Below are 56,196 nucleotides of genomic sequence, written 5' to 3' on the forward strand. Positions count from 1 at the left end.
CAAGGGCGACATCAACGCGGCGGCGACGATGTTTTCCGCCTCACCAACGCCCAACCTCATCGTTCTCGAAACAGCAAGCTCACCGTCTTCTCTGCTGGATGATCTCGCTCCTCTGGCGGAGGTCTGCGACCCCACCACCCGTGTCATCATCGTTGGCCGGCACAACGACATAACGCTTTATCGCGATCTCATCCGTAACGGCATTTCCGAATATCTCGTCGCACCGATCAACATGGCCGATCTATTGGCCTCGATCGCAACGATCTTCGTTGACCCGGAAGCGGAGCCGCTCGGTCGCAACATCGCCTTCATCGGTGCCAAAGGCGGGGTGGGCTCGTCGACGATCGCGCATAATTGCGCCTTCGGCATCTCCACCCTCTTCTCCACCGAAACCATTCTGGCGGATATGGATCTTGCCTATGGCACGGCCAACATCGATTTCGATCAGGATCCCGCTCAGGGCATGGCGGAAGCGGTGTTTTCGCCGGAACGGCTGGACGAGGTGTTCCTCGACCGTCTGCTGACGAAATGTTCCGACCACCTCTCACTTTTGGCCGCACCGTCTCTTCTCGACAGGACCTATGATTTCGATCGTCAGGCGTTTCTGCCGATTCTTGAGGTCCTGCAGCGCAGTGCGCCCGTCGCCGTTCTCGACCTTCCCCATCAATGGTGTGACTGGACGCGGGCGGTGCTTGCGGAAGCCGACGAGGTGGTCATTACGGCGGTTCCGGATCTCGCAAACCTGCGCAATACGAAGAACCTGTTCGACGCGCTGATAAAACTGAGACCCAACGACAAGTTACCGCATCTCGTTCTCAATCAGGTCGGCATGCCGAAACGCCCGGAGATCGCCCCTGCGGATTTTCTCGACCCACTGGAAATCGAGCCAGTTGCCATCATTCCGTTCGACACCCAGCTGTTCGGAAATGCAGCCAACAGCGGACGCATGATCAGCGAGATGGACGAAAAATCCCAGATCGCGGAAACGTTCTCGCAAATTGCCCATACCATTACAGGCCGTACCATTCTGCGCAAAAACAAGCGCGGCGGTCTGGACAAGCTCAAGAATATTCTCAAGCGCAAATAGGCTCCCTTTATGGGCCTTTATACGGAAACGCCGATGTTCGGAAAACGCGGGCCAGAAGGCCCAGCCAGAACCATAAAGCCGGATTTTGTCGCGCCTGCCATACAGCAGGTGAAGGCAACACCTGAGCCGCGATCTCTGGCGATCGACACTTTGGAGCCCGGCCAATCGCCTGCAACGCGGCAGGCACAATCTCCCATGCAATCGCCGCAGAAAAAGCGTGCCCGCACGGAAGATTATTACAATACCAAGGGCCAGGTCTTTTCCGCGCTCATCGATACGATCGACCTTTCGCAGCTCGCCAAGCTCGACGCGGAGAGCGCACGCGAGGAAATCCGTGATATCGTCAACGATATCATAACGATCAAGAATTTCGCCATGTCCATCGCCGAGCAGGAAGAGCTGCTCGAAGACATTTGCAACGACGTTCTTGGTTATGGGCCGCTGGAGCCGCTTCTCGCACGCGATGATATTGCCGATATCATGGTCAACGGTTCCGGCCAGACCTTCATCGAAGTCGGCGGCAAGACCATCGAATCCGACATACGGTTCCGTGACAATGGTCAATTGCTTTCCATCTGCCAGCGCATCGTCAGCCAGGTCGGCCGACGCGTGGACGAATCGAGCCCGATATGCGACGCCCGCTTACCCGATGGATCGCGTGTCAACGTCATCGCACCACCGCTCGCCATCGATGGTCCGGCGCTTACGATCCGAAAATTCAAGAAGGACAAGCTCACGCTAGACCAGCTGGTGCGTTTCGGCGCGATCACGCCTGAAGGCGCGACCCTGCTCAAGATCATCGGCCGCGTCCGCTGCAATGTCGTCATCTCTGGTGGTACCGGCTCGGGCAAGACCACGCTTCTCAATTGCCTGACGAGCTTCATCGACAAGGATGAACGCGTCATCACCTGTGAGGACACCGCCGAACTGCAACTGCAGCAACCGCATGTGGTGAGGCTGGAAACGCGCCCGCCGAATATCGAAGGTGAAGGCGAGATCACCATGCGTGATCTGATCAAGAACTGCCTTCGTATGCGGCCTGAACGTATCATCGTCGGCGAAGTGCGTGGACCGGAGGTTTTCGACCTTCTTCAGGCGATGAACACCGGCCATGACGGATCGATGGGAACGCTCCACGCCAATACGCCGCGGGAATGCCTCAGCCGTATCGAATCGATGATCGCCATGGGCGGGTTTACCCTGCCGGCAAAGACGGTACGCGAAATCATCTCGGGCTCTATCGATATCGTCATTCAGGCCCAGCGCCTTCGCGACGGCTCGCGCCGGATAACGCAGATCACCGAAGTGATCGGCATGGAAGGCGACGTCATCGTGACCCAGGATCTGATGCGATACGAAATTGACGGCGAAGACGCGCATGGCAAGCTGATCGGCAAGCATGTCTCCACGGGCATCAGCAAACCTCATTTCTGGGATCGCGCGCGCTACTATGGCGAGGAAAAACGCCTGGCCACCGCGCTCGACGAGATGGAAAAGACATCCTAGAGCAAGTCTTGTTTAAACGGAATCGTCTGACGTGCTCTAACTCTTTGTTTCTACGCATTTTCCGGACGGAAAACCACTACGCAATTTTACTGGAAATGCTCTAAGGAAGGCGACTGCCATGGACCCCACAATCCTGTTACTGGCCGCACTTGTCGCTATTTCGGCAGGGGCGCTTGCTTATGCCTTCCTCTTCCAGCAGATCGAGGTCGAGAAAAAGACCACCAGTCGCGTCAAGCGGGTCAAGGCCGCCGAAACGGATCACGCAAACATCAAGGCCGCGCGGGACCGGGTCCAGGAACTTGGCAAACGCCGCAAGTCCATGCAGGACAGCCTGCGGGAAATGGAAAAGAAACAAAGCGAAAAGGCAAAGAAAGCAAAGAATGTCGGTTTGCGCGAAAAGCTGGTTCAGGCGGGACTGCAACTTTCTGTCCGGCAGTTCCACCTTCTGAGCGCAGGCGCGGCTGCTTTCTCCGTCGTCATTGCGCTTCTTTATGGCCTATCGTTGCTTATCGCTCTGCTCATAGGAGCCGTCGTGGCCTTGGGACTGCCGAGATGGGTATTGGGATTTATACTCAAGCGCCGGCAGAAAAAATTCCTCGAGGAATTCCCAAATGCGCTGGATGTCATGTGCCGGTCGATCAAATCCGGATTGCCGCTCAACGACGCCGTGCGACTGATCGCGTCGGACGGACAGGAACCGGTGAAGACGGAGTTCCAGCGCGTCGTCGATGCGCAGCAGGTCGGCATCGGCATTCCGCAGGGGATCGAGCGCATGATGCTGACCGTGCCGCTTTTCGAAGTTAGCTTCTTCAGCACCGTCATCAACATTCAGGCGCAGGCGGGCGGCAACCTTTCGGAGGCTCTTTCCAACCTTTCGAAAGTTCTGCGTGAACGCAGGAAAATGCGTGCCAAAGTCAACGCGTTATCGATGGAGGCGAAGGCCTCTGCAGTTATTATTGGCGCGCTGCCTTTCATCGTCATGCTGCTGGTGCATTTCACCTCGCCCGACTATCTGTCGGTGCTCTTCACCGACATGCGTGGGCACATCATTCTGGGGGTGTCGGGATTATGGATGCTGATCGGGATTTTCATTATGCGCCAAATGATCAATTTCGACATATGAGGGCACGACCATGACAGGAAGCCTCTTTTCCAGCCTGACGGACCCGCAAACGATCATTGCCATTCTCGTCACCCTTGCGGTTTTCGCAACCCTCTATACGCTCATCATGCCGCTCTTCGAGCGAAAAGACTTCGCCAAGCGCATGAAAGCCGTGTCATCGGAGCGCGATCTCATTCGCAGCCGCGAGCGTGAGCGCCTGGCCGCCGCCACCAGGGACGGGAAGGCCTCCCTGCGTGGCAATAATAATAAATCGGCGCGCCGCATCGTCGAAAAATTCAACCTTCAGGAAGCGCTTGCCGACAAGAACACGATGAACAAGCTGCGCGCTGCGGGTTTTCGTTCACAGAATGCGCTCAACACATTTCTTGCCGCCCGGTTCGTGCTGCCATTCGTTTTTCTGGCCCTGGCCTTTACCTGGGTTTTCGTTCTCGGAAACCTCGCCGATAAGGCTTTCGTCGTCCGGCTGATGGCAGTGCTCATATTCGGCTATCTGGGTTTTTACGCACCCAATATTTATGTTTCGAACGCTATGAACAAGCGGCAGGCCTCGATCAGGCGCGCTTGGCCGGATGCGCTGGATCTGATGCTGATCTGCATCGAATCCGGTGTGTCCATGGAGGCCGCCATGCGTCGTGTTGCGGAAGAAATGGGTGAGCAGTCGCCCGAACTGGCGGAGGAAATGATGCTGACGACAGCGGAGCTTTCCTTCCTTCAGGACCGGCGCATCGCACTTGAGAATTTTGGCATGCGCACGCAGCTAGACGGCGTCAAAAGCGTGGTGCAAGCGCTTATCCAGGCGGAACGATACGGCACGCCATTGGCTCAGGCGTTGCGCGTTCTGGCCCAGGAAGGCCGCGACGAGCGGATGAACGAAGCCGAAAAGAAGGCCGCCGCCCTGCCGCCAAAGCTGACCGTGCCGATGATCATATTTTTCCTGCCGGTGCTCATCGCAGTCATTCTCGGACCAGCCGGCATTCGCGTCGCCGATACGTTCTGACACGCTAAACGCGCCCGCCCTAAAGGCGGTAGCGCGTGATGAGGCGGAGCTGTGAATATTATCTGCGATGTGGCATTGGTGGACGTGCCTGAACCCGCATCAGCCTGCTGGCTTGTTGTCCTTCTTCGCCAGTTGCTGCCAGGAATTCTGCTGCGACAGCATTGCACGCAGATAACCGAGATTTGCCTGCGCCTGTTGTGGCGAAAGTTCCTGAACCGCGATGCGCTCAGCCTCGGCAAACCGTCCCTGAAGACCCACCACGAGCGCGAGGTTCTGGCGAACGCGGCTGTCGGCGCCCGGCTGGGCGATGGCCGATTGCAGATACGTCTCGGCGGTACGGGGATCGCTCGACAGGACATAGGACATGCCAAGGTTCGAGAGCACACTTGGATCGTTCGGTTTGAGATCGAGTGCCTGTCGGTATTTTGTGCGGGCCTCGTTCGACCTGCCAAGCTGGTCGAGCACGGCACCTTCGGCGGAATACAGCCGCCAGTCTGGACGATCAGGCGTCTGTGCTCTCTGGATGGTTGAAAGGGCCTGTTCGAGCTGGCCTGATGCTGCCTGCGCCTTGCCATAGGCAGCAAGCACCTCGCGGTCGGCCGGATTGGCGATGGCGATCTGCTGCATGACCGCGAGCGCCTGCGTGTTCTTGCCGGTCATCATCAGCACGTTGGCATAATTCATGCCGACTGACCTGTCCTTGGGGCTGCGTTCATAGGCCTTGCCGGCCGTCTCCTCCGCCTGCCGGAGCTGGTCCATGTTCATGTGGTCATAGGAGCGTGTGGCCGCAGGAATGGAGCCGGTGGACATGCGATCCGGCTTGTTGGTGCTCGCGCATCCGGAAACGGCGAAAACCAGCGCTGCGAGACATGCTCCCCGCAGTAAGCCTGTCCGACCTGTCTCGCTCAAAGAAAAAGCAGTCATGGCAGTGCTCCCGCCCAAGAATTATCGATCTTGCGCCCGACATACGACAGACTCACATGACGCAACTTTCGCTTAAGCAATAATCTGTTAACCCTAACAGAGCGTTAATCGCACCGATTCTCGACAGTTACGAAAGCAGACCATGGCGCCCTATCAGTTCATCGAACGCCCGACACCTTTCAGCTCCAAGGCTGGCAGCACCCTGCCGGTTTTCGCCGTGACGCCAGCCCATATCGAACAGGGTGCCATCGATCCTGTTGCTCTGGACTGGGCGAAGAAAGCGGGTTTCAAGGCCGAAGCAGGCGCCGTATTGCTTGTTCCCTCTTCCGATGGTTCGCTGGGTGGCGTTCTTCTCGGCCTTGGCGGCAATCCCTCAGAAATCCCGTTCATAACCGGAAAACTGGCCCGCGAGCTGCCCGAAGGCGAGTGGCATATTGAAACCGCGCCATTGACGGCCAATCGGCTGGCTCTCGGTTTCGGCCTCGGCAGCTACCGCTTCGACAAATACAAGACAACCAAAACCAGCGGGGCCAAGCTTCTCATTCCGCAGGATGCCGAAGATGGCGAGATCAAGCGCGTTCTGGCCGGCGTCTTCCTCGCCCGCGATCTCATCAATGTTCCGGCCAACGATATGGGACCGGACGAGCTTGAGATCGCCTTCCGCAGCCTTGCCGCACACTACAAGGCAAAGGTGGCCGTCATTACCGGCGACGATCTGCTGAAGGAAAACTTCCCGCTCATCCATGCCGTCGGCCGCGCCAGCGAAAGCGCACCGCGCCTTCTGGAAATGAACTGGGGCAAGAAGGGAAATCCCCGCCTGACCCTCGTTGGCAAGGGTGTCTGCTTCGATACTGGTGGTCTCGATATCAAGCCAGCCGCCTCCATGGCGCTGATGAAGAAGGACATGGGTGGTGCGGCCAATGTTCTCGGTCTCGCGCTGATGATCATGGACGCGAAACTGCCGGTCAATCTTCGCGTCCTCGTGCCCGCCGTCGAAAACTCCATTTCCGCCAATGCCTTCCGTCCCGGTGACATCTACAGGAGCCGCAAGGGCCTGACGGTACAGATCGACAATACGGATGCGGAAGGCCGTCTCGTTCTGGCCGATGCGCTGGCCTATGCAGACGAGGATGCGCCGGACCTGATGATTGACATGGCAACGCTCACGGGTGCCGCCCGCGTTGCTCTCGGCCCGGATCTGCCGCCCTTCTATACCGATGACGACGATCTGGCCCACGATATCGCGGAAGCCAGCATCGATACCGACGATCCCCTTTGGCGCATGCCGCTCTACATGGGGTACGACAAGGATATCCGCTCACGCGCGGCCGATATCACCAACGCGCCATCAGGCGGCATGGCAGGATCGATCACCGCCGCTTTGTTCCTGAAGCGTTTCGTCACCAATACGAAAAAATGGGCACATTTCGATATTTACGGCTGGTCCTTGAGCGAAAGGCACCATTCATCGATCGGCGGCGAGGCTCAAGGGATCAGAGCACTCTTCCATTACATCACACACCAGTTTGCGAAGTAAATCGGTACCACGGTTGATCTGACTGGCCCACGGGCGCTTCGTTAAGCGGAGCGCCCGGCCTTACTCAAACCAGAACCTTCTGTTCCTTGAGATCTTCCTCACCAAAGAACTTCAGATAACGCTCCACCTCGGATCGTTCGCCTGTCGCTTTTTGCGGATTATCGGAGAGTTTCACGGCTGGCCGACCATTGGCGTCGCTGACCTTGCAGACAATGGAAATCGGCTTCAAGCTGGCGATGGTCTTCGGCGCGCAACCGGCGAAATCATTGGTCAGATTGGTGCCCCAGCCGAAGCTCATGCGCACCCGGCCTTCGAAATGCCTGTATGTATCAACGATGGCATCGACATCGAGCCCATCTGAGAAAATCAGCATCTTCTTGCGGGGGTCACGGCCCATCTTCTGCCACCACTCGATGATCTTTTCCCCGCCTTCGATCGGCGGCGCGCTGTCGGGACGAAAGCCCGTCCAGTCCGCCACCCATTCCGGCGCGTTGCGCAGAAAGGCCGCCGTGCCAAAAGCATCGGGCAGTACGATCAGCAGGTTGCCGCCGTAAAGCCGGTTCCAGTCCTTCAGAACCTGATAGGGTGCTGCGGCCAGTTCCTCGTTGGTTTGCGCCAGCGCCGCAACCACCATCGGCAATTCATGCGCGTTGGTGCCGACCGCCTCAAGGTCGGAATCCATGGCGAGAAGGACGTTGCTCGTGCCGGTGAAGGCAGGGCCAATGCCTTCCTTCAGCGCCTCGACGCACCAGCGCTGCCACAGAAAACTGTGGCGGCGGCGGGTGCCGAAATCGGAAATACGCAGGCCCGGCAGTTCCCGCAACCGTTCGACCTTTTCCCACATCTTGGCCTTTGCGCGGGCGTAGAGAACATCCAGCGTGAAATAACCAAGCGAGCGCATTGCGCTGCGCGAGCGTAGCTCATTGATGATCGCCAGCGCCGGGATTTCCCAGAGTGTCGTATCCATCCAGCGGCCGTGGAAATTCAGCTCATATTGCCCGTCTCGCTTGAAAAGCTCGTATTCGGGCAGTTGGTAGCTCGAAAGCCAGGAGAGGAATTCCGGCTCGAAGATTTGCGAGCGGCCGTAGAAGGTGTTACCCGCAAGCCAGATGTTCTCCTTCTTGGAGAGGCGCAGGGTACGCGCGTGATCGAGCTGCTCGCGCAGTTCCATCTCGTCGATCTCTTCCGCCAACCGCACCGTCTTCGTGCGGTTGATGAGCGAAAACGTCGCGTCGACTTCCGGATAGAGTTTCCAGATCATCTGCAACATCAGCAGCTTGTAGAAATCCGTATCGATCAGGCTGCGGACGATCGGATCGAGTTTCCAGGTGTGATTGTGGACACGGGTTGCTATATCGGTCTTCGTCATGCTTGCATTCCCCAGCATCGGCCCAGAACATCGGCAGGGCCGACGTCACCCCGCACCTCGGCAGGTATTATCAACCTGTCATGTCAAAGATTTATCTGGAAAAGCAACAACAAGTCCAGAGTGCGGGCGGCGCAAACGCCGCTTTAAGTCATATTACTTCAGAAGGTCGGGTCGACAGGATTGATGCCGGGATACCAGTCCTTGGAGATGGGATTTCTGCCACCGAAGCTGGAGATGCCGTTCTCATCGGTGCAGCGATAGCCTTGAACCGGCAGACCGCGGCTACCGAAAACATCCCGGTATGGGCCGCGGGCATATCCAGTTACACCAAGTTCGCTGTGGCAATTGTAACGCACCTTGGGCTGTAGCGTTCGCGGGTCCTTGACACCCGGCAGGTTCGCATAGGCATCTGGAGCCGGAGCAAAACCATTCTGAAAAACGGTCTGCGCCTGCGCGGAAGCGCTCATTAAAAGCGCTGCCAGGATCGTTGCCAATCGTGTTTCCATTTTTGTGTTCATCGATGCCGGTCCCGTACCATCATTCAACCGATGTAGGCTTTCGGCTGTGGTCGCACAAAGGGCGAGGCAGGCACAATTTCGTGAAGCCGCCGCCTCAGCCTTCCAGACGCCGGAAAGCCGTCGGCTTTTCGTAAAGCCAGCCGATGCGCTCGATGGCCTCATTGAGATTTTCGCGTGCAACATTCATCGTGTGGCCATTGGCATGCAGCAGCGTCTCTTCGTTTTCCATAAGGCCGACATGGCCCTTCCAGAAAACCAGATCGCCGCGGCGCAATTCATCGCGCTCTATTTCCACGCCGAGCGATTTCACCTGCATGTCGGTATCGCGCAGAACCCGTCGGCCCGTCATCGCCATGGACAATTGCACGAGGCCCGAGCAATCGATGCCGAAGCCGGAGCGGCCGCCCCAGAGATAAGGTGTCTCGATAAAGCGCAAGGCCACCGCAACATAGTCCTCTTCGAGAGCGGCATCGACTGGGCGGCAATGGGCGGCGATTATGCCTTCGCCATTTTCGGTCAGCAGATAGCGGGTGCCGCGTGTCTCGGCCTCACCAACGATCCGGACCATGCTGCCCATGGAAATGGCTGCGACCGGCGGTTTGCGCAATTCGGCGGAAGGATAGAGGAAGGTGCGTGGCGCAACCACCTGGTGGGTAACGGCAACGACATCGCCGATTGCCGTCTCCGGCACGTAACCGGCATAACCATCCGCATCCGCCTGCACCCAGGCCCAGCCATTCGCCCGGTCGAAAATGCGCACGGTTTCACCAAACAGCAGCTCCGTATCGATGCCGGCGGCAAGGTCAGGCGTTGGCCGCAGGCCAATAACCGGCACCGCGATCTGGGCGGGCGAACCGCTGACGAAACGCTCGGCCTGAACCACGCCTTGCAGTTTCTCATCGGCCAGATCGGAGCGGAAGACATTCAGGCGGCGGTCGAGCATCATGGTTTCACATCCAGAGGTTAGATCTTGCGTGCCTGATCAATAATCAGATCGCCGAATTTTTCCAGATAGAGCGCACCTGCCACGGTGCGTTTTATCACGACATTGCGCTTGTCCCGTTCGTCCCGCACCCTGTCAACCAGCCCGAGCGCCCCCAGACTGTCGAGTGCGCGGGTGATGACCGGTTTGGTCACGCCCAGCAAGGCGGCGAGGCCCCGGACGGTATGTGGCGGCGGCACGAGGTATATCTGCAGCAGGATTGTAGTCTGGCGCAAGGTCAAATCCGGCGCATCGGCCGTGACCTGCGCAGCAGATACGCGATGCCAAAGCCCCAAGGCCTCCGTAGGCGAAAGTTCTGCAGGCAAACCGGTAACCTTCCAGTCGTTATCCCACCGTTTTCATTCAACGGAGCGGAAAACTCAAGAAGCATACCGCACAAACAGAACCGCCGCGCCTTCGCAGATCATAAAAGATCGCGCGGCGCGGCGGTGTTGTTTAAACCCGTTTGTCGGGCCTTTAATGTCCCCTCTGGACTTGCAAGATGAGATGCAGGAAGCGTGCCAGTTTTACTGCAGTGCACAAATATGAGCAAAAACAGGTGCTTGGGGTATAATTCCGATGTTATGTTCAAATTTTCCGCAAGGCGAAAATAGCAACAAAAACAGGCAATCAGCAATTCAGTGCTTAAAAACTGCCTTCCGCCGTAACAGCGGAAGGCTGGGATCGGGATGGATCAGATTTCCGCACCGCGTGCGGCATCGGTCGCATCTGCATTGTGCCGCCGGTTATGTCGGATCGACGACCAGAGCGAAATGCCGATCAGGGTCGCGCCACCAAGGCCGGTGATGACCTCCGGAATGTGGAACATCGTCTGCACGTACATGATGACGGACAGGATGAGGATCGCGTAGAAAGCGCCGTGTTCCAGATAGCGGTATTCGGCGAGCGTTCCCTTTTCCACCAGCATGATCGTCATCGAGCGCACGTACATGGCGCCGATACCGAGGCCGATGGCGATGATGAACAGGTTCTGCGTCAGCGCAAAAGCACCGATGACGCCATCAAAGGAGAAGCTTGCATCGAGCACCTCGAGATAGAGAAACGCACCGAAGCCGCCTTTTGCAGCGCCTTCGAGCACTTCCTGGCTACGATCGAGAATACCGCCGACGACTTCCACCAGCAGGAAGGTCAAAAGACCCCAGATTGCCGCATGGAAAAAGGTGTTGGCCGCAACCGGACCAAGCTCCGGATTGTCGCTGGCGCCGATGATACGAGAGAAGGCCAGCATGACGACCAGCACGAAGGCGATCTCGATACCCTTGACGGAGGAATAGACCGCAGCCTTTTCCTCGATCCAGCGCACCCAGTGCACGTCCTTTTCATGGTCGAAGAAGAAGTTGAGACCGACCATCATCAGGAAGGTACCGCCGAAAGCAGCGATCGGCAGATGGGCGTCGCGCATGATTTCTGCATAACGTTCCGGCTGCGTGGCCGCCATGACGAGCGCCGTCCAGGGGCCGACATTGGCGGCAACGACCACGATCAGCAGCGGGAAGACGATACGCATGCCGAAAACGGCAATCAGAATACCCCAGGTCAGGAAGCGATGCTGCCAGACTGGCGTCATCTCTTTCAGCTTGTTGGCGTTGACGATGGCGTTGTCGAAGGAAAGCGAAATTTCCAGCACGGCAAGCACCGCACAAATGAAGAAGATCGTCGCTGTTCCACTGACAGTTCCGGTCATTTCCCAGCCGAGATAGCCGCCAAGGATCAGACCGACGATGGTGACGATAAAAGCCCACTTGAAGTAGGAAAGTGTGGTTTTCTGGGCGGCGCTCATGTCCGGTTACCTCCGGTAACGAGAGCGATTGTGGAACGACGCAGGACGTCGGGCCGCACGCAGAAAGCACGCGCGCGAAGCACATTCAGGTTTTTCATAGTTTTTAATCCGCCGGCCAATTTTTGCAGGCGGTACCGACATCACGAGAGCGCCGTAAAACTCTCGCCAGAGGGGCCCGGCACCTTTGTTTCCTCTGCCCTTGCGAGACATATGATCGCAGGACCCTCTCTTACTCCTCGAAGATCACCTCTTCGTCAAGTCCCGTGATGATTTCGGCGGCAACATCACGGGTAAACAGAGGAAATGCCTAGTCCGCAGCCAGTATATCCACCTTTTCGCGACCGCGTTTGAGCGTATTTTCACGGAAGAAAATATAAAGGCCGGAAAGAACGATCAGGCCCGCACCGACGACGATACTGGTCTGCGGCACATCACCAAAGAACAGCCAGCCAAAGACCACCGCCCAGAGCAGCAATGTGTATTGCAGCGGCGCGACGGTCGCGGCGTCCGCGAGCTTCAGAGCGCGGTTGACCAGCACATGCGCCGCCATGGCGACCACGCCGAGCAGGCCGAGGAAAGCGAGATCGAAACCGGACTGGACCGGCAACCAGCCCGACGGCGTGACGAACACCGCAACGAGGCCCGCAAGCCCCGCACCGATGATCTGCCAGAAAGCGAGCACCGTATCAGGCGTGTTGCGTAGCTGGCGTCCGGACAACATCATGAAGGCGAAGGCGGCGCTGCCGAGAATGGAAAACAGTGCGGCCGAGGTGAGGCTTGCCGAGCTTGGCTGCAAGGCAATGAGAACACCGACGAAACCAATGGCGATGGCCGTCCAGCGACGCCAGCCGACCTTTTCTCCCAGGAGAAACGGCGATAGAGCCGCCACATAAATGGGGGCGGCGAGCCAGTAGGTCATCACGTCTGCCAGCGGCAGGGCAGCGACTGCGAAATAGAAACAGAAAAGCTCGGCGGTGGAGAAGAATACTCGCGCCACCTGAAGAGACGGTCGCTCGATTTTCATGAGGCCGGAAAGACCGCCTTTCCACACGATCGGAACCAGAATGACAAGGGCAGCGACGCTGCGGATGAGGATCACCTGCCCCTGGCTGTAGGTCGAAACCAGCCATTTTCCCATAGCGTCGTTCAACGCGAAAAGCAGCATTCCAAGCAGCATGACGGCCACGCCGAGGCCAGTCGGCGAAAGCTTTCGTAATATATTCGGCATGTCAGGTTCCGTTCTCTCCCAATGGCTGCATTGGTCGTTCAGCCAGCCCTCGTTTGTCAAGCCCGAAGCGGGAGGAGTCGCGTATTAATAGTACTAATAAATCGGCAATTTCGATGTCACGCGAACATGCGCTTCTCTTCGTGAACGAGTTCCTGGAGAAAATCGACCACCGTGCGCACGCGGACCAACTGACGGGCGGATTCGTGATAGGCCGTCCAATAGGACCGACTTATGCTCATATGCGGCATGATCCGCAGAAGTTCGGGATATTGTCCGGCAATGTAATTGTGCAGGATGCCGATACCGGCGCCCGAGCGCACCGCCTCGGTCTGACCGGTGGCGCTGGATATTTCAAAGGCGGCGTCCCAGTCGCGCATGATCTCGCCGGTATAGTTCAGAGAAGGCGAGAAGATCAGATCCTCGACGTAGCCGATGCGCCGATGGCGCTTGAGTGTTTCCACATCCGCCGGCGTTCCATATTCGGAGAGATAGGACTTCGATGCGTAAAGCCCCAGCGAATAGTCGGTGAGCTTGGAAAACATCAGCCTACCCTGTTCCGGCCGCTCGATGGTGATGGCGATATCGGCCTCTCGCTGCGACAGGGAAAAGGAGCGCGGAACCGGCACGAGCTGGATTTTTAGGTCGGGATAACGCGCGGTCAGCCGGCCAAGCCGTGGCGCAAGAAAAGAAACCCCGAGACCATCGGGCGCGCCGATGCGCACCGTTCCCGCCACTGCCGTATCGACACGACCGAGATTTGCCTGCGCATTCAGCATTTCGGTTTCCATGCGCTCGGCGGCGCCCAAAAACAGCTGACCTTCTTCGGTCAGTTCGCAACCGTTCGTCCGGCGGATAAATAATTGGGTCTTCAGTGCCTGCTCCAGCGACGTCAATCGTCGCGAAAGCGTTGCGTGGTTGAGGCCGAGCCGTTTCGATGCGGCAAGGATCTGCCCGGAGCGGGCAACGGCGAGGAAGATGCGGACGTCATCCCAATTCATGGTTTGCTGCGCAGCATTATGGGTTCGACATCAAGCAAGGTCAGCGACGTCACCATTCCTGCCACACTCTCTTTGTATTTCAGAAAATGCGGCGTTTGCAGATGCGCTTCATATGCCGCCCGGTCCGCGTAGACTTCGAGGATGCGAATCTTTTCCGGGCTGCCTTTAATTGCCACCGCATTTAATGCAAGCACACCAATTTCCAGGCTGACCGAAGCTTCGATCTCTTCTGCAAGCAGTCTGCGATAGGCATCCAGCTGGGTTAGATCGATTTCGATTTCAGCCATCCGCACGACTGGTTCATCGCTCATCAAGCTTCTGACCTTCTGTTGACCGGCGAACGTGTGGGTGTCGGAAATCCGCCGCTACCCTCAAAATGCTCGCCTTGCTTCAATTTACGCACAACGGTTTCTTATCTGAGTTCATTGATTTGTACAAATTCAAGTGCAATGTTGCACCCATCAAAAAATAGCGGAGGAAAGCCCCATGAGGGAAATCGGCCATTTCATCAACGGCAAGCATGTGTCCGGCACCAGTGGCCGCACATCTAACGTCTACAACCCGGCAACCGGCGAAGTGCAGGCGACTGTCGCGCTTGCCAGCGACGCCGAGCTGCGCGCTGCCGTGGAAAGCGCAAAAGCGGCACAGCCGAAGTGGGCCGCCACCAACCCGCAGCGCCGCGCCCGCGTTTTCTTCAAGTTCGTCGAACTTCTTAACCGCGACATGAATGAGCTGGCGGTGCTGCTCTCCAGCGAGCACGGAAAGACCGTCGAAGATTCCAAGGGCGATATCGTGCGCGGCCTCGAAGTCTGCGAATTCGTCTGCGGCATTCCGCATCTGCAGAAGGGTGAGTTCACCGAGGGCGCAGGTCCCGCGATTGACATGTATTCGATCCGCCAGCCGGTCGGCATCGGTGCGGGCATCACGCCGTTCAACTTCCCCGGCATGATCCCAATGTGGATGTTTGCGCCGGCAATCGCCTGCGGCAACGCCTTTATCCTCAAGCCTTCCGAGCGCGATCCGTCCCTGCCGATCCGCCTTGCCGAACTGATGATCGAGGCAGGTCTTCCGGCCGGCATCCTCAACGTCGTCAATGGTGACAAGGGCGCTGTCGACGCCATCCTGACCGATCCGGATATTGGCGCGGTTTCCTTCGTCGGTTCCACGCCGATTGCCCGCTACGTCTACGGTACTGCCGCCATGAACGGCAAGCGCGCACAGTGCTTCGGCGGCGCGAAGAACCACATGATCATCATGCCTGATGCCGATCTCGATCAGGCCGTGAACGCCCTGATGGGCGCCGGTTACGGTTCGGCCGGCGAACGCTGCATGGCTGTGTCGGTTGCGGTTCCGGTTGGCGAAGAAACGGCCAACCGTCTCGTTGAAAAGCTCATCCCGCAGATCGAAGCACTGAAGATCGGCCCCTACACCGACGACAAGGCCGATATGGGCCCGCTCGTTACCAAGGAAGCCCAGACGCGCGTCAAGGGTCTGATCGACAGCGGTGTCGAGCAGGGCGCGAAACTGCTAGTCGATGGCCGCGACTTCAAGCTCCAGGGTTATGAAGACGGCTATTTCGTCGGTGGCTGCCTGTTCGACCACGTCACCCCTGACATGGACATCTACAAGACGGAAATCTTCGGACCTGTTCTCTCCGTCGTTCGCGCCAAGAACTACGAAGACGCGCTGGAACTGCCGATGAAGCATGAATATGGCAACGGTGTTGCGATCTACACCCGTGACGGCGATGCTGCGCGTGACTTCGCCAGCCGCATCAATATCGGCATGATCGGCATCAACGTTCCGATCCCTGTTCCGCTCGCCTACCACTCCTTCGGCGGCTGGAAGGCCTCGAGCTTCGGCGATCTCAACCAGCACGGAACGGATTCGATCAAGTTCTGGACGAAGACCAAGACGATCACCTCGCGCTGGCCGTCCGGCATCAAATCGGGTGCCGAATTCGTCATGCCGACGATGAAGTAAGCAATGCGTCTCTAAACAATGAACCGGCGGGCGATTGACCCGCCGGTATCCTAACCGGTCACAGGCGTGTTAACGGCGTCAATTGGTCGGGCCGTCGTTGAAACCCACTTCGTCCACCAGCTCGGATGCCTGTTTGCGGTGGGCGGCAATATCCGTCAGTGGCAGCTTGTCCGGATTGATGGGGCCGAAGCCCTTCACGACATCGGAAGGCTCCGCGCCGGGCAGCACCGGGTATTCGAAGACCTGCTTGGCATAGATTTCCTGCGCCTCGCGCGATGCCAGGAATTCCATCAGCTTCAGCGCATTGTCCTTGTTGGGTGCGTATTTGGTCAGCGCCATGCCGGAAATATTCACATGCGTTCCGCGATCGCCCGCATTGGGAAAGATCACCCGCACCGATCCCGCCCAGACCTTTTCCTCCGGCTCGCGGTCGTTGGTCAGCATCAGGCCGACATAATAGGTATTGCCGAGCGCGATATCGCATTCGCCGGAAAAGATCGATTTGGCCTGGCTGCGGTCTGTTCCATCAGGCTTGCGGGCAAGATTGTTCTTAAGGCCGGTCAGCCATGTCCGGGTATAATCGACGCCATGATGGGCGATCATCGAGGCGATCAGCGCGATATTGTAGGAATGCTGGCCGTCGCGAATGCAGATCTTGCCCTTCCATTTCGGATCGGCAAGTTCTTCATAGGTGATGTCTTTCTGGGTGACCCGCTCCTTTGAGGCATATACCACGCGGCCACGCGTCGTCAGGCCGAACCATTCGCCTTGCGGATCGCGCAGATTGGCCGGGATATCCTTTTCAATGACGGGATCGTTCAGCACCGGCTGCGTGACGCCGCCTTCTTTCGCCTCGACAAGCCGGGCGATATCGACCGTCAACAGCACGTCGGCCGGCGAATTGACGCCTTCTGCCTGAATACGCTCCACCAGACCCTTGTCGAGGAAGAGAACGTTGGCCTCTATGCCCGTTTCTTTCGTGAAGGCATCGAGCAGCGGCTGGATCAACTCGGGCTGCCGGTAGGAATAGACGTTCACCTCGCCGTCCGCAAAAGCAGCGGGCGCGGCCCAGAGGATCGTCAGACCCGAAAAAACGGCAGCGGAAAAACACGATTTCAAGCTTGCCATTAAGAATGCCTCCATTACATTCAGATTCTTGACTTGTTTGTTCATGAATCATCAAAGCGGTCAACAAGGCTGTCCGAGAAATATCGGATGGCTGCCAGTTTTTTCAGTTTCTGGAATTGTTCTAAACTGAAAAAGAGACTATATAACTCCACATTGAGAGTTAGGAGACCAGCATGCGTTTGACCAAACAGACCAACTATGCCGTTCGCATGTTGATGTATTGCGCCGCAAATGAAGGCAAGTTGAGCCGCATTCCGGAGATCGCCAGGGCTTATGGCGTATCTGAGCTGTTCCTTTTCAAAATTCTGCAGCCGCTCAACAAGGCCGGTCTGGTGGAAACCGTGCGCGGCCGTAACGGCGGCGTGCGTCTTGGCAAACCCGCTGAGAAAATCAGCCTGTTTGACGTGGTGAAGGTGACCGAAGACAGTTTTGCCATGGCGGAATGCTTCGAGGACGGTGCTGTCGAATGTCCGCTTGTGGATAGCTGCGGCCTCAACTCGGCGCTTCGCAAGGCGCTCAATGCCTTCTTCGATGTGCTGGCGGAATATTCCATCGACGATCTCGTCAAGGCGCGGCCGCAGATCAACTTCCTGCTCGGCATCGACACGGAAATGCCAAAGATCGCCGCCTTGCCGGCCGCCTGATCATCCCATTGCCCAAGCAACAATTGCGCTAGCCCGTGCCCACAGGTCACGGGCTTTTATTTTATAGAATACTTCGGAAATGCAATATTTTTGGTCGAGCGTGTTGACGCCAGGAGACGAAGCGGCGCATTTGGTCGCGAGCTTTTTTGAAGCAATCAGCCAGCGTCGCAATGATCATCAAGCCTGAATTCCATACATTTGCACTTACCGCGCTCGTCGGCAGCATGGGTGCGCTGCTTGCCAGTCTCCTTAACGTTCCAGCGCCGTTTCTGTCCGGTCCGGCGCTCGCCGTGACGATTACGGGACTGGCGGGCGTGAAGCTTGGGATTCCGGCCTTCATCCGCAATGCCTGTTTCGTTGTGGTCGGCATTTCGATGGGAACGAGCGTAACGCCGTCGGTGATCGATGCCGCGAAGACATGGCCACTGAGCTTCGTCATCGTGCTCGTTGCAGTCGTCATCATGCTGTATGTCGCCTATTGGATCCTTCATTACGGCTTCGGATACGACAGGACGACGGCGATGCTGGGCGCTTCGCCCGGGCACCTCAGCTATATCATCAGCCTCGGTGCCGAAACGAAAAGCGACCTTGCGACCGTCAGCATCGTGCAAAGCGTGCGGGTGATGGCGCTGACGCTTTCCGTGCCGCTGATTGTTGAATATTTCGATCTCGTCAGTACGGAACCGCTCATCGCCAATCCACCGATGGGCCTGTTCACACTGGCCCTGACTATTTGCGCGTCGCTTGCGATGGGATGGCTGTTCCTTCGCTGGAGATTTCCCGCAGCCCTGCTGCTGGGCGGCGTCGCGGTTTCCATCGGCACCCATATTACCGGCCTTACCGAGGGCGGCGTTCCGAGCTGGCTCAGCCTGCCGGTCTATGTGCTGATCGGCTGTCTCATCGGCACGCGCTTTTCGAATGTGTCGCTGATGGATGTGCGAAAAGGCTTTCTGGCAGGTTTCGTCGTCACCATCGCCGTGATGGTGATCGCCGGAAGTATCGCCTGGATGATTTCCAACATTACAGGCGTTCCGCTCAATGCGGTGATGATCGCCTATTCGCCGGGCGGTCTTGAAACCATGGCGGCGATGGCCGTGATGATGCATGCCGATACCGCCTATGTCGGCTCACATCACGTTCTCCGACTTCTGTTCCTGTCGGTTCTCATGCCGCTCGTCATGGGCAAGGATGCACGCAAGCGGGACGGCGAAATCTAAGCCGGGCCAGCGCCCTCGCCATACAGGTAAAAAACGCCAATGGCGTTGCAACCATTTGTTCCTCTGGCCGTTCATGTTTCTCCGCAATTGCGGCGGCGATTTTTCGCGTGTTGGACAGGCTGACCCACCGGAGGACTATTCATGAACCGCTTGATGATGTTGACAGGCGCCGGATTTGCGCTTGCCCTTTCTGTTTCCTTCGCTCAGGCGCAGGTGGTGGTGTCGTCTAAGATCGACACGGAGGGTGGCGTTCTCGGCAACATCATCCTCGCCGTGCTGAACAAGAACAATATTGAGACGACGGATCGCATCCAGCTCGGCGCTACCCCGGTCGTCAGAAAAGCGATCACTGCTGGCGAGATCGACATTTATCCGGAATACACAGGCAACGCCGCCTTCTTCTTCTCCAAGGCGGACGACCCGCTCTGGAAAGATGCCGCCAAGGCTTATCAGGAAGCCAAGACACTCGACTATGACGCCAATAAGATCGTCTGGCTGACACCATCTCCCGCAAACAACACCTGGGCGATCGCGCTGCGCAAGGATGTTGCCGACAAGAACAATCTGAAGACGCTTTCGGATTTCGGCAAATACATTGCCGGTGGCGGTCAGGTGGTTCTTGCCGCCTCCTCGGAATTCGTCAATTCCGCAGCCGCCCTGCCGGCATTTCAGACCACCTACGGCTTTACCATGAAGCCGGATCAGCTGATCACGCTTTCCGGTGGCGACACGGCTGCCACTATCGCTGCCGCCGCAAACCAGACGAACAATGCCAATGCTGCCATGGTCTATGGCACCGATGGTGGCATAGCGCCGTCCGGTCTTGTCGTGCTTGAGGACGACAAGCATGTGCAGCCCGTCTACCAGCCCGCGCCGATCATTCGCGAGGAAGTTCTGAAAAAGAACCCCAATATCGAAACATTGCTGAAACCCGTTTTCGAAAAGCTGGATCTGGCAACCTTGCAGGAGCTGAACGCCCGCGTGCAGGTGGGAGGCGAACAGGCCAAGGCAGTTGCGACCGACTTCCTGACGAAGAACGGTTTCCTCAAGTAATTGCCAGAGAACCGTTGGGGCGGGATATCGGAAACCATGTGAGGTTCACCACATCCCGTCCGAACCTGTGATCCGGGGGAGCGGAATTTGACGAAATGGCCTGACAAGGTAGGCATGCTGATTTCGTGCCTTCTTCTCTACGCGCTTGCAGCGTCCCCCTTCATGACATTCCGAGCCAACCGGATCATTCAGGGTGAAACGCGAACGATCTTCGAAGCGCTTCCGGTTGCTGCTGCTACCCTCCTCGTCGCCATCATTATTGTCGCCGCCTTCATCGCCTTTTTCCGGTTTCCGGCGCGCCTGAAACTCGCCGCTGCGCTGGTCGGTCTCGCGGCACTGGCGATCTTCGTCGGGCAGGCGGCGTCTGCGCTGACACCTGAGGGCAACAGTTTTGCCCGCGTTTCGCCCGCCAGCGGTTTCTGGTTGATGTTTGCAGGGCTTGCACTGCTTGCCGCCGATTGCATTGCACGTCTCCAGCCGAAACCCACTTTGCGGATTTTGCTGTTGCTGGTGGCAACCGGGACGCTTGCAGCGGTCCTGACAAGCGGCCTCTGGGACGATCTCTCCATCATCAAGGAATATAACGGCCGGGCAGATATCTTCTGGACCGAAGCACTGCGGCATGTGGAACTTGCCATCGGGTCGCTGGTTGCAGCCACCCTCGCCGGTATCCCGCTCGGCATTCTCTGTTACAAGGTCGAGCGTTTGCGCTCCGGTGTACTGAACGCTCTCAATATCGTCCAGACCATTCCCTCCATCGCGCTTTTCGGCCTTTTGATCGCGCCACTCGGATGGATGGCAGCCAATGTGCCGGGTGCGGCGAAGATCGGCATCGCCGGCATCGGCATGGCGCCGGCCTTCGTGGCGCTATTTCTCTATTCGCTGCTGCCGGTTGTCTCCAATACGGTGGTCGGCCTGTCCGGCGTTTCGCAGGCAGTGCGGGAAGCCGCGCGCGGGCTTGGCATGACGCCACTGCAAAGGCTGCTGCGGGTGGAGTTTCCGCTCGCCATGCCCGTCATCCTCACCGGCATCCGTATCGTGCTGGTGCAGAATATCGGTCTTGCGACCATCGCAGCTCTGATCGGCGGCGGTGGATTTGGCGTTTTCGTGTTTCAGGGCATAGGGCAGACCGCGATGGACCTCGTACTGCTCGGCACCGTGCCGACCGTTCTGCTCGGCTTCGCCGCCGCGATTACGCTCGACGCCCTTATCGACAGCAATCTCTTCAGCGCAGGCGGAAGGCAAAAGGCATGATCGAGATCGACACCATCACGAAACGATATGGCGATACGGTCGTGGTCGACCAGGTCTCCCTGACTGTGGCGCCGCGCACCGTCACCGTCATCGTCGGCACTTCCGGGTCGGGAAAAACCACACTGCTGCGCATGATAAACCGGCTGGTGGAGCCGACCTCCGGCACTATCCGCATCGACGGAGACGATGTGAGCACCATGCCCGGCTACAAGCTGCGCCGTCAGATCGGCTACGCCATTCAGGGCCATGGGTTGTTTCCGCATCGCACCGTGGCGGAGAATATCGCGACGGTTCCGCAGCTCATCGGCTGGGACCGCAAGCGCATCGATGCGAAAATCGACGCGCTGATGCAGCTCTTCCAGCTGGATCCGGCGCTTTATGCCAACCGCTTTCCGCATGAGCTTTCAGGCGGCCAGCAACAGCGTGTCGGCGTGGCGCGCGCGCTTGCAGCAGAACCGAACATTCTTCTGATGGACGAACCTTTCGGTGCACTGGACCCGGTTATCCGCGCCAAGGCTCAGAACGATCTTCTCGATATCCAGAAGAAGCTCGGTGTCACCATCGTTCTTGTCACGCATGATATGGACGAGGCCTTTCACCTGGCGGATCGTATTGCCGTCATGGACAAGGGCCGTATCGTTCAGGACTGCCCGCCGGCCGAGCTGGTGCTGAAACCGGCAACGAATTTCGTCCGCACCATGATCGGCGAAAACGAGCGCGCCCTGAAACTGCTATCCGTCCTGTCGGTTGCAGACGTCGTGGAGCCGGGAAGCGCTGAAGGCGAACCATTGAATGAACATACCAGCCAGCGCGACGCCCTGTCTGCAATGTTGTGGGCGGGCTGCGATACCTTGCCGGTGCTGAAAGACGATGGCAAACCCGCAGGTATCGTGCGGCGCGATGTTCTCCTCCAGCGGGCTGCCGGAACCCCATGAAAAATGCCGCTTCGTTTTTCGCCCCCGGGGTTCTGGTGCTGGCGCTGATGGCCTTCCTCGCGGCGCCGCAGGTTTTCGCACCGATATTCCGCCCTCTTGTGCAGACCAACGCGCCGGCGATCTACACGCAGGCCAATCTGCTTTCCCTGACACTGTCGCATCTGACCATTGTCGCAATCGCAACGGGGCTGGCCACGCTGGTGGCGGGGGCCCTTGCGGTTCTCGTCACCCGCCCTTTCGGCGCGGATTTTCTGCCGCTATCGCGCAGCATCGTCAATATCGGCCAGACCTTTCCGCCGGTGGCGGTGCTGGCGCTTGCCGTGCCGATGATCGGTTTTGGCGAGAAACCGACGCTCATTGCGCTGTTTCTCTATGCGCTTTTACCGGTTTTCGAAAATACGCTGACAGGGCTGACCACGCTGCCGCCAACCGTCATGGATGCCGCAAAGGGCGCCGGCATGACCGGCTGGCAACGGCTCGTCAAAGTGGAGCTGCCACTTGCCCTTTCGGCGATCCTCGCAGGCATCAGGCTTTCGGCGGTGATCAGCCTTTCAACAGCAACTATCGGTTCCACGGTCGCGGCCCGCACGCTCGGAGAGGTGATCATCGCCGGCCTGCAATCCAACAATCTCGCCTTCATCCTTCAGGGCGGATTGATCGTCGCTGTGCTGGCAATCCTGATCCACGCCAGCTTTTCTGCACTGGAAAAGGCAGCGGCCCGCAAAACCGGGCACTGACAAATGCAAGCTCCTCATTTTTATGTTCACGACATCCGCCGCGCATGTTAGGGGCTGACCGTCGAAACAGAAACATTCGAGGTTCGGGTGACAAAGGCAATCGTCGTGATGGGAGTGAGCGGCTCTGGCAAGTCCACGGTCGCAGAGGAACTGGCGGAAAAACTGGGCATTGCCTTTATTGAGGGCGACAAGCTTCACCCGAAATCCAATGTCGACAAAATGTCAGAGGGCATTCCGCTGACCGACGAAGATCGCTGGCCCTGGCTCGATCTGATTGGCGCAGAACTGCGCAAGGGAAACGAAAATAACGGTGTCGTCGTTTCCTGCTCGGCGCTGAAGAAAATCTATCGCGACCGCCTTCGCGAGGCTACCGGTGGCCCGCTCGCTTTCGTTTATCTGGACGGCAGCCTGGAACTTCTCAGCAGGCGTATGGGCGAACGCAAGGGCCACTTCATGCCGCTCTCGCTGCTCCAGACCCAGCTTGCCACGCTGGAAGTGCCGACGGGCGAACCCGGCGTCGTAACCGTCAGCATCGACGCCACGCCGGAGGAAATTACCGCAAACGCACTTTCGGGCCTGAAAGCGGTGATTTTTTAAAATCCGAGCCTGTCGCGCAGGCCGTACCACCATGCACCAAGCACGGTCAGCGGCACGCGGAACGTCTTACCGCCCGGGAACGGATAATTCGGCAGGGAACTCCAGACATCGAAACGCTCGGCGTGGCCTGCAACGGCCTCGCCCAATATCTTGCCGAGCAGATGCGTGGTGGTGACACCGTGGCCGCTGTCGCCATGCGAAAAATAGACATTGTCCGACAGTTTGCCCATATGTGGGATGCGCGTCAGCGTCAGCGCGAAATTGCCGCTCCAGGCAAAATCGATCTTCGTCTTTTCCAGTTGCGGGAAAGTCTTCAGCATATTCGGACGGATCACCCCGGTCAGATCCGCCGGATCGCTGCCGCCATAACCGATACCACCGCCATAAAGCAGGCGGTTGTCAGAGGTGCGGCGATAATAATCGAGAATATAATTGGCATCCTCGACGCAATAATTGGCTGGCAGGAGTTGCTCGATCAGATCGGCATCAAGCGGCTCTGTCGCCATGACCTGGCTTGAGACCGGCATCATCCGGTCGCCGATTTCCGGCAGCAGCTTGCCGAGATAGGCATTGCCGCAGACGAGAACATATTTCGCCTTCACGCTGCCCGTCGCCGTGCGCACGACAGGGTTTACGCCCTGCTCCAGCGAAATGACCCTCGAATTTTCGAATATGCGCGCACCGAGACTTTCGGCCGCCGCGGCTTCCCCCTGCACCAGATTGAGCGGATGGATGTGGCCGCCGAAACGGTCGATCATGCCGCCGGCATAACGATCGGTCCGCACGTATTTTCCGACATCGGCTTTGGAGACCATCTCAAGCCCGCCATGGCCGTGTTTTTCCCAATGGGCCTTATGGGCCTCCATCTCGCGAATCTGTTTCGTCGTGAAGGCCGCAAAGAAACCGCCATCGACGAGATCGCAATCGATAGCGTATTTCGCAATGCGGCTGCGGATGATCTCCCCGCCTTCCAGCGACATTTCGCCGAGTTTCACCGCCTTGTCGTGGCCGTAACGACTGGCGATTGTTTCGAGGTCGCGGCTATAGCCATTGACGATCTGGCCGCCATTGCGCCCCGAGGCGCCGAAGCCGACCCGCACGCCTTCCAGCACGATAACGGAATAGCCGCGTTCGGAAAGTTCGAGTGCTGCGGAAATACCGGTAAACCCGCCACCGATGACGCAGACATCCGCTTCCATTGCGCCTTCAAGCGTTGGCCGCACGGATTTGACATTGGCGGAGGCCGCATACCAGGAGGATGTGTGGCCGGGATTGGGAATAGTCGTCACCTCAGCCATCTCACACCGTCCTGATATAGGCGTCATATTCGACGTCGGTTACACGCAGGGAAAATTCGGAAAGTTCCTGCTGTTTGCAGGCAGAAAACAGCGTGCGATAACGCTGGCCAAGCGTCGCATAGGCGAAACTCGAACGCGTGAAACGCTGCAATGCATAATCCCAGTTGGTGGGCAAAGGTTCGTGATTGATGGCGTGGCTGTCGCCGGAAATCGCGCCGCCCGGCTGGCGTTTTTCCTTCATGCCGGCAAGGGCAGCACTCAGGATCATCGCCACAACAAGATAGGGATTGGTATCGGCACCGGCGACACGATGTTCGATGCGGGTTGCGGCCTTGCTGGCAGTGATAACGCGCACCGCCGCCGAGCGGTTGTCTATGCCCCAGGAGGCATAGGTGGGCGCATGTTCGCTGGGCGTCAGGCGGCGATAGGAATTGGCATGGGGAGCGAAGATCGCCATGCTCTCCCCCATGTTTTCCAGAAGGCCGCCGACGGAATGCATCAGCGCGTCCGATGGGCCGTTTTCGCCGGCGTAGATATTCCTGCCGTCACTATCGAGAACAGAAAAATGCACATGCATGCCATTGCCGGCCTGTAACCCGTACGGCTTCGCCATGAAGGTGGCGTCGAGATCGTGCCGCCGCGCCACACCCTTGACGATGCGTTTCAGGAAAACAGCGAAATCGGCGGCCCGCAACGCGTCCGGCACATGATTGAGGTTGATTTCATATTGGCCGGGGCCGTTCTCCCGCAGCGTCGTGTCGGCAAGAACACCCTGCGCCCTGCATGCGGTTGCGATATCATGGAAGACATCCTCGAAATCCTGCAATTCGGAAATCGACAGAACCTGTGTCTGGCCCGTGTGCCACCGGCCTTCGCGGCTGTGCGGCGGACGCACCGGATCGAGCGCAGAGCGAACCGGGTCGATCAGGTAAAATTCAAGTTCGGTCGCCACGACCGGCGTGAGGCCGGCCTTTTTGTAGGCTTCCAGCACCCTTGCCAGAACATTGCGCGGATCGCCATAAAACCCGGTTCCATCAGGATTTTTCATCGCGAGCAGGACTTGCGCGGTCGGCCGGCCGAGCCATGTCACCCGAGACAGCGTGCCGGGAACAGGAAAGCAGAACCCGTCCGGATCGCCCGTCCCTTCGGCGAGGCCTGCGGCATGCACATCGCGGCCCCAGATATCCAGCGCATAGACCGAGCGTGGGATCGCCATTCCCTTTTCAAGGACATCGATCGCCCTTTCGCGCGGAATCCATTTGCCGCGCGGCACGCCATTTGCATCTATGACGAAGGCTTCGAGAATTTCGATATCGGGGTTATCGTCGAAAAATTTCTTTGCTTTTTCAATATCATCCATCATGCACCAGCAGGCTGTTTCTCTTCTGTTTCGCGCGCAGAAGCGCTTCGCTAACGAAAATCGTCCTGCTGTTGATAGATGAGAAACCTCGCCGTCATGATGACGCTTGCCCCTTTTCCCTTTTTATAAGCTCATGTTACGTGGCCCGCCGCGGGAAGGCCAGCGGATTCGGCCATCAGAGCGGGATGGCGAAAAGTGTACACGGTTTTCGCCAGAGATGATTTCAGTTCATCAGGATCTAGGGATTGAACCTTTCGGGTCGATAGGCATCGATGGCGATGACCGGCGTTTCTCCCAGCATGGTTTCCGCCAGCACACGGCCAGTGATGGGCCCGAGTGTGAGGCCGTGATGGGCGTGACCGAACGAGAACCACAATGTCCTGTGGCGCGGCGCCTTGCCGATGATCGGCATCATATCCGGTGTGCAGGGACGCGCGCCCATCCAGGGTTCCGCATCCAGCCTGCCGCCCAGAGGAAAGACGGTGCGGGCCACCCGTTCCGCCCGCTCGATCTGCACGGGGGATTTCGGCGCATCGCGTTCTGCAAATTCCGCGCCGGTCGTCAGGCGGATACCTTTGCGCATTGGCGCGAGGAAATAACCGCGCTCGGCGTCGATTAGCCAGTTGTTGAGCTTGGTTCCCTCCTGCGGCGCATAGTGCATGTGATAGCCGCGTTTCACACCGAGCGGAAAGCGGTAACCGAGCCGTTCCGTCACCGTATCCGCCCAGGGGCCTAGTGCGACAACGGCATGTTCAGCTTCCACTGCCCCGGTTTCGGTGCGTAACGTCCAACCACTTGTCGTCTGGCTGAGCGTGGATGCATCACCCCGGACAAAGGTTCCGCCAAGGCTCTCGAACAGTTTGACATAGGCGAGCGTCAGCGCATGTGGATCGCGCACCGACCATGGATCGTTCCATTTCAAACCGCCGACGAAATCCCGGCTGAGATGCGGCTCCGCCGCGGCGAGTTCCGCCCCATCGAGTTTCGTGTGGGAGATGCCGTGGTCGCGCGCCAGACGTTCGGCGAAAGCAAAGTCTGCATCCCGCCTTTCGGCGGTCCTGTAGGCCTCCATCCAACCGTTTTTCACGATTAGATCGCCGGCCTTGGCTTCATCGATCAGGATGCTGTGTTCGGAGACCGAGTGCTCGATCAGCGGCGCGTAGGCGCGGGCAATTGCTGCGTGGCGCGTGGCTGCGGAATTATACCAGTAGCGGCCAAGAAAAGGCGCGATCTTCGGCAGGGCCGAGAGATGATAACGGGCATCGATGCTGTTGTTCAGGGAATAGCGGAGAAGCCGGCTAACTTCCTGCGGGAAGGCGTAGGGAACGACACCCTCTCTCTGGATCAGTCCGGCATTGCCGAAGGAGGTTTCCTCACCCGGTCCCCGCCGGTCCACCAGCACCACCGATTTGCCCCTGCGGGCCAGTTGCAAAGCGACGGAGACCCCGATGATCCCCGCCCCCAAAACGATCACATCCGCTGCCATGGCATTCAATCCGTTTGCGTATCTCGTCCCCGCAACATGGGTCGGCATTTTGCGCAAAGCAACAGAAAAATCATCGTCTTAATAGAAACAGCAATGCGCCTGCTACTGGCTCACCGCTTTAGTTTCGACTGCCTCGATATTGAAAGCAGCAGCCAGCAGGGCCTTGGTATATTCCTGTTGCGGATCGGCGAATATCTCCGCTGCCGGGCCGCTCTCCACCACCTTGCCGTTGCGCATGACGATTACGTCGTTGGCAAGCGCTTTAACTACCTTCAGGTCATGACTGATGAAGAGATAGGCGAGTTCGTGGCGGGCCTGAAGATCGCGCAAGAGATCGACCACCTGTGCCTGCACGCTCATGTCGAGCGCCGATGTGGGCTCGTCCAACATGACGAAGCGGGGTTTCAACACCATGGCGCGGGCAATGGCGATACGCTGACGCTGGCCACCGGAAAATTCATGCGGATAGCGCCAGCGCGTCGCCGGGTCGAGCCCGACTTCTTCCAGCGCCTGGGCGACACGGGTATCCCGCTCATCGGCGGAAAGCTGTCGCTCGTGCACCTTCAGACCCTCGGCAACGATTTCGCCCACCGACATGCGTGGGCTGAGCGAACCATAAGGATCCTGAAACACCACCTGAAGCCGATTTCTGAGCGGCTTCATCATTTCATAGGAATAGCTGTCGATCGACTGACCGATGAAACTGATACGCCCCTCAGACGCTATAAGACGCGATAGGGCGAGACCGAGTGTCGTTTTGCCGGAGCCGGATTCGCCCACGACGCCAACCGTCTGTCCTGCGCGCAGGGTAATATCGATACCGTCAACCGCCTTCACGTGGTCGACCACCTTGCGCATCAACCCCGCCTTTATCGGGAACCAGACTTTTATGTCGTCGCCCTGCATGACGACAGGTTTGCTGGCATCGGAAAGCGGCGGCTCGCCCTTGGGTTCGGCAGCCAGAAGATGGCGGGTATAGGCATGCTGCGGATCGGTAAACACCTGCTCCACCGTGCCGGTCTCGACGATCTTTCCCTTGGTCATCACGCAGACACGATCGGCAAACTTACGGACAATGCCGAGATCGTGGGTGATGAACAGCATGGACATGCCGTGCCGGTTTTTGAGGTCATTCAGCAGTTCAAGGATCTGCGCCTGAACGGTTACATCGAGTGCGGTCGTGGGTTCATCTGCGATCAGCAGTTTCGGCCGGTTGGCAAGCGCCATGGCGATCATCACGCGCTGCCGCTGGCCGCCGGACAATTCATGCGGATAGGCCTTCAGGCGCTTTTCCGGCTCGCGGATACCCACCTGCAATAACAGTTCCAGCGTGCGCGCCCGCGCTTCAGCGCCGGTGATTGCCTGATGCAGCTCCAGAATCTCGCCGATCTGCCGCTCGATGGTGTGGAGCGGGTTGAGCGAGGTCATCGGCTCCTGGAAAATCATGGTGATGTCGTTGCCGCGAACAGCGCGCAACGCGCGTTCCGGCAGGGTCAGCATATCCTTGCCGTCGAACAGGATTTTGCCCGAAGGATGGCTCGCCGCCGGATAGGGCAGCAATTTGAGAATGGAGTTCGCCGTGACCGATTTTCCCGAGCCGGATTCCCCGACTAGGGCGACAACTTCGCCCGGCATCAGGTCGAAGGAGACATGATCTACGGCGACGCTGGTCGCTCCACCCTGATGAAAGGCAACGGAGAGATCACGGACGGAGAGAAGCGGCTGGGTCTTTGTTTCCATCATGGCGATCACCGGAACGTCTTGCGTGGGTCGAAGGCGTCTCGCACCGCCTCGCCGACGAAGATCAGCAGCGACAGCATGATGGACATGGTGAAGAAGGCCGTGAGGCCAAGCCAGGGCGCCTGAAGATTGTTCTTGCCCTGCGCGATCATCTCGCCCAGCGACGGCGATCCCGGCGGCATGCCGAAGCCGAGGAAATCGAGCGAGGTCAAAGTGGTGATAGAGCCGGAGAGGATGAACGGCAGGAAGGTCAGTGTTGCCACCATGGCGTTTGGCAGAAGATGCCGGAACATGATTGTCCAGTTGCCGACGCCAAGGGCGCGGGCGGCGCGGACATATTCGAAGTTTCTGGCACGCAGGAATTCCGCCCGCACGATGCCGACGAAGCCGACCCATGAAAACAGCAGCATGATGCCAAGCAGCACGAAGAAACCCGGCGGCAGAATAGCCGCGATGATCAGCAGGATGTAAAGCACTGGCATCGATGACCAGATTTCAATGAAACGCTGCAACAGCAGGTCCGTCCAGCCGCCGAAATAACCCTGGATGGCGCCGGCAGTCACCCCAACGAGGGCGGATGCGATCGTCAGCGTCAGGCCGAAAAGCACGGAAATACGGAAGCCATAGATCATCCGCGCCGTGACGTCGCGCGCTTGATTGTCGGTTCCGAGCCAATTGAGATTGCCGAGCGTACAGCCGGGATCTGCATTACCCTGCGGATAGGCCGAGCAGCGGTCCTTTTCATCCATCAGCCAGAAGGGTGCTGTGGGGGCGGAATGCGGAATGTTGGAATTGACCGTCTGATAGGAATAGCGGATCGGCGGCCAGATCATCCAGCCATTGGCGTTGATCTCGTCCTGAATGAAGGATGATTTGTAGTCAGTCTGGGCAAGGAACCCGCCAAACTTTTCCTCCGGATAATCGACCATGACCGGCACCAGAAATTCGCCCTTGTAAGAAGCGAAAATGGGTTTGTCATTGGCGATGAATTCCGCAATCAGGCTCAGGAAAAACAGGATCAGGAACAGCCAGAATGACCAGTAACCGCGCCGGTTTGCCTTGAAATTCTGCCAGCGGCGCTTGGTGGTTGGTGAAAACCACGGGCGCTTCGGCTTTACCAATGTTTCCGTTGCGGCGGTATGGGCAAGCGTCATCACACGTCCCTCCGCTCGAAATCGATACGCGGATCGATCCATGTGTAGATAAGGTCGGATAGGAGGCTGACCACGAGGCCCATCAGCGAAAAGATGAAGAGCGTGCCGAACACGATCGGGTAGTCGCGATTGACGACCGAGAGATAACCGAGGCGGCCTAGGCCATCCAGCGAGAAGATATTCTCGATCAGCAGCGAACCGGTGAAGAATGCCGAGATGAAGGCGCCCGGAAAACCGGCGATCACGATCAGCATCGCATTGCGGAAGACGTGGCCATAAAGAACCTTGCGTTCGCTGAGCCCCTTGGCGCGGGCGGTCACGACATATTGCTTCTTGATCTCGTCGATGAAGGAATTTTTCGTCAGAAGCGTCGTCGTCGCGAAAGCCGAAAGCGATAGCGCGATCAGCGGCAGGGTCAGGTGCCAGAAATAGTCGATGATCTTCTGCCACCAGTTCAGCTGGTCAAAATTGTCCGATACCAGACCGCGCAGCGGGAACCAGTCGAAGAACGATCCGCCGGCGAAAAGCACGATGAGAAGAATGCCGAACAGGAAGCTTGGAACGGCATAACCGATGATGATGATGCCTGATGTCCAGATATCAAAGGTCGAGCCGTCGGAAACGGCTTTCTTGATGCCGAGTGGAATGGAGATCATGTAGGAGATGATCAGAATCCAGAAGCCGAGCGACATCGAGACCGGCAGCTTGTCGATGATGAGATCGATGACCGAGGAATTGCGGAAGAAGCTGTCGCCGAAATCGAAGCGTATGTAATTCCACATCATTTCGAGAAAACGGGTGAGCGGCGGCTTGTCGAAACCGAACTGTTTCTCAAGCTTGGCGATCAGCTCCGGATCAAGGCCCTGCGCACCGCGATATTTCGAGCCGCTTTCATCGAAACCGCCGGACTGGCCCATAAGATCGCCGCCGCCGGAGAGGCGGTCGGAGGCACTGTCGCCCTGCCCAGTCAGTTGCGCGACGACCTGTTCCACCGGCCCGCCCGGCGCGAACTGGATGACAAGAAACGAAATGCCCATAATGCCGATAATGGTCGGGATCATCAGCGCCAGACGTCTGAGAATATAGGCGCCCATCAGCCTTTGCTCCCGGCTGATACGTCAGCGGTTTTCGTTTCTGTCAAACCCGGTCCTTTCCTGAAAGCGCTGCCTTGCGCGATCCAAGCGATTCGTCTCGCCCTATGTGAATCAAGCCTTCGGCGCGAAAGCAAGCGGGGCGTCAGTTCGCGGCCTGGCTGGACCACCATGCTTCCGGAAAACCGATGCCATATTGCGGCAGGTTTTCCGGACGGATGAGCGTGTTCCAGTAAGCGACGAACATCTCACCGCGATAAAATTGCGGTATGACGTAGCTGTTTGCCAGAAGCACCCGGTCAAGCGCCCGCGCGGCGGCCACCTGCTCATCCCGGTTGGGCGCAAATATGACCTTCCTGACCAAAGCGTCGACGGCAGGGTTCTTGATGCCGGCGAGATTGTTGGAGCCCTGCCGGTCGGCCGCCGCCGAACCCCAGAAATCCGCCTGTTCGTTTCCGGGATTTGCCGACGTCGCCCAGAGCTTGACCGCAACGTCGAAATCGAAGCTGCGGGTACGGTTGGTATATTGCGAGGCATCGACGGTGCGGATGGTCGCATTGACGCCGATCTTCTTCAGGTTCTGGACATAGGGCAGGATGGTTCTTTCCATGCCGGAGGAATCGATCAGAAACTCCATATCCAGCGGCTGCCCGCTCGCCGCGTTGACCATGCGGTTGCCGCGAAGCTCATAACCGGCCTCCTTCATCAGCTTGACCGCCTCGCGCAGATTGTCCCGCTGTTTGGCGGGTTCACCCGCGACGGGATTGCTATATTCGGTGGTGAAGACCTCCGGCGGCACCTGATCCTTCAACTCCTGAAGAATTTCGAGTTCACGACCGGTCGGCAGGCCGGAAGAGGCGAGCTCGCTGCCCATGAAAAAGCTGTTGATGCGCTGAAACTGACCGTAAGCCAGCGTCCTGTTCAGCTCTTCGAAGTCGAAAGCATAGTTAAGCGCCTTGCGCAGTTTCGGGTTCTGGAACTTCTCCCGCCGCATGTTCGGCACGAAGGCCTGCATGATGCCGACGGCGCGATAGATGTTCGGCAATTCTTCCTTTGTGACGCGGCCTTCCTTGACGGCCGGAAAATCATAACCAGTGACCCAGCGGCTGGAAGAAGCTTCCTGCCGGAAATCGACTGTGCCTGATTTGAAAGCCTGGAACTCGACGTCCTGATCGGCAAAGAAGGTATAGGTGATTGTTTTGAAATTGTGCTGGCCGACATTCACATTGATGTCCTTGCCCCAATAGTCGTCACGTCGCTCATAGGTCATCGTCGATCCGGGAGACAGCGACGCTATTTTATAGGGGCCAGACCCCATCACCGGCTCCAGCGTGCCACGCGATATGTCGCGCGGCTTGCCATCCGGACCAACGCCCTCCCACCAGTGTTTGGGAACAATCAGCAACTGCCCGACGATCTGCGGCAATTCGCGATTGTTCTTTTCATCGAAGGTAAAGGTGATGTCCCTTTCACCCGTCACCTCTGCCTTGGTCACATGGGTGTAATAGGTCGCAAGCTGCGGGCTGAGATCTTTGGCTTTTTCAAAACTGAAGACGACATCTTCCGGCGTCACCGGCTTGCCGTCGGCCCATTTCGCTTCCGCGCGGAGCCGGAAGGTGGCTTTGGAGATATCGTCGGGATAGCTCACGCCCTCTGCCAGGAGACCGTAGGAGGCCGAGAGTTCCTCTTCCGTCGATTTCATCAGAGTGTCGAAAACCAGTGAAAGACCTGTGGCCGCCTCACCCTTGGCGAGCAGCGGATTGAGCGTGTCGAAGGTTCCCGACGTCGACAGGCGTAGCGTGCCGCCTTTCGGCGCCTTGGTGTTCACATAGTCAAAATGATCAAAACCATCGGGATGCTTCAATTCACCGACCGTCGAGATTCCCTTTCGCCACACATCCGCAGACTGTGCGGAGGCGGCCGCCGGCATCAGCATGGCGGAGGCCGCAAGAGCGACGAGGAGCCGGGATTTCAGCGGTGCCAATTTCATTCGGGACGTTCCCTGTTTTCGTGTTTGTTGAAGAGAGCATAAAACAAACATTGGCAAAAAACAGATGCTCCGGCTCACAAGCTCTTTATTGAGGCCTTTATTCGCATGCCTTGGTGCGGGCGGCTTGAAACATGGTTTCAACAAAATCCCGATCCAGTTTATCCTGAGGGGCGAGAGAATCATTTAGTCGGAACGGGCACGAATATATGACGGCGGGATCATCCAGAGTTTTCAAGGCGGCCATGCTGGCGATTTCGGTCGTTTCGGCGCTCCAGTTGCAGACGCAAATCGCATCGGCCGAGGACAGGCCCGCGAAAGAAGTATTCGGCCACATCGACCTGCCATCTGCGAATAGCTCCCAGCCGATCGGCTCCTATGCAAAGGGATGTCAGTCCGGCGCCATCGCCATGCCCGCAGATGGCCCGACGTGGCAAGCCATGCGCCTTTCCCGCAATCGCAACTGGGGCCAACCGCAGCTGATTTCCTTCCTCGAGCGGTTTTCGCAGGATGCACAGAAAATCGGCTGGCCGGGCCTGTTGCTTGGCGATATCTCACAGCCGCGCGGTGGACCGATGCTGACAGGCCATGCCTCGCACCAGATCGGCCTCGATGTCGATGTGTGGTGGCGGCCCATGCCGAACCCGAGGCTGACGGTGCAGCAGCGCGAGACGCTGCCTTTCATTTCCATGCTTGATAAGTCCAAGTTCCTGACGGTCGATGACCGCAAATGGTCGCCGCTCAATGCACGGCTGGTAATGATGGCAGCGAGCTATCCGCAGGTGGAGCGGGTCTTCGTTAACCCGGCAATCAAGCAGAAACTCTGCCAGACATGGACCGGCGACCGCACCTTCATGGGCAAGATCAGGCCAATCTACGGTCACGACGAACATTTCCACATCCGGCTGGAATGCCCGCCCGGCGCGCCCAACTGCAAACCTCAGGCAGAAGTTGGCAAAGGCGACGGTTGCGACAAGTCGCTGGCCTGGTGGTTCACCAAGGAACCATGGGCGCCGCCGAAAAAAGACCCCAATGCCAAGCCTGTGAAACCCCGTCAGGTCATGGTCTCCGATCTGCCCGCAGCCTGTGCCGCCGTGGCCGCCGCCCCATCCGCCAACACGGAAGGTTTTGCTGCGCAGGCATATTCCCCGGCCCAGGCCGTGCGCCAGCAAGGCGTGGAACAGATCATCCAGAACGCTCCGGCCATTCAGCCACCTGCGGATATTCCGCTTCCGACCCAGCGCCCGACATTGAACTGAAACAGAAATGCGGCATTAAACAGCTTCCCTTTTCAAATGGGGACAAGCTGTTATAGAAGGCTTCAAATCGATTTAATTCTTTATGGGAACAGGCTGGGGACATGGCAGGACAACGCTGTATCGCACTCATCGCTCACGACGAGAAAAAAGACGATATGGCGGATTTTGCGCGTCATCACCAAAAGGCGCTTTCCGGCTTCAAGATCGTCGCCACCGGCACCACCGGCGGGCGCGTTCAGGAAGCATGCCCCGACCTCAGCGTCATTCGCCTCAAAAGCGGCCCGCTTGGCGGTGACCAGCAGATCGGTGCGATGATCGCCACCGGTGAGGTCGATATGCTTATCTTCTTCACCGACCCGCTGACGGCGATGCCGCATGATGTGGATGTGAAGGCGCTGACGCGGCTTGCCACGGTTTACGACATTCCCATGGCGCTCAATCGCGCCACCGCAGAAAACCTGATCGACTTCAACCTCGCCGAATGACGCGCCAACATGGAACAGGTAATGCCGAAGACGTCCGATACCGAATATCTTTCCTTTCCGATCCTTCTTGGCGACATCGGCGGCACCAATGCCCGCTTTTCCATTCTGATCGATTCCTTTGCGGAACCGGTGCACCTCACCACCGTGAAAACAGCGGAATATCCGACAATTGACGACGCCATCCAGCAGGCGGTTCTGGACAAAACCTCGCTTCAGCCCGTGTCGACCATCCTTGCGATCGCCGGCCCCATCGAAGGCGACGAGATTCCGCTGACCAACTGCCATTGGGTCGTTAAGCCGAAGGATATGCTGGCCAAACTCGGCCTGAAGGACGTCATCGTCATCAACGATTTCGAGGCGCAGGCACTGGCTATTGCCGCGCTCGACGACGACAACCGCGATTCTATCGGCTCCGGCAAAAAAGACATGCTGGCATCGCGCGTCGTTCTCGGACCAGGCACAGGCCTTGGCGTTGCCGGTCTGGTTTACGCCCGACATATGTGGTTTCCCGTACCCGGCGAGGGCGGCCACATCGATATCGGCCCCAGAAGCGCGCGTGACTATGCGGTCTTTCCGCATATCGAGACCATCGAGGGCCGTGTCGCCGGCGAACAGATCCTTTGCGGGCGCGGGCTGGTCAATCTTTACCGGGCCCTCTGCACCGCCGATGGCATCGAGCCGATCTTTTCCGATCCGGCCGACATAACCTCGCAGGGGCTTTCGGGCCAGAACCCGCAGGCGAAAGAGACGCTTTCGCTTTTCAGCACCTATCTCGGCCGTGTGGCGGGTGACCTTGCCCTGATCTTCATGGCCAAGGGTGGTGTCTATCTCGCAGGTGGCATTTCGCAGAAAATCGTTCCCGCGCTGAAAAGCCCTGAATTCCGGGCGGCGTTCGAAGACAAGGCGCCGCACAGTGCCCTGATGCGCAGCATTCCCACCTTCGTCGTTACCCATCCACAGGCGGCCCTTTCCGGTCTCGCCACCTACGCGCGCACCCCTTCGGATTTCGGCCTTTCACTCGACGGGCGGCGCTGGAGAGCCTGATCTGCGCTTGGGAGAGGCTTGCGAAGCGGGCGGGCGGTCTTTAACGTCGGTGAGGTATGGGTCAGTCAATTGAATGGCGACCTTGAACGGCAGGACGTGAAAAGTGAGTGAAGGCATGAGCGGCAGCGATATGAAACTGGTGGTGGTTGGTGCGGCGGGCCGCATGGGACAGGCGCTGATCCGCCTTATTCACCAGACACCGGGTGTAACGCTGCATGCCGCTGTCGCACGCGAAGAGTCTGCTTTTGTTGGCCGCGATGCCGGCGAGATTGCCGGTCTCGGACCAATCGGCATCGAGATCACCAGCGATCCCTTGCAGGCATTCCTGCATGCGGAAGGGGTGATCGACTTCACCTCGCCTGCAACCAGCGTCACTTTCGCCGGTCTCGCCGCGCAGGCCCGCATCGTACACGTCATCGGCACCACCGGTTGCTCACTGGGCGACGAGGAAAGATTCAAGGCAGCGTCACGCCATGCCCGCATCGTCAAATCGGGCAATATGAGCCTTGGCGTCAATCTGCTCAGCGTTTTGACGCAGCAGGCCGCCAAGGCACTGGATGCGCAGAACTGGGATATCGAAATCCTTGAAATGCACCACAAACACAAGGTGGACGCGCCCTCCGGAACAGCGCTGCTGCTCGGCGAAGCGGCGGCAGCGGGCCGCAAGGTCGATCTCGCCACCTCCTCCGTTCGCGTGCGTGACGGGCATACGGGTGCGCGCGAAGCGGGCACAATCGGTTTTGCGACCCTGCGCGGCGGCTCGGTGATCGGCGAACATTCGGTGATCTTCGCTGGCGAGGGAGAGCGCGTCGAGCTTTCCCACTACGCAGGCGACCGCTCCATCTTCGCACGCGGCGCGATTGCGGCGGCGGTCTGGGCCTTCGACAAGAAGCCGGGCTTCTATTCGATGCTGGATGTTCTCGGCCTTTCGCAGGCAGAATAACGCTTCAGTCTATGTCTGCGCCTTAGTTTTCCACGGTAAACTCAACCGTATCTGCCGAGAACCGGCTGATGGCATATTGCACGGGAATGCCGTCCATATCCGCGTTCAGCGCCTGGGTGACGAGCAGTATTGCGCCCGGCGACAATTCGAGATCGGCCAGATCCTGGGTATCAGCGTGGCTCGCGGAAATGACGGTAGAGATGCGTACATAATCCGCGACGCCCAGCATTTCGAAGGCGGCGGTGATCGACCCACTTTTTTGATAGGCTTCCCCTATCCCTGAAAAACGGTCCGCCGGAAACCACGTGGTCGAGCGGGAAACCGGCCGGCTGTCGGCCTTTCGCAGGGTTTCCAGACGCACAAGCGGTGCACCCGGCTGTAATTGCAGCCGTGCCGCCAAGTCGGCATTTGCCGGCTCGGTGGTGTGGGAAAGAAGCAGCGCCTGCATATCCTTCACCTGATCGCTGATACCGGCCGTGAACCGTGTGCGCAGTGAAATCGGAAAGCTCAGTCGTTCCTTGCGCGCAATCATCGTGCCGCGCCCCTGCCTCGCCTCGAGAATGCCTTCGCTTGCCAGCGCGGCAATGGCGCTCCTGACGGTATGGCGGTTGACACCGAATTTTTCGGCCAGCGTCATTTCTGGCGGCAACATGCCGGTTGCGTCGTGATCGCCCGCTGCGATCTCGCCCCTGATCCTGTCGGCGATCTGTCGCCAGAGCGCCACGCCGTTCTTTCTTTTCATCGCTGCCGAAGGGCTCATGTCACACGCTTGTCATTCATCGACGTTAATTGTAACTTATATTGTATAGTTGTCTATATCAATAGACATTAGAGGTCAAGCGATGAATAACGAAGCTGCGAATTCACATGCGGAAAGGAAACGGGTGGCAGCACTTCTTGCCCGCGCCACCGTTCAGGAACTTGAGGCCGTCTGGAGCCGGCAGGATGCCAGCCCGCAGACGGAAAACGTGCGCGGGCCTGAAACCGGCCTCGTGATGGTCAAGGGCCGCATCGGCGGCGGCGGTGCGCCCTTTAATCTGGGCGAAACCACCGTGACCCGGGCAACCGTGAAGCTCGCATCCGGCACCGTCGGCCATGCGCATGTGCTCGGCACCGGTCGCAAGAAGGCCTGGTACGCTGCGGTTTTCGATGCGCTCTGGCAGGAAAACCCGACACGCGGCTTCATCGAGACCGAGCTTCTTTCACCGGTCGAAAAAAGACTGGCCGAGGAGAAAGATCGGAAAACGAAAGAAACAGCCGCAACTCGTGTGGATTTCTTCACCATGGTTCGAGGAGAGGATTGATGGGCGTGAAAGCCGAAGCATTGACGGGCGGTTTTTCCGACGCCGTTTTCGATTCACAGCGAATCTTCAAGAAGCTCATGGACGGCATGGCCCGGCCAGGCACAGCGCAAACGATCGAAACAACAGTTGCCCCGCCGCTGCCGCTTGGTGCGGCCAGCGGCGCCGTTCTTCTTGCACTTTGCGACCATGACACGCCGGTCTGGCTGAGCGGCGCGCTACGCAAAACCACGGTGCCGGGATGGATCGGGTTTCACACCGGGGCGGTTACAACAGAGGAAAAAAACGCGGCGCATTTCGCCGTCATTGAGGCGGGAAGCGCAATTGCCTCCTTCGGTCTCTTTGCCCAGGGCAGTCAGGAATACCCCGACCGTTCCACGACGGTCATCATCGAATTGCCCGATCTTGACGGCGGACGGGAACTGCTGCTGTCCGGCCCCGGCATCCGCCATATCAACATCATTAGCCCATCCGGCCTGCCGGACATATTCCCGAGGCTATGGGCGGAAAACAACGCCATCTTCCCGCGCGGCATCGACGTCATCCTGACGGCTGGCGACAAATTCGTCTGCCTGCCACGCACAACGCGCATTCAACCCGTGGAGGCATAAGATGTATGTTGCTGTCAAAGGCGGGGAAACCGCCATCGCCAACGCCCACCGGCTTCTGGCCGACAAGCGGCGCGGAGACCGCGACCTGCCCGCCATGACGGTGGCGCAGATCGTTTCGCAGCTTTCGCTCGCCGTTGACCGGGTCATGGCGGAGGCTTCGCTTTACGACCAGTCGCTGGCCGCCCTTGCCGTCAAGCAGTCTCGCGGCGACATGATAGAAGCGATTTTCCTGCTGCGCGCCTACCGCACGACCCTGCCCCGTTTCGGCTATTCTGTTCCCGTGGATACTGCGAAGATGACGGTCCAACGGCGCGTTTCGGCAACCTACAAGGATTTGCCGGGCGGGCAATTGCTGGGACCGACCTTCGATTACACCCACCGCCTGCTCGATCCCTCGCTGCTGGAGGACGGAGCTGTCGAGATCCCTGCCATCCGTGAAGGAGAGACAGAATACGTCATGCGCGTATCCGACATTCTCGCCGAAGAAGGCTTGATCGAAAGTGACGGCGACATGCCGGACGACCACGTTGCCGGCGATCTTACACGCGAACCAATAGAGTTTCCGATGGCGCGCGACCTGCGCCTGCAATCGCTTGCACGCGGCGACGAGGGCTTTCTTCTGGCGCTCGCCTATTCGACGCAGCGCGGTTACGGCCGCACACACCCGTTCGTCGGTGAAATCCGCATCGGCGAGGTGGAGGTCGAACTGGATGTGCCGGAGCTCGGTTTTGCTGTCTCGGTCGGCGAAATCAAGGTCACCGAATGCCAGATGGTCAACCAGTTCAAGGGTTCCGCCAAGGCACCTCCGCAATTCACCCGCGGTTACGGTCTGGTGTTCGGCCAGAGCGAGCGCAAGGCGATGGCCATGTCACTGGTCGACCGTGCGCTACGCGCCGCTGAATTCGGTGAGGATGTGGTTGCCCCGGCGCAGGACGAGGAATTCGTCATCTCGCACGCCGACAATGTTCAGGCGACGGGCTTTGTCGAACATCTGAAATTGCCGCACTACGTGGATTTTCAGGCCGAACTGGGCCTGGTGCGCAAAATGCGCGCCGATTTCGACGCGACCGACACCGATGCCGGGGAATGGATGAGAGATGCCGCCGAATAAATCAGCGACTGTGCTGCTCGCCGAACCAATAGGCGCAAAAGACGGTCAATGCTGCAAAAGCGGCAAAGAACACGGCTGCAAGAATTCCAATCTCCATGAGCTTGTACTCCTTTTTTCGCAAGGTTAACGCGCAATGCTTAAAGAAGTTTCATTCGACGACGGGCTGGCTGCCTACAACTTCGCCTATCTGGACGAACAGACCAAGCGGATGATCCGCCGGGCGATCCTGAAGGCAATTGCCATTCCCGGTTATCAGGTTCCCTTCGCTTCCCGTGAAATGCCCATGCCTTACGGCTGGGGCACCGGCGGCGTGCAGGTGACCGCCGCCATCCTCGGTCCAGACGATGTCCTGAAGGTTATCGACCAGGGCGCCGACGACACCACCAACGCCGTTTCCATCCGCGCCTTCTTCCAGAAAGTCGCTGATGTCGCCGTCACCACCCGCACCAAGGATGCAACCATCATCCAGACGCGGCACCGCATTCCCGAAGAAGAACTGCATTCGGGGCAGGTCCTTGTCTATCAGGTTCCCATTCCTGAACCCTTGCGGTTCCTCGAGCCGCGCGAGACCGAAACCCGCGTCATGCATGCGCTGGAGGAATACGGCCTGATGCACGTCAAGCTTTATGAGGACATCGCCCGCAACGGCCGTATCTCCACCACCTATGCCTATCCGGTGAAGGTTGCGGGGCGCTATGTGATGGACCCCTCGCCAACCCCGAAGTTCGACAATCCGAAAATGCACCTGTCGGACGCCCTGCAATTGTTCGGGGCCGGGCGCGAAAAGCGCATCTATGCCGTGCCACCCTACACGGATGTCGTCAGCCTGGATTTCGAGGACCATCCGTTTGAAATCCAGAGCTTCGACAAGCCCTGCGCGCTGTGCGGCGGGGAGAATGTCTATCTGGACGAGGTGGTGCTGGACGACAAGGGCGGGCGGATGTTCGTCTGCTCCGATACCGACCATTGCGAAGACCGCCGCGCCCATGGCCACAAGGGCCATTTGCTGGCGGATGTGAAGGAGGCCGCAGAATGAGCGACGCACCGCTTCTGAAAGTCAGGGACGTTTCGAAATATTACGGCGACCGCGCCGGTTGCCGTAACGTCTCCTTCGAGCTTTATCCGGGCGAGGTTCTGGCAATCGTCGGCGAATCCGGCTCCGGCAAGACCACGCTTCTCAACTGCATTTCCACACGGCTCGTGCCGACGGCTGGCAGCGTGGAATATCGCATGCGCGATGGCTCGGTGCGAGACCTCTATCATATGGGCGAGGCCGAACGGCGTTTCCTGATGCGGACAGACTGGGGTTTCGTGCACCAGAACCCAGCGGATGGACTGCGCATGGCGGTTTCGGCGGGCGCCAATGTCGGCGAGCGGCTTATGGCTGTCGGTAACCGGCATTACGGCAATATCCGGCAATCAGCCAGCGAGTGGCTGGAGCGGGTGGAAATCGGCACAGACCGCATTGACGACCAGCCGCGCGCCTTTTCTGGCGGCATGCGTCAGCGTCTGCAGATTGCCCGCAACCTGGTGACCTCACCGCGCCTCGTCTTCATGGACGAACCGACCGGCGGCCTCGATGTTTCGGTGCAGGCACGCCTGCTAGATCTTGTACGTGGTCTCGTCAACGATCTCGGCCTCGCCGTTATCGTCGTCACCCATGATCTGGCGGTCGCGCGGCTGCTTTCCCATCGCATGATGGTGATGAAGGGTGGTGACGTCATCGAACACGGTCTGACAGACCGGGTGCTGGATGATCCGCGCGAACCCTACACGCAATTGCTTGTTTCCTCCATTTTGCAGGTTTGACGCCATGCCGACACCCCTCATCGTTTCGGAAGTCTTCAAAAGCTTCACCATGCATCTTCGCGATGGCATCGAACTGCCTGTTGTCCGCGATGTCAGTTTCTCCGTGTCCGGCGGAGAATGTGTCGTGCTCGGCGGCCCGTCCGGCATCGGCAAAAGCTCGATCCTGAAAATGCTCTATGGCAATTATGCCATCGACAGCGGCCAGATCCTCATCCGCCACGAGGATCAGGTCATCGACATGGGCAGCGCCTCGCCGCGCACCATCCTCGAGATTCGTCATCGCACCATCGGGTATGTCAGCCAGTTTCTGCGCACCGTGCCGCGCGTTCCGGCGATCGACGTCGTCGCCGAGCCGCTTTTTGCGCGCAAGGTTGCCGCGGAAGAGGCCCGCGAGCAGGCAGCCGTTCTGCTTTCGAAACTCAACCTGCCGCGGGAATTGTGGTCGCTGCCGCCAGCAACCTTTTCCGGCGGCGAGCAGCAGCGCGTCAACATCGCACGCGGTTTCATCACCGATCACGCGATCCTGCTTCTCGATGAACCGACCGCATCCCTGGATGCCGCCAACCGACGGGTGGTCGTGGAGATGATCGCGGAAAAGAAGCGCAAAGGGACGGCCTTGCTCGGTATTTTCCATGACGAGGAAGTGCGGGAAGCCGTGGCCGATCGCGTTCTGGATGTCTCGCAATTCTCCCCCCGGAAGGCAGCGGCATGAGTGTGAAGGTCGGTCTCGAACCTGTTGTCCACGAAAGTGCCCGTGTCACCAATTCATCGATCGGCCGCTATACCGAAATCTCGGAACGCTGCCGCATCGAGGAAGTGGAGATGGGCGACTATTCCTATGTCATGCAGGACGGTGCGATCTGGTGCGCCACCATCGGCAAATTCGTCAACATCGCCGCATCCGTCCGCATCAACGCGACCAATCATCCGATGTCGCGCGCCACACTTCACCATTTCACCTACCGTGCCCGCAATTATTGGGACGACGCCGATGATGAAAATGACTTCTTCGCCGCCCGCCGCGCCAAGCGCGTGGTGATCGGCCACGATGTCTGGATCGGCCATGGCGCGACCATCCTGCCTGGCGTCACAATCGGAAACGGTGCGGTAATCGGGGCCGGCGCGGTCGTGTCGAAAGACGTTGCGCCCTATACCATCGTCGGCGGCGTACCCGCCCGGCTGATCAGGAACCGCTTCCCGGCGGACCTTGGCCAGCGCATGGACGATCTCAAATGGTGGGACTGGGACCACGCAACGCTGCGCGGCGCACTGGACGATTTCCGCACCCTCGCCGCCGAGGATTTCGTGGCGAAATACGCCGGGTAAAATCGCGCCACACCGAAGAAACTGCAGATTCCGGGCGGCGTGCTCCGGGGTCTCCCTAACCATGTCTGCGAGACACCCGCCGGCCTCAATCCGGTGGCACGACTACTAAAAGGTTCGCAGGCGACCACGCGCACGCCTTATCTGCGCATTCTGTAATATTTTCTTCATCAAACTGACATTCACGCTTCACGCACCGCTGTTAGGTCGAACCCCATTAGAAGAAGATTGGACGGGGAAATGAGCTTTCACCTGAAGCAAGTCACGCGCCGTTTCGGCAACCACACTGCGGTCGATTCCGTGAATGTGGAAATTCCGCAAGGCCAGATGGTTGGCGTGATTGGACGTTCTGGCGCAGGAAAGTCAACGCTGCTGCGCATGATCAACCGCCTCGTCGATCCCTCCTCGGGTTCCATTCACTTCAACGACACGGAAGTCTCTTCGCTGAAGGGTGCCGCCCTGCGCAACTGGCAGCGCGACTGCGCGATGATCTTCCAGCAGTTCAATCTGGTGCCGCGTCTCGACGTGCTCACCAATGTCATGCTCGGCCGCCTGAACCACCGTTCGACCGTGCTCAGCCTGTTCAACATCTTCACGGATGAAGAGCGCCTGATGGCGATTGCCGCCCTCGAGCGGCTCGGCATCGAGCACGTAGCCATGCAGGCGGCGGGCACGCTTTCCGGCGGCCAGCAGCAGCGCGTCGCTATCGCCCGGGCACTAATGCAGTCTCCGAAGATGGTTCTCGCCGACGAGCCGATCGCCTCTCTCGATCCCCTGAACGCCAAGATCGTCATGGACGCCCTGCGCGACATCAACGAGCGTGAAGGCATCACCGTCATCACCAATCTGCATACGCTGGATACGGCGCGCAATTATTGCGAACGCATCATCGGCATGTCGCAGGGTCGAGTCGTTTTCGACGGAACACCCGCCGAACTGACGGCGGCGGCGGTCACGGAGATTTACGGCACGGATTCACACGGCGCCGGCATCGACGAGACCATGACCTCGACCAGCATCAATATTCCCGGCGCGCAGCTTGCCGCGCGTCCGGTTCAGCAATCTGCCGGTCCCGAACCGCTGGCTCTCGCCGGGCTCTGAGGAACCGCTCAGCATCGTTTGCGCCCGCGTCAAGGGCCGATACTTCACAACAAACTCCGGCTCGCCGGGAAACAGGAGAAAGTCCATGTTGAAGAAAATCCTTCTTTCGGCAGTCGCCCTTGGCGTTCTGGCCGGTTCGGCCATGGCTCAGGACGTCAAGGTCCTGCGTATCGGTCTCGACGGTTCGGAAAATGAAGCCGACCAGATCCGCAACACGAAGTGCGTTGCCGATGGCCTCAAGGCTGCAACCGGCGTTTCCGAAGTTCAGGTTTTCCCGTCGCCGGACTATAACGGCGTTATCCAGGGCCTGCTCGGCGGCACCATCGACATTGCATCCATGGGCGCTTCTTCCTACGCCAAGATCGCCATTGCCGATCCCAAGGCCGTCGATCCGATCCTGACCTATACCGGCTCTGACGGTTCCAGCGGCTACTACACGATCATGGTTGCCCGCAAGGACAGCGGCATCAAGTCTCTGGCTGACGCCAAGGGCAAGAAGATCGGCTTCGCCGACCCTGACTCCACCTCGGGCTTCCTCGTCCCGAACGTATCGATCCCGAAGGAAACCGGCGTTCCGGTCAAGGAATATTTCTCCGAAACCGGCTTCGGCGGCGGCCATGAGAACCTCGTTCTCGCCGTTCTCGACAAAAAGTTCGACGTCGGCACGACATTCGGTTCGGGCGTCGGCAAGTGGGAAGAAGGCTACTCCGGCGGCAACCTTCACCAGATGGTCAAGAAGGGCAACCTCGACATGGACGATATCGTTCAGGTCTGGAAATCCCCGCTGATCCCGAACGGTCCGCTTCTCGTTGCCAACAAGATCGGTGACAGCATGAAGCAGAAGGTCGAAGACTTCTTCATGGAACTGCCGAAGAAGGATCTCGCCTGCTTCCAGGGTTACACCCAGGGCAAGAACACTGCCTACATCAAGGTCGACCCGGCTTTCTACCAGACGATCATCGACGCCCGTAAGTCCGTTATCGGCGGCTGATCCTCAGATCATATCCGGAAGCGGCGGTGCCTTGCGGCACCGCCGCTTTTGCCAATAAAGGAAAGCGGCATGGCGACCACACTGCAACATGGTACCCTCACGCCCGAGGGATTGAGCGCATCGTCCCGAACGGTGATGCGTCATTATCAACAGCAGCTTAGGACACGGCGGATTTATACCGTTATGTCGCTCGTTATCTTCCTCATCGTCCTTGCCGCCTCACTGAATTTCGCCAATGAGGCCAATTCGGGCAAGTTCTTCGAGCGCCTGCCATATTTTTTCGACTTCATGAAAACATTCGTGCCGGATAGCCCGCTCGAGGTCTTCCGGGCGATGTTCGACCTGCCGTCGCCCTATGACAACGGTTCGCTGAAATACAACTATGTCGCGGATCGCGTTTACATCACCAACGGTTTCTACATACCGCATTTCATCTATCAGCTGATCATCACGCTCAACATCGCGCTGGTCTCGACGATAATAGGCACGACCTTCGCATTTGTGCTGTGCTTCTTTGCCTCCACCAACCTTATCGGTGCCGGCCTCGTGCGCTGGGTTGTACGCCGGGTAATGGAGATCCTGCGCGCTTTTCCGGAGATCGTCGTCGCGGGATTGCTGACTGCCATCTTATCGATCGGGCCGATCGCGGCGATCATCGCGATTTCCGTGCACACCATCGGGGCTCTGGGGAAGCTATTCTTCGAAGTCGTGGAAAATGCCGACATGAAGGCGGATGAAGGCCTGCGTGCCGCGGGTGCCAACTGGCTGGAGCGGGTTCGCTTTGCCATCGTGCCGCAGGTCCTGCCCAATTTCGTGTCCTATGCATTGCTGCGTGCCGAAATCAACGTACGCGCCTCGACCATCATCGGCGCCGTTGGTGGTGGCGGCATTGGCGAGGTCTTCCGGCTGTCGATCGGTAACGATCACGCTTCCAAGACCTATGCCATCATCATCCTGCTGCTGATCACCATCATCGCCGTAGACCAGTTTTCAAGCTGGTTGCGCCGCAGGCTGATCGGCCATCAATCCTTCGAATTCGGACGGGGAGCGGCCTGATGTCGTCCAGCTTCATTCTCAATACCGCAGACCGCGAGAGGCTGACGGCCGCACATCCCGCAATTTTCAATCGCGGCTTCATGCAGCGATACGGCTTGCTGACCGGTATTGTCGCCGTCCTCGTCTATCTCACCGCCTGCTTTTTCTTCTTCAATGTCGGCCCCGCTTTCATGCAGGGTCGATGGGATCGCGCTTCGAGCTACATTCAGGACTGGTATTCCTGGCGGGCCCAGCCACGCCTTCGTTTCGAAGACGGGAAGGTGAACCCGCAGTGGTCAAGCCGGATGCAATATCCCGCCGATGCGCCGATCGACTGGCTGCAACCCTTGCCGGATGGCGGCTACAGCGTCGTTTACGCGGGCACGCAAAACCGTCTCGACGTAACGCCGACCCGGGTGGACGTCTATGTGGACGGCAAGAACTATCCCGTCATCATCAATGGCGACAAGGCTCTGGCGCCTGAGGTCCTGCCGCAAGAGATCACGCAGGACGGCAACAAGGTTCTCGTGCACTACGGTTTTGCCGGACAGGCGGAAATCCGCACCAGCCAGGTTTACGTGCAGCGGCGGTTCCTCGGGTGGGCGAACTTCCTGTTCGATACCAAATCGGAATTCTGGGGCAAGAGCTACGGCGACCTTGCCGCACTGGCGCTGTGGGGGGAAAGGCTCGATCCCACGCGCTCAAACATCAGCCACATGGTCGATGATTTCCTCGACAATGGTGTCTGGCAGCACGCCGATATTCTTTCCAAGCTGATGCAGACGCTGGTGATGGCCTTTGTGGGCACGCTGTTCGGCACGCTCGTTGCCCTGCCGCTCGCTTTTCTCGCCGCACGCAATATCACCGCCAACACGGCCGCCAACTGGGGCATGAAGCGTCTGTTCGACTTCCTGCGCTCGATCGACATGCTGATCTGGGCGCTGTTTTTCACCCGCAGCTTCGGTCCGGGGCCGATCCCCGGCATTGCCGCGATCTTTTTCACCGATACCGGCGCGCTCGGCAAGGTTTATGCCGAGGCGCTGGAGAATGTTGACGACAAGCAGCGCGAGGGCGTCAAATCGGTTGGCGCTTCCCCCATTGCCGTCAATCGTTTCGGCGTGCTTCCGCAGGTCCTGCCGGTCTTCATTTCCCAGTCGCTTTATTTCTGGGAAAGCAACACCCGTTCAGCCACGATCATCGGTGCGGTTGGCGCTGGCGGCATCGGTTTGAAACTGCTGGAAGCAATGGGTACCAATGCCGACTGGGACAAGGTTGCTTATATGGTGCTGCTCATTCTCTTCGTGGTTTTCCTGTTCGACCACATCTCGAATTCCCTGCGGTCGCGCCTGATCGGGAAAACCCAGCATTAATTCATAAAGCAGGAGCGGGATTTCGCTATCCCGCTTCCCGAGACGTGCGCAAAACCGGAACCTCTTTGCAAAGTCAGATACATCCCCTCAATGCGCCAGCATCCGTCTTGCGGACATTCGAGAGACACGCGGCGTTTCAAGCGCTTTTTTTCCTGGGGCATCATCATTCTGTCACGGAAAGCGATTACCTCGCACTCCTGACCTTGCGGGAAGCGGGCGAGTCACGCCAAATAGCTTTTCATCCAGGTTTTCCATGACACCGAAGAGTGCTTGCCGTGCGCTACGCCATCTATTTTTCTCCGGCTAAAGATCATCCACTGACTGAAGCGGCGTCGCGCTGGCTGGGACGCAATGCGTTTTCCGGCGCGCAACATGATGACCATGCCGCTTATGCGGAGATGACGGAGGAGCCGCGCCGTTACGGTTTCCACGCGACGCTGAAAGCCCCCTTCGAGCTTTCCGAAAAATACAGCGAAGCGGATCTCGTCGCCGCCCTCGAACAGTTTGCGGCCAGCCAGTCCGTCTTCGATATTCCGCGTGTTGTCATCGGTGCACTCGGGCCGTTTTTCGCGCTCGTTCCGGATCGCACCTACCAGCCGCTGCAGGATTTTGCCGCTGAGATCGTTGACCATTTCGACCGGTTTCGCGCGCCCTTGTCCGAGACCGACATTGCCCGCCGGCGCCCGCAAAACCTGACCGAAAGCCAGCGGCAAAATCTGTCGCTCTGGGGTTATCCGCATGTCATGGACGACTTCCGCTTTCATATGACGCTGACGGGCCGCATCGACGAAAGCGACGCGCCCGCTATCCAGGATGTGCTTTCGACCAAGTTTTCCGAGTTCGTCGACCGGCCTCTCACCATTTCCGGCCTCGCTTTGTTCGTTGAGGAAACGCGCGGCGCACCATTTACCGTTCATCGCTGGCACCCGCTTGGCCAGCCGCCAAAGAAAGATGCTGACCCATGACCGAGCATGCCCTTTCCAACGCCCGTATCGTTCTGGAAGACGATATTATTCTGGGATCCGTTCTGATCCGTGACGGCAAGATCGCCGATATCAGCGAAGGCGCCTCCAAAACCGGTGAGGATCTCGAAGGCGATTTCCTCATCCCGGGTCTGGTGGAACTGCACACCGACCATCTGGAACAGCACTATTCGCCGCGTCCCGGGGTTATCTGGGATAAGATCGCCGCCATTCAGGCTCACGATGCGCAGGTCGCGTCATCAGGCATTACCACTGTTTTCGACTGCCTGCGGCTGGGCTCCGACGAAGATGGCGGGTTCAAGAAGGGCGAGATGCGGGAAATGGCGGATGCCATTGAAACCGCTGCCGATCAGAACCGCCTGCGGGCAGATCACCTGCTGCACCTGCGCTGTGAAGTCGCCTCCGCCGATGTGCTCGAGCATTTCGAAGATTTTGAGACCGATCCGCGTGTACGGCTGATTTCGATGATGGATCACTCCCCGGGACAGCGCCAGTTCCAGTCGATGGACCAATATATCTTCTATTACCAGAAGAAGCGCGGACTGAGCGACGAGGCTTTCGCCGAGTTCGTCAGACGCCGGCAGACGGCATCGGCGGAGTTTTCCGCCAAGCACCGGGATTACCTGGCGGCCCGCTGCGCCGAGCGCGGCATAACTGTTGCAAGCCATGACGACGCTACAGAAGCGCATGTGGGCGAAGCGATTGGACACGGCGTGAAACTCGCGGAGTTCCCCACCAGCGTCGAGGCGGCAAAGGCTTCGCACAGCGCCGGCATGAGCGTGCTGATGGGCGCACCGAACATCGTTCGCGGCAAGTCCCATTCCGGCAACATCGCCGCGCGTGATCTTGCCGAACTTGGCGTACTGGATGTTCTCTCTTCCGACTATGTGCCGTTCAGCCTGCTTTACGCGCCGTTCCTGCTCGCCGATCAGGTGGAAGCCATCACTCTGCCGGAAGCGTTGCGCATGGTTACCTCCACGCCGGCACGAACGGTGGGCCTTCGCGATCGCGGCAGCATCGCAACGGGATTGCGGGCCGATCTGGTCCGAGTTCACCGCGAGGACGGCGTTCCCGTCGCCCGCTCGGTCTGGCGTCAGGGCAAACGTGTGGCATGAACGGCAACGGACAGGATAGCCGGCTTGACGGCCAGACACTGGGTACGGTGCCCGGAACCATGATCGTAATTGTCGGCCCGAGTGGGGCCGGCAAGGACACGCTGATGGATTATGCGGCAGCGCAGCTGTCCGGGCGGCCGGGCTTCCATTTCACCCGCCGGGTCATTACCCGCAGCGGCGATGCCGGCGGCGAAAATCACGATGCGGTTTCCATGCACGAGTTCAACCGGCTGGAAGAGGAAGGTGCTTTTGCCGTTTCCTGGCAGGCGCATGGGCTGAAATATGGCATTCCGGCCGCCGTCTATCGTCATCTTAATGCGGGAGACGTGGTCATCGCCAACGGCTCCCGCTCGGCCCTGCCCCAGTTCGGCACCGCCTTTGCGCGCCTCAAGGTCGTGAACATCGTTGCACGGCCGGACGTGCTGGCGAAGCGGCTGGAGCAGCGCGGGCGGGAAAGCCGGGAGGATATTCTCCGGCGGCTGGAACGCAGTTCGCTCACGGTCGTCGGAGATTTTGATGTGACGACCGTGGACAATAGCGGTTCCATGGAAGATGCGGGCAAAACCATCATGCAGGTGCTGGAGCAGAGCGCCTGCCGTCGCCACATTTAAACTCCATAGGCCGAACTGCTCGACAAATGGCTTCCCAACGCTTACCATCAGGCGACAATTTCCAAACATGGTACGCCAAGGCGAGGGATGCCTGAAAAGAGGGTCAGCGACGAGATAACAGTGGTGGCCGGTCTGGCCGCCGGCGTCGCCAATTATGCACGGTCGCGGGGCATCGATATTGCCCCCATCTGCAAGGCTCTCGATATCGATCCCGCCACTTTCGGCAGCGTGACGGAGCGCATCAGCCTCGACCGATTTTGCCGCCTGCTCGAGACATGTGCGTTGATTTCCGGCGACGACGCCTTTGGTTTGCAATGCGCGTCCACCTTTCCCGCCGGCGCATCCGGCGCATTCGGATATGGCCTGATCAGCGCGCCGACAGTGCGGGCTTTCCTGCGTTTTCTTCAGGATCACGTTTATTACGCGACCAATAACAGCAATTTCACCATGGTCACGGATGCCGCGCACGTAACCCTGTCGTGGTCCTTTGCGCCTGTCATCGCCAAACGCGATCAATATGTGGATTTGTCGCTGACAGCTCTGATCCAGCGCCTTCGCGATATTCTGGGGGAGCGCGTCAACCTGATCGAGATCGGTCTGGAACGGCCGAAACCGGTTAATATTCAGCTATTTAAAGAAAGAATGACCAAGCGCGTCAGCTTTTCGCAACCCATCCATACCATGCGTCTTCCCACATCACTTCTGGACGTGGTCAACCCAAATGCAGATGAGCGGCTGTTCGAGCTGATGAACTTGCAATGCCGGATGCTGCGGCCGGAGACATCGGCAGACGCCACGCATTTCATCGATCAGGTGAAGCGTTACATGCAGGTGCGGCTGTCGGATGCCGAGCTTTCGCTGAGCGAGATCGCCCCCTATTTCAACCTGTCGGAACGCAGTTTTCAAAGACGGCTTGCCGAGCTTGGGACTAATCTCAACGAGATAAAGGACGCCATTCGCAAGAATGCCGGCTTCAAGCTCCTCGTGGAAAGCGATCTTCCGGTTTCCGATATCAGCTACAGGCTCGGCTATTCTACGCCGGGTGCGTTTTCGCGTTCCGTTTCCCGCTGGTTCGGGGCAACGCCCACGGATATTCGCAAGAAACACGCGCATCATTCCGCCGTATAGGACGCATTCCCAGCATCAATATTCCATATATCCAAAATAAAATTGGGAAATATGTCGGCGTTCATTGGATTATGTATCGAAACATAACAATAAAAACGCAAAACTTGGCGTGAGATGTTATTCTCTTGAGATGGCAGACCGCCTAATAGAACGCCGCAATATGCCTTCGGGCATGACGGAAAACATTCCAAAGCTTTGAATTTTACATTGTTCTGGACAAGAACCGATTTCAGGTTTTTGGGAAGGACGATGCAGTCATTCTTTCATCGCCGAGGATATGCCCATGCCGGGACCGGCTGGCTGCGAGATCAGCTGCTTACTGCCTGGTTCCTGAGGCCACATCCGGCTTTGGGAAGGTCAATCTCTTTTGAGGCTGAAAGACTATGTCGTCAAAAACGCAGCATGAACGTCACCAGGCGCGTGAAATCGTCCTTTCGGATCGTGAGCGGCAATATCTGGGGCTCGTTGCGCGGGGCCGACATCCTTCTCACATTGCCTTGATAACGGGAGCGGACGAAGCGGATGTTAAAGATACTCTGGAACGGGTCCGCCTAAGGCTGGGTGCGGCCAATCTGCTGAATGCCGTCAGCATCGCCCTGCTGCGTGGACTGATCGAACAGGATATTTAGAGCTTCCCTCTCGCTCCAAAAGCTTACGCGATATCGTCCCCTTCCCGTAAGCCAAAACCGGATGTGTTGCTTTCTGCGCCAAAAACCCACCATTTCGATGGCGGGACGGCGGACCAAAAGGCGGGTCGGAAATGATTTCCGGCCTATCGGCGCAAATGCAAGGCAGCCATACACGGTTTACCCGGCGGACTTTCCGGTCCGCCGGGTTTTCATTTTCAGTTCCTCACAGCGACTGAATCTCGGCAAGAATATCGCTTTCGACGATGATACCGCTTTCCAGCGCCTGCCTTCGAATGCCCTGGCTTCGCCGACCGGGCAAACGCACGTTTTCCTGCTTCTCTATCTCTCCGGCGATAAGCGCCAGTCGCTCGGTAAAGGCCGCACCGCCCGACGATACGGGGTCTATGGCGATGATCGTATGGCCGAGAGAGGGTGGCGCACCCTTGTCGTCCAGAAGGGAAGAGGCCTCGAAGGCGAAGCTTCCACCGGTGAGCGCGGCGGCCATGATCTCCACCATCAGCGCCAGGGCAGCCCCCTTGGCCTCGCCCGCAGGCACCATCGTTCCGGCCAGGGCTTCTTCGGGATCGGTCGTGGGCCGGCCATTCGTATCAAGCGCCCAGTCGCCCGGAATGGTTTCGCCTTTCTGGCGGGCCGCCATGATCTTTCCGCGCGCAACCTTGGAAAGCGCCAGATCGATCACCAGCGGATCTGCCTCGCCAACAGGGCTGGCGAAAGCAATCGGATTGGTGCCATAGAGCGGTTTGGTGCCACCCCAAGGCGCCATGGATGCAGGCGCATTGGCGAACATCAGCGCCACGAGGCCCATTTCCGCGAAACGCTCGACTGTAAGTGCCATGACGCCTGCATGATGGGAGCGATGGATCGCGGCAAGCGCGATGCCCTGCTGCCGGGCCATGTCCGGCAACTCGTCTACGGCGCAGTCGATCGCGGGATAGGCGTAACCGTTGTTAGCGTCGATTGACAGCACACCCGGTTTGACACGACTTGCCACCGGCCGCGCATTGCCATTGACCTTGCCAACCCGCGCCTGACGGACATAAACGGGGATACGCCGAAAACCGTGGCCGCCCTGTCCTGCAGCCTCGGATGCCACGAGCGCCTTCGCCACGGAGCGGGCGTTTTGCGGCAGAACGCCGTTACGCTCAAAGATAGAGGATACGAGATCCTCCGCCTCTGCGATTGAGAATTTCATTCCGGAATGCCTCTGCGTGTTAAGTCGACAAGACCTACACCATCGAAAACATTCGCGAAATGCAATTCAGGCCCGAATGGATATCTTATCGAGAATAACGGTCGGGCACGCATTCGCCCTTTGGCAGGGCGTCATACCAGGCAAGAGCTTATTCCAGCAGAACCGCGACGTGGCCTTGGAATCGATCTAGCGGATGCTGATCGGCAAGGTGATTGTCTTATTTGCATCCGGTGGCGGCGCGGGCACGGGTGACGCGCTCTGGATCCAGGCCGCAATCTGCTGGTCGATGGAGGAATCACCAGTGGACTGCACCACACTGACACCGCTGATGGCGCCTGTATCGTTAACCCGGAACCGCACGGTCGCTGTCATCGCATCGCTGCGAAGCGAGCGGGGCTTACGCCTCTGGATATGCGAGCGAACCTTCGATCCCCATTTTGCCGGCGAGGCGGAGGATGAAGAGAAGAAACCGGCATTGTTGCGCGATGCCGCCGTCCGGTCGGATTGCTGTGTCTCGGCCTTGGCCGTTTCGCGCAGTTCCGATGCCTGTTGCGGTTTGGGGCGCTGGCGCTCGACCTTCTTCTTGTCGTCCGGTTCTTTCTTCTCCACCTTCTTTTCGACCGGCGGCGGCGGCGGCCGGATGACGGGCAAGGGAACCTCGACATTTTCGAGTTCCGCCATCATCTGTTCCTGCACGGGATCGATCGGCTCCACCGGTTCGGGAATTTCCTGCGGCTCGACGATCTCCTCGACCGGCGGTTCCGGCGGCTGCACGGGTTCCGGCGGCGGCGTTTCCACAACCGGCTCAGGCGGCGGCGGCTCCTCCGGGGTGACTTCCTCTACCGGCTGGCTGTTGTCGCTCTTTACCTCTTCGGCATCTTCAACGTCCTGCGCAGGCGTCGTTTCCTCGGTGTTGACGGCTTCCGGTATGGCTGCCATTTCGATCATGATCGCGGCAGGCGGCGGCCCGCCGGCATCCAGTTCCTCTGGTTCCTGCATCAGGTAATAGGCAAAACCCGCATGAACGCCCAGCATGAGCAGTGCTGCGGCGGACCACAACGCCGCTTCCCCGAGGCGGGAATGTCGGGACTGCGGGTAGCCGTTTTCAGTCATGGCGCGGTTCCTGGCACTGCGGGCGCGGCGGGCGGAACGGCACCGGCTGGCTGCGTTGCCGCAGCGGCATTTTCCAGCCCTACCAGAGCGATTTTCAGATATCCGGCATCGCGAAGCAGGTTCATGATTTCCATGAAGTGGCCATAGTCGACGGCTTTGTCGGCGCGCAGGAAAATTCGCGTATCTTTCTTGCCGCCCGTCTGCCGGTCGATCGCCGCTGCCAGGGCTTCGCGGGCAACCGCATCATTGCCGAGATTGAGCGACAGATCATCCTTGACGGTCAGATAAAGCGGCTCTTCCGGGCGCTCCGCCGGCTTGGCGGTGGATGCGGGCAGATCGACATTCACATCCACGGTCGCCAGCGGTGCGGCAACCATGAAGATGATGAGCAGAACCAGCATCACGTCGATGAAAGGCGTGACATTGATTTCGTGGTTTTCGGAGAGATCGTCTCCGCTATTTTCGCGAATACCGCCAGCCATGACCGATCACCGCCCAACCAACGACACAGCGGGCTTGCTGCTGCCCGGCGGAATGCGGCGGAAATCGAGGTCGCGGCTGACGAGGCGTTCCACGCCGGCTGCGGCATCCGCCAGCAAATGCCGGTATCCCGTGATCGAGCGGGCGAAGACGTTGTAGATCACCACCGCTGGAATAGCAGCAACAAGGCCGATTGCCGTGGCAAGCAGCGCCTCGGCAATGCCGGGTGCCACGACGGCAAGATTGGTGGTCTGCGATTCCGAGATGCTGATGAAGGAATTCATGATGCCCCAGACGGTACCGAACAGACCGACAAAGGGAGCGGTGGAGCCGATGGTCGCCAAGGCGCCCGTTCCGCGCGACATGCGGCGACCGGCGTGGGTTTCAATGCGTGACAGGGCCGAGGATACACGCTCCTTGATGCCGCCGCCGTCGGTGTGTTCGACCACCGCGTCGGAAAGCTGCATTTCGTGAGTTGCCATGCGCAACATCAGCGCTGCCGGCCCGCCCTTCTTTTCGACGGCCTCAGTCGCCTCGTTCAGGGTTTTCGCCCTGCGAATAACCTTGAGCGTCGCACCGGCGCGCACCCGTGCACCGGCCAGCTCGATAGACTTCGCCACCCAGACCGTCCAGGTGACGAGCGATGCGAAAGCGAGACCGATCATCACGCCCTTCACGACCCAGTCCGCCGCCATGAACATGCCCCAGGGAGACAGGTTGTGCGGAATGTCCGCACGATGTCCGGCACTTGCGGGTTCGGCGACTACCGGTTCAACCGGGGTGGAGACCTCGTTCGGCGCTGCCGTA

55 protein-coding genes (2 of these 55 running past the window's edge) are annotated in these 56,196 nt (G+C 58.7%); 33 read left to right on the top strand and 22 right to left on the bottom strand.

Going from position 1 to position 56,196, the window contains the following annotated elements; all coding sequences use genetic code 11:
• The 4 genes from ACQZ5Y_RS04775 to ACQZ5Y_RS04790 all read left to right on the top strand — a co-directional run.
• On the top strand, positions 1 to 1,087 hold the 3' portion of the coding sequence (locus ACQZ5Y_RS04775) for an AAA family ATPase (RefSeq protein WP_003514563.1). It extends 200 nt beyond the left edge of the window; 1,087 of the gene's 1,287 nt are visible here — the last part of the coding sequence; its start codon lies beyond the left edge, outside the window; it ends in the stop codon at positions 1,085 to 1,087.
• Positions 1,088 to 1,120: 33 nt separating this feature from the next.
• Positions 1,121 to 2,593, top strand: coding sequence for a CpaF family protein (locus ACQZ5Y_RS04780; RefSeq protein ID WP_003514561.1), 1,473 nt, complete (start codon positions 1,121 to 1,123; stop codon positions 2,591 to 2,593).
• Positions 2,594 to 2,711: 118 nt separating this feature from the next.
• Entirely contained in the window at positions 2,712 to 3,716 is a 1,005-nt protein-coding gene (locus tag ACQZ5Y_RS04785; RefSeq protein WP_013635295.1) for a type II secretion system F family protein, read from the top strand.
• Between the two features lie 10 nt (positions 3,717 to 3,726).
• Positions 3,727 to 4,713: a type II secretion system F family protein gene (locus tag ACQZ5Y_RS04790; protein ID WP_013635294.1), complete on the top strand. Its 987-nt coding sequence runs from the start codon at positions 3,727 to 3,729 to the stop codon at positions 4,711 to 4,713.
• 99 nt (positions 4,714 to 4,812) lie between these two features.
• On the opposite strand, the gene ACQZ5Y_RS04795 is transcribed toward ACQZ5Y_RS04790, so the two are convergent.
• A complete protein-coding gene (locus tag ACQZ5Y_RS04795) occupies positions 4,813 to 5,637 on the bottom strand; it encodes a tetratricopeptide repeat protein (RefSeq protein WP_065659772.1) in 825 nt (274 codons plus the stop codon).
• Positions 5,638 to 5,779: 142 nt separating this feature from the next.
• On the opposite strand from ACQZ5Y_RS04795, the gene ACQZ5Y_RS04800 reads away from it, so the two are divergent.
• Positions 5,780 to 7,174, top strand: a complete 1,395-nt coding sequence (locus tag ACQZ5Y_RS04800) for a leucyl aminopeptidase family protein (protein ID WP_111799233.1) — start codon at positions 5,780 to 5,782, stop codon at positions 7,172 to 7,174.
• A gap of 64 nt (positions 7,175 to 7,238) precedes the next feature.
• Here ACQZ5Y_RS04800 and pncB read toward each other — a convergent pair whose 3' ends face one another.
• The 8 genes from pncB to ACQZ5Y_RS04840 all read right to left on the bottom strand — a co-directional run bounded on the left by pncB (position 7,239) and on the right by ACQZ5Y_RS04840 (position 14,381).
• Positions 7,239 to 8,543: a nicotinate phosphoribosyltransferase gene (gene pncB, locus ACQZ5Y_RS04805; RefSeq protein ID WP_003514549.1), complete on the bottom strand. Its 1,305-nt coding sequence runs from the start codon at positions 8,541 to 8,543 to the stop codon at positions 7,239 to 7,241.
• A gap of 158 nt (positions 8,544 to 8,701) precedes the next feature.
• Positions 8,702 to 9,061 carry a hypothetical protein gene (locus ACQZ5Y_RS04810; RefSeq protein WP_065661490.1) on the bottom strand — a complete coding sequence of 120 codons (360 nt, stop codon included), beginning with the start codon at positions 9,059 to 9,061 and terminating at the stop codon, positions 8,702 to 8,704.
• A 94-nt stretch (positions 9,062 to 9,155) separates the two neighbouring features.
• Entirely contained in the window at positions 9,156 to 10,007 is an 852-nt protein-coding gene (locus ACQZ5Y_RS04815) for a C40 family peptidase (protein ID WP_112682570.1), read from the bottom strand.
• A 17-nt stretch (positions 10,008 to 10,024) separates the two neighbouring features.
• A complete protein-coding gene (locus ACQZ5Y_RS04820) occupies positions 10,025 to 10,369 on the bottom strand; it encodes a MarR family winged helix-turn-helix transcriptional regulator (protein ID WP_003514544.1) in 345 nt (114 codons plus the stop codon).
• 368 nt (positions 10,370 to 10,737) lie between these two features.
• The gene (locus ACQZ5Y_RS04825; protein ID WP_003514542.1) at positions 10,738 to 11,844 is read right to left on the bottom strand and encodes a DUF475 domain-containing protein; all 1,107 of its coding nucleotides are present in this window, start codon (positions 11,842 to 11,844) and stop codon (positions 10,738 to 10,740) included.
• 307 nt (positions 11,845 to 12,151) lie between these two features.
• On the bottom strand, positions 12,152 to 13,072 hold the full coding sequence (locus tag ACQZ5Y_RS04830; protein WP_003514540.1) for a DMT family transporter: 921 nt from the start codon (positions 13,070 to 13,072) through the stop codon (positions 12,152 to 12,154).
• 116 nt (positions 13,073 to 13,188) lie between these two features.
• Positions 13,189 to 14,070 carry a LysR family transcriptional regulator gene (locus ACQZ5Y_RS04835; protein ID WP_113291271.1) on the bottom strand — a complete coding sequence of 294 codons (882 nt, stop codon included), beginning with the start codon at positions 14,068 to 14,070 and terminating at the stop codon, positions 13,189 to 13,191.
• Positions 14,067 to 14,381 (bottom strand): putative quinol monooxygenase, encoded by a 315-nt coding sequence (locus tag ACQZ5Y_RS04840; RefSeq protein WP_174049117.1) that lies wholly within the window; start codon positions 14,379 to 14,381, stop codon positions 14,067 to 14,069. The genes ACQZ5Y_RS04835 and ACQZ5Y_RS04840 overlap by 4 nt, the downstream gene beginning before the upstream one ends.
• Before the next feature lie 175 nt (positions 14,382 to 14,556).
• On the opposite strand from ACQZ5Y_RS04840, the gene ACQZ5Y_RS04845 reads away from it, so the two are divergent.
• The gene (locus tag ACQZ5Y_RS04845; protein WP_003514535.1) at positions 14,557 to 16,053 is read left to right on the top strand and encodes a CoA-acylating methylmalonate-semialdehyde dehydrogenase; all 1,497 of its coding nucleotides are present in this window, start codon (positions 14,557 to 14,559) and stop codon (positions 16,051 to 16,053) included.
• 78 nt (positions 16,054 to 16,131) lie between these two features.
• Here ACQZ5Y_RS04845 and ACQZ5Y_RS04850 read toward each other — a convergent pair whose 3' ends face one another.
• A complete protein-coding gene (locus ACQZ5Y_RS04850; protein WP_019564505.1) occupies positions 16,132 to 17,181 on the bottom strand; it encodes a Fe(3+) ABC transporter substrate-binding protein in 1,050 nt (349 codons plus the stop codon).
• Between the two features lie 173 nt (positions 17,182 to 17,354).
• Between ACQZ5Y_RS04850 and rirA the strand changes: the two genes are divergently transcribed.
• The 7 genes from rirA to ACQZ5Y_RS04885 all read left to right on the top strand — a co-directional run bounded on the left by rirA (position 17,355) and on the right by ACQZ5Y_RS04885 (position 23,618).
• Positions 17,355 to 17,825, top strand: coding sequence for an iron-responsive transcriptional regulator RirA (gene rirA, locus ACQZ5Y_RS04855; RefSeq protein ID WP_003514531.1), 471 nt, complete (start codon positions 17,355 to 17,357; stop codon positions 17,823 to 17,825).
• A gap of 170 nt (positions 17,826 to 17,995) precedes the next feature.
• Positions 17,996 to 19,042 carry an AbrB family transcriptional regulator gene (locus ACQZ5Y_RS04860; RefSeq protein ID WP_174049116.1) on the top strand — a complete coding sequence of 349 codons (1,047 nt, stop codon included), beginning with the start codon at positions 17,996 to 17,998 and terminating at the stop codon, positions 19,040 to 19,042.
• Positions 19,043 to 19,183: 141 nt separating this feature from the next.
• A complete protein-coding gene (gene osmF, locus ACQZ5Y_RS04865; RefSeq protein ID WP_112496511.1) occupies positions 19,184 to 20,095 on the top strand; it encodes a glycine betaine ABC transporter substrate-binding protein OsmF in 912 nt (303 codons plus the stop codon).
• An 87-nt stretch (positions 20,096 to 20,182) separates the two neighbouring features.
• A complete protein-coding gene (locus tag ACQZ5Y_RS04870) occupies positions 20,183 to 21,349 on the top strand; it encodes an ABC transporter permease (protein ID WP_174049115.1) in 1,167 nt (388 codons plus the stop codon).
• Entirely contained in the window at positions 21,346 to 22,284 is a 939-nt protein-coding gene (locus tag ACQZ5Y_RS04875) for an ABC transporter ATP-binding protein (RefSeq protein WP_003514521.1), read from the top strand. Before ACQZ5Y_RS04870 ends, ACQZ5Y_RS04875 begins: the two co-directional genes overlap by 4 nt.
• Positions 22,281 to 23,021 (top strand): ABC transporter permease, encoded by a 741-nt coding sequence (locus ACQZ5Y_RS04880; RefSeq protein WP_174049114.1) that lies wholly within the window; start codon positions 22,281 to 22,283, stop codon positions 23,019 to 23,021. The genes ACQZ5Y_RS04875 and ACQZ5Y_RS04880 overlap by 4 nt, the downstream gene beginning before the upstream one ends.
• 108 nt (positions 23,022 to 23,129) lie before the next feature.
• Positions 23,130 to 23,618: a gluconokinase gene (locus tag ACQZ5Y_RS04885; protein WP_003514519.1), complete on the top strand. Its 489-nt coding sequence runs from the start codon at positions 23,130 to 23,132 to the stop codon at positions 23,616 to 23,618.
• Here ACQZ5Y_RS04885 and ACQZ5Y_RS04890 read toward each other — a convergent pair.
• The 7 genes from ACQZ5Y_RS04890 to ACQZ5Y_RS04920 all read right to left on the bottom strand — a co-directional run bounded on the left by ACQZ5Y_RS04890 (position 23,615) and on the right by ACQZ5Y_RS04920 (position 33,737).
• Positions 23,615 to 24,916, bottom strand: coding sequence for an NAD(P)/FAD-dependent oxidoreductase (locus ACQZ5Y_RS04890; RefSeq protein WP_174049113.1), 1,302 nt, complete (start codon positions 24,914 to 24,916; stop codon positions 23,615 to 23,617). The two genes, ACQZ5Y_RS04885 and ACQZ5Y_RS04890, sit on opposite strands and share 4 nt — an antisense overlap.
• 1 nt (position 24,917) lies before the next feature.
• Positions 24,918 to 26,279: a glutamine synthetase family protein gene (locus tag ACQZ5Y_RS04895; RefSeq protein ID WP_003514517.1), complete on the bottom strand. Its 1,362-nt coding sequence runs from the start codon at positions 26,277 to 26,279 to the stop codon at positions 24,918 to 24,920.
• 235 nt (positions 26,280 to 26,514) lie between these two features.
• Complete coding sequence (locus ACQZ5Y_RS04900; protein WP_111804249.1) at positions 26,515 to 27,762, bottom strand: NAD(P)/FAD-dependent oxidoreductase; 1,248 nt, start codon at positions 27,760 to 27,762, stop codon at positions 26,515 to 26,517.
• A 102-nt stretch (positions 27,763 to 27,864) separates the two neighbouring features.
• Positions 27,865 to 29,505: an ABC transporter ATP-binding protein gene (locus ACQZ5Y_RS04905; protein WP_174049112.1), complete on the bottom strand. Its 1,641-nt coding sequence runs from the start codon at positions 29,503 to 29,505 to the stop codon at positions 27,865 to 27,867.
• A 5-nt stretch (positions 29,506 to 29,510) separates the two neighbouring features.
• Positions 29,511 to 30,656, bottom strand: coding sequence for an ABC transporter permease (locus ACQZ5Y_RS04910; protein WP_003514514.1), 1,146 nt, complete (start codon positions 30,654 to 30,656; stop codon positions 29,511 to 29,513).
• Complete coding sequence (locus tag ACQZ5Y_RS04915) at positions 30,656 to 31,750, bottom strand: microcin C ABC transporter permease YejB (RefSeq protein ID WP_003514512.1); 1,095 nt, start codon at positions 31,748 to 31,750, stop codon at positions 30,656 to 30,658. The genes ACQZ5Y_RS04910 and ACQZ5Y_RS04915 overlap by 1 nt, the downstream gene beginning before the upstream one ends.
• 142 nt (positions 31,751 to 31,892) lie before the next feature.
• Positions 31,893 to 33,737, bottom strand: coding sequence for an extracellular solute-binding protein (locus ACQZ5Y_RS04920; protein WP_065688428.1), 1,845 nt, complete (start codon positions 33,735 to 33,737; stop codon positions 31,893 to 31,895).
• Between the two features lie 206 nt (positions 33,738 to 33,943).
• Between ACQZ5Y_RS04920 and mepA the strand changes: the two genes are divergently transcribed.
• The 4 genes from mepA to dapB all read left to right on the top strand — a co-directional run bounded on the left by mepA (position 33,944) and on the right by dapB (position 37,465).
• A complete protein-coding gene (gene mepA, locus ACQZ5Y_RS04925; protein ID WP_013635279.1) occupies positions 33,944 to 34,993 on the top strand; it encodes a penicillin-insensitive murein endopeptidase in 1,050 nt (349 codons plus the stop codon).
• 101 nt (positions 34,994 to 35,094) lie between these two features.
• Positions 35,095 to 35,478, top strand: coding sequence for a methylglyoxal synthase (locus ACQZ5Y_RS04930; RefSeq protein ID WP_174042049.1), 384 nt, complete (start codon positions 35,095 to 35,097; stop codon positions 35,476 to 35,478).
• A 21-nt stretch (positions 35,479 to 35,499) separates the two neighbouring features.
• A complete protein-coding gene (locus ACQZ5Y_RS04935; RefSeq protein WP_174049111.1) occupies positions 35,500 to 36,522 on the top strand; it encodes a glucokinase in 1,023 nt (340 codons plus the stop codon).
• Positions 36,523 to 36,637: 115 nt separating this feature from the next.
• Complete coding sequence (gene dapB / locus ACQZ5Y_RS04940; protein WP_174049110.1) at positions 36,638 to 37,465, top strand: 4-hydroxy-tetrahydrodipicolinate reductase; 828 nt, start codon at positions 36,638 to 36,640, stop codon at positions 37,463 to 37,465.
• A gap of 22 nt (positions 37,466 to 37,487) precedes the next feature.
• Here dapB and phnF read toward each other — a convergent pair whose 3' ends face one another.
• A complete protein-coding gene (gene phnF, locus ACQZ5Y_RS04945) occupies positions 37,488 to 38,225 on the bottom strand; it encodes a phosphonate metabolism transcriptional regulator PhnF (RefSeq protein WP_080799808.1) in 738 nt (245 codons plus the stop codon).
• Positions 38,226 to 38,307: 82 nt separating this feature from the next.
• Between phnF and phnG the strand changes: the two genes are divergently transcribed.
• The 16 genes from phnG to ACQZ5Y_RS05025 all read left to right on the top strand — a co-directional run bounded on the left by phnG (position 38,308) and on the right by ACQZ5Y_RS05025 (position 52,583).
• The gene (gene phnG, locus ACQZ5Y_RS04950) at positions 38,308 to 38,769 is read left to right on the top strand and encodes a phosphonate C-P lyase system protein PhnG (protein WP_003514497.1); all 462 of its coding nucleotides are present in this window, start codon (positions 38,308 to 38,310) and stop codon (positions 38,767 to 38,769) included.
• Complete coding sequence (gene phnH, locus ACQZ5Y_RS04955; protein ID WP_162633657.1) at positions 38,769 to 39,377, top strand: phosphonate C-P lyase system protein PhnH; 609 nt, start codon at positions 38,769 to 38,771, stop codon at positions 39,375 to 39,377. The genes phnG and phnH overlap by 1 nt, the downstream gene beginning before the upstream one ends.
• 1 nt (position 39,378) lies before the next feature.
• Positions 39,379 to 40,488 (top strand): carbon-phosphorus lyase complex subunit PhnI, encoded by a 1,110-nt coding sequence (locus tag ACQZ5Y_RS04960; RefSeq protein ID WP_145166464.1) that lies wholly within the window; start codon positions 39,379 to 39,381, stop codon positions 40,486 to 40,488.
• A 133-nt stretch (positions 40,489 to 40,621) separates the two neighbouring features.
• A complete protein-coding gene (locus ACQZ5Y_RS04965) occupies positions 40,622 to 41,524 on the top strand; it encodes an alpha-D-ribose 1-methylphosphonate 5-phosphate C-P-lyase PhnJ (RefSeq protein WP_003514490.1) in 903 nt (300 codons plus the stop codon).
• Positions 41,521 to 42,297 (top strand): phosphonate C-P lyase system protein PhnK, encoded by a 777-nt coding sequence (gene phnK, locus ACQZ5Y_RS04970; RefSeq protein WP_003514488.1) that lies wholly within the window; start codon positions 41,521 to 41,523, stop codon positions 42,295 to 42,297. The genes ACQZ5Y_RS04965 and phnK overlap by 4 nt, the downstream gene beginning before the upstream one ends.
• Before the next feature lie 4 nt (positions 42,298 to 42,301).
• Complete coding sequence (gene phnL, locus ACQZ5Y_RS04975) at positions 42,302 to 43,009, top strand: phosphonate C-P lyase system protein PhnL (RefSeq protein ID WP_003514486.1); 708 nt, start codon at positions 42,302 to 42,304, stop codon at positions 43,007 to 43,009.
• Complete coding sequence (locus tag ACQZ5Y_RS04980; protein ID WP_003514484.1) at positions 43,006 to 43,623, top strand: transferase hexapeptide repeat family protein; 618 nt, start codon at positions 43,006 to 43,008, stop codon at positions 43,621 to 43,623. Before phnL ends, ACQZ5Y_RS04980 begins: the two co-directional genes overlap by 4 nt.
• Before the next feature lie 237 nt (positions 43,624 to 43,860).
• The gene (gene phnC / locus ACQZ5Y_RS04985) at positions 43,861 to 44,721 is read left to right on the top strand and encodes a phosphonate ABC transporter ATP-binding protein (RefSeq protein ID WP_003514481.1); all 861 of its coding nucleotides are present in this window, start codon (positions 43,861 to 43,863) and stop codon (positions 44,719 to 44,721) included.
• An 85-nt stretch (positions 44,722 to 44,806) separates the two neighbouring features.
• On the top strand, positions 44,807 to 45,712 hold the full coding sequence (phnD, locus tag ACQZ5Y_RS04990; RefSeq protein ID WP_003514479.1) for a phosphonate ABC transporter substrate-binding protein: 906 nt from the start codon (positions 44,807 to 44,809) through the stop codon (positions 45,710 to 45,712).
• Positions 45,713 to 45,781: 69 nt separating this feature from the next.
• On the top strand, positions 45,782 to 46,768 hold the full coding sequence (gene phnE / locus ACQZ5Y_RS04995; protein ID WP_013635271.1) for a phosphonate ABC transporter, permease protein PhnE: 987 nt from the start codon (positions 45,782 to 45,784) through the stop codon (positions 46,766 to 46,768).
• The gene (gene phnE / locus ACQZ5Y_RS05000) at positions 46,768 to 48,117 is read left to right on the top strand and encodes a phosphonate ABC transporter, permease protein PhnE (RefSeq protein WP_174049109.1); all 1,350 of its coding nucleotides are present in this window, start codon (positions 46,768 to 46,770) and stop codon (positions 48,115 to 48,117) included. Before phnE (ACQZ5Y_RS04995) ends, phnE (ACQZ5Y_RS05000) begins: the two co-directional genes overlap by 1 nt.
• A gap of 266 nt (positions 48,118 to 48,383) precedes the next feature.
• Positions 48,384 to 49,082 carry a DUF1045 domain-containing protein gene (locus ACQZ5Y_RS05005; protein WP_019564525.1) on the top strand — a complete coding sequence of 233 codons (699 nt, stop codon included), beginning with the start codon at positions 48,384 to 48,386 and terminating at the stop codon, positions 49,080 to 49,082.
• Complete coding sequence (locus ACQZ5Y_RS05010; protein WP_003514474.1) at positions 49,079 to 50,215, top strand: alpha-D-ribose 1-methylphosphonate 5-triphosphate diphosphatase; 1,137 nt, start codon at positions 49,079 to 49,081, stop codon at positions 50,213 to 50,215. Before ACQZ5Y_RS05005 ends, ACQZ5Y_RS05010 begins: the two co-directional genes overlap by 4 nt.
• Positions 50,212 to 50,826 carry a phosphonate metabolism protein/1,5-bisphosphokinase (PRPP-forming) PhnN gene (phnN, locus tag ACQZ5Y_RS05015; RefSeq protein WP_174049108.1) on the top strand — a complete coding sequence of 205 codons (615 nt, stop codon included), beginning with the start codon at positions 50,212 to 50,214 and terminating at the stop codon, positions 50,824 to 50,826. Before ACQZ5Y_RS05010 ends, phnN begins: the two co-directional genes overlap by 4 nt.
• Before the next feature lie 87 nt (positions 50,827 to 50,913).
• Positions 50,914 to 51,954 (top strand): AraC family transcriptional regulator, encoded by a 1,041-nt coding sequence (locus ACQZ5Y_RS05020; protein ID WP_065659758.1) that lies wholly within the window; start codon positions 50,914 to 50,916, stop codon positions 51,952 to 51,954.
• Between the two features lie 383 nt (positions 51,955 to 52,337).
• A complete protein-coding gene (locus tag ACQZ5Y_RS05025) occupies positions 52,338 to 52,583 on the top strand; it encodes a helix-turn-helix domain-containing protein (RefSeq protein WP_003514469.1) in 246 nt (81 codons plus the stop codon).
• 223 nt (positions 52,584 to 52,806) lie between these two features.
• Here ACQZ5Y_RS05025 and ACQZ5Y_RS05030 read toward each other — a convergent pair whose 3' ends face one another.
• From ACQZ5Y_RS05030 to exbB, 4 genes are all read right to left on the bottom strand, one after another.
• A complete protein-coding gene (locus tag ACQZ5Y_RS05030; protein WP_019564530.1) occupies positions 52,807 to 53,796 on the bottom strand; it encodes an Ldh family oxidoreductase in 990 nt (329 codons plus the stop codon).
• 186 nt (positions 53,797 to 53,982) lie between these two features.
• Positions 53,983 to 54,909 carry a TonB family protein gene (locus ACQZ5Y_RS05035; RefSeq protein WP_003514462.1) on the bottom strand — a complete coding sequence of 309 codons (927 nt, stop codon included), beginning with the start codon at positions 54,907 to 54,909 and terminating at the stop codon, positions 53,983 to 53,985.
• Entirely contained in the window at positions 54,906 to 55,391 is a 486-nt protein-coding gene (gene exbD / locus ACQZ5Y_RS05040) for a TonB system transport protein ExbD (RefSeq protein WP_013635265.1), read from the bottom strand. The genes ACQZ5Y_RS05035 and exbD overlap by 4 nt, the downstream gene beginning before the upstream one ends.
• Positions 55,392 to 55,397: 6 nt before the next feature.
• Positions 55,398 to 56,196, bottom strand: the 3' portion of a protein-coding gene (gene exbB, locus ACQZ5Y_RS05045; RefSeq protein WP_065703610.1) for a tonB-system energizer ExbB. Its footprint extends 362 nt past the window's final position; only the last 799 of its 1,161 coding nucleotides appear in the window; its start codon lies beyond the right edge, outside the window — the gene reads right to left on this strand; its stop codon occupies positions 55,398 to 55,400.

The organism is Agrobacterium sp. A3-95 (assembly GCF_053521785.1).

Excerpts from the sequence above, each read along its gene's own strand:
- ACQZ5Y_RS04845 (WP_003514535.1), top strand. The coding sequence starts at position 14,557 with ATGAGGGAAATCGGCCATTTCATCAACGGCAAGCATGTGTCCGGCACC.
- phnG (WP_003514497.1), top strand. The coding sequence starts at position 38,308 with ATGAATAACGAAGCTGCGAATTCACATGCGGAAAGGAAACGGGTGGCA.
- phnH (WP_162633657.1), top strand. The coding sequence starts at position 38,769 with ATGGGCGTGAAAGCCGAAGCATTGACGGGCGGTTTTTCCGACGCCGTT.
- ACQZ5Y_RS04835 (WP_113291271.1), bottom strand. The coding sequence starts at position 14,070 with ATGAATTGGGATGACGTCCGCATCTTCCTCGCCGTTGCCCGCTCCGGG.
- ACQZ5Y_RS04885 (WP_003514519.1), top strand. The coding sequence starts at position 23,130 with ATGGGAGTGAGCGGCTCTGGCAAGTCCACGGTCGCAGAGGAACTGGCG.
- ACQZ5Y_RS04935 (WP_174049111.1), top strand. The coding sequence starts at position 35,500 with ATGCCGAAGACGTCCGATACCGAATATCTTTCCTTTCCGATCCTTCTT.
- ACQZ5Y_RS05030 (WP_019564530.1), bottom strand. The coding sequence starts at position 53,796 with ATGAAATTCTCAATCGCAGAGGCGGAGGATCTCGTATCCTCTATCTTT.
- ACQZ5Y_RS04785 (WP_013635295.1), top strand. The coding sequence starts at position 2,712 with ATGGACCCCACAATCCTGTTACTGGCCGCACTTGTCGCTATTTCGGCA.
- osmF (WP_112496511.1), top strand. The coding sequence starts at position 19,184 with ATGAACCGCTTGATGATGTTGACAGGCGCCGGATTTGCGCTTGCCCTT.
- ACQZ5Y_RS04895 (WP_003514517.1), bottom strand. The coding sequence starts at position 26,279 with ATGATGGATGATATTGAAAAAGCAAAGAAATTTTTCGACGATAACCCC.
- ACQZ5Y_RS04810 (WP_065661490.1), bottom strand. The coding sequence starts at position 9,061 with ATGAACACAAAAATGGAAACACGATTGGCAACGATCCTGGCAGCGCTT.
- ACQZ5Y_RS04830 (WP_003514540.1), bottom strand. The coding sequence starts at position 13,072 with ATGCCGAATATATTACGAAAGCTTTCGCCGACTGGCCTCGGCGTGGCC.
- phnD (WP_003514479.1), top strand. The coding sequence starts at position 44,807 with ATGTTGAAGAAAATCCTTCTTTCGGCAGTCGCCCTTGGCGTTCTGGCC.
- ACQZ5Y_RS04860 (WP_174049116.1), top strand. The coding sequence starts at position 17,996 with ATGATCATCAAGCCTGAATTCCATACATTTGCACTTACCGCGCTCGTC.
- ACQZ5Y_RS04875 (WP_003514521.1), top strand. The coding sequence starts at position 21,346 with ATGATCGAGATCGACACCATCACGAAACGATATGGCGATACGGTCGTG.
- phnC (WP_003514481.1), top strand. The coding sequence starts at position 43,861 with ATGAGCTTTCACCTGAAGCAAGTCACGCGCCGTTTCGGCAACCACACT.
- phnE (WP_013635271.1), top strand. The coding sequence starts at position 45,782 with ATGGCGACCACACTGCAACATGGTACCCTCACGCCCGAGGGATTGAGC.
- ACQZ5Y_RS04930 (WP_174042049.1), top strand. The coding sequence starts at position 35,095 with ATGGCAGGACAACGCTGTATCGCACTCATCGCTCACGACGAGAAAAAA.
- ACQZ5Y_RS04850 (WP_019564505.1), bottom strand. The coding sequence starts at position 17,181 with ATGGCAAGCTTGAAATCGTGTTTTTCCGCTGCCGTTTTTTCGGGTCTG.
- ACQZ5Y_RS04960 (WP_145166464.1), top strand. The coding sequence starts at position 39,379 with ATGTATGTTGCTGTCAAAGGCGGGGAAACCGCCATCGCCAACGCCCAC.
- ACQZ5Y_RS05020 (WP_065659758.1), top strand. The coding sequence starts at position 50,914 with ATGCCTGAAAAGAGGGTCAGCGACGAGATAACAGTGGTGGCCGGTCTG.
- ACQZ5Y_RS04890 (WP_174049113.1), bottom strand. The coding sequence starts at position 24,916 with ATGGCTGAGGTGACGACTATTCCCAATCCCGGCCACACATCCTCCTGG.
- dapB (WP_174049110.1), top strand. The coding sequence starts at position 36,638 with ATGAGCGGCAGCGATATGAAACTGGTGGTGGTTGGTGCGGCGGGCCGC.
- ACQZ5Y_RS04880 (WP_174049114.1), top strand. The coding sequence starts at position 22,281 with ATGAAAAATGCCGCTTCGTTTTTCGCCCCCGGGGTTCTGGTGCTGGCG.
- ACQZ5Y_RS04795 (WP_065659772.1), bottom strand. The coding sequence starts at position 5,637 with ATGACTGCTTTTTCTTTGAGCGAGACAGGTCGGACAGGCTTACTGCGG.
- ACQZ5Y_RS04800 (WP_111799233.1), top strand. The coding sequence starts at position 5,780 with ATGGCGCCCTATCAGTTCATCGAACGCCCGACACCTTTCAGCTCCAAG.
- ACQZ5Y_RS04825 (WP_003514542.1), bottom strand. The coding sequence starts at position 11,844 with ATGAGCGCCGCCCAGAAAACCACACTTTCCTACTTCAAGTGGGCTTTT.
- ACQZ5Y_RS04900 (WP_111804249.1), bottom strand. The coding sequence starts at position 27,762 with ATGGCAGCGGATGTGATCGTTTTGGGGGCGGGGATCATCGGGGTCTCC.
- phnL (WP_003514486.1), top strand. The coding sequence starts at position 42,302 with ATGCCGACACCCCTCATCGTTTCGGAAGTCTTCAAAAGCTTCACCATG.
- mepA (WP_013635279.1), top strand. The coding sequence starts at position 33,944 with ATGACGGCGGGATCATCCAGAGTTTTCAAGGCGGCCATGCTGGCGATT.
- ACQZ5Y_RS04910 (WP_003514514.1), bottom strand. The coding sequence starts at position 30,656 with ATGACGCTTGCCCATACCGCCGCAACGGAAACATTGGTAAAGCCGAAG.
- ACQZ5Y_RS04905 (WP_174049112.1), bottom strand. The coding sequence starts at position 29,505 with ATGATGGAAACAAAGACCCAGCCGCTTCTCTCCGTCCGTGATCTCTCC.
- phnK (WP_003514488.1), top strand. The coding sequence starts at position 41,521 with ATGAGCGACGCACCGCTTCTGAAAGTCAGGGACGTTTCGAAATATTAC.
- ACQZ5Y_RS05035 (WP_003514462.1), bottom strand. The coding sequence starts at position 54,909 with ATGACTGAAAACGGCTACCCGCAGTCCCGACATTCCCGCCTCGGGGAA.
- ACQZ5Y_RS04780 (WP_003514561.1), top strand. The coding sequence starts at position 1,121 with ATGTTCGGAAAACGCGGGCCAGAAGGCCCAGCCAGAACCATAAAGCCG.
- exbD (WP_013635265.1), bottom strand. The coding sequence starts at position 55,391 with ATGGCTGGCGGTATTCGCGAAAATAGCGGAGACGATCTCTCCGAAAAC.
- ACQZ5Y_RS04980 (WP_003514484.1), top strand. The coding sequence starts at position 43,006 with ATGAGTGTGAAGGTCGGTCTCGAACCTGTTGTCCACGAAAGTGCCCGT.
- phnE (WP_174049109.1), top strand. The coding sequence starts at position 46,768 with ATGTCGTCCAGCTTCATTCTCAATACCGCAGACCGCGAGAGGCTGACG.
- ACQZ5Y_RS04920 (WP_065688428.1), bottom strand. The coding sequence starts at position 33,737 with ATGAAATTGGCACCGCTGAAATCCCGGCTCCTCGTCGCTCTTGCGGCC.
- ACQZ5Y_RS04915 (WP_003514512.1), bottom strand. The coding sequence starts at position 31,750 with ATGGGCGCCTATATTCTCAGACGTCTGGCGCTGATGATCCCGACCATT.
- rirA (WP_003514531.1), top strand. The coding sequence starts at position 17,355 with ATGCGTTTGACCAAACAGACCAACTATGCCGTTCGCATGTTGATGTAT.
- ACQZ5Y_RS04840 (WP_174049117.1), bottom strand. The coding sequence starts at position 14,381 with ATGAGCGATGAACCAGTCGTGCGGATGGCTGAAATCGAAATCGATCTA.
- ACQZ5Y_RS04965 (WP_003514490.1), top strand. The coding sequence starts at position 40,622 with ATGCTTAAAGAAGTTTCATTCGACGACGGGCTGGCTGCCTACAACTTC.
- phnF (WP_080799808.1), bottom strand. The coding sequence starts at position 38,225 with ATGAGCCCTTCGGCAGCGATGAAAAGAAAGAACGGCGTGGCGCTCTGG.
- ACQZ5Y_RS04790 (WP_013635294.1), top strand. The coding sequence starts at position 3,727 with ATGACAGGAAGCCTCTTTTCCAGCCTGACGGACCCGCAAACGATCATT.
- phnN (WP_174049108.1), top strand. The coding sequence starts at position 50,212 with ATGAACGGCAACGGACAGGATAGCCGGCTTGACGGCCAGACACTGGGT.
- ACQZ5Y_RS04815 (WP_112682570.1), bottom strand. The coding sequence starts at position 10,007 with ATGATGCTCGACCGCCGCCTGAATGTCTTCCGCTCCGATCTGGCCGAT.
- pncB (WP_003514549.1), bottom strand. The coding sequence starts at position 8,543 with ATGACGAAGACCGATATAGCAACCCGTGTCCACAATCACACCTGGAAA.
- ACQZ5Y_RS05010 (WP_003514474.1), top strand. The coding sequence starts at position 49,079 with ATGACCGAGCATGCCCTTTCCAACGCCCGTATCGTTCTGGAAGACGAT.
- ACQZ5Y_RS05025 (WP_003514469.1), top strand. The coding sequence starts at position 52,338 with ATGTCGTCAAAAACGCAGCATGAACGTCACCAGGCGCGTGAAATCGTC.